The sequence below is a fragment of the Xanthomonas sp. DAR33341 genome (genome assembly GCF_003992815.1).
Lineage (GTDB): Bacteria > Pseudomonadota > Gammaproteobacteria > Xanthomonadales > Xanthomonadaceae > Xanthomonas > Xanthomonas cissicola.
On the sequence record NZ_QEYV01000027.1, the window covers coordinates 57,672 to 115,342 of the forward strand.

At 62.2% G+C, this 57,671-nt stretch carries 46 protein-coding genes and 1 pseudogene (2 of these 47 cut by a window edge); 22 read left to right on the plus strand and 25 right to left on the minus strand.

All coding sequences use genetic code 11. The annotated features are described in order from the left end of the window. From EO156_RS12515 to EO156_RS12550, 8 genes are all read left to right on the plus strand, one after another. A protein-coding gene (locus tag EO156_RS12515) for an electron transfer flavoprotein subunit beta/FixA family protein (RefSeq protein ID WP_016851442.1) crosses the window boundary here: on the plus strand, positions 1–334 show its final stretch. 413 nt of this gene lie to the left of the window's left edge; 334 of the gene's 747 nt are visible here — the last part of the coding sequence; its start codon lies beyond the left edge, outside the window; it ends in the stop codon at positions 332–334. Beyond that, positions 334–1,278, plus strand: a complete 945-nt coding sequence (locus tag EO156_RS12520; RefSeq protein WP_016851443.1) for an electron transfer flavoprotein subunit alpha/FixB family protein — start codon at positions 334–336, stop codon at positions 1,276–1,278. Before EO156_RS12515 ends, EO156_RS12520 begins: the two co-directional genes overlap by 1 nt. A gap of 196 nt (positions 1,279–1,474) precedes the next feature. Then, complete coding sequence (locus tag EO156_RS12525) at positions 1,475–2,170, plus strand: NAD-dependent epimerase/dehydratase family protein (protein WP_223304341.1); 696 nt, start codon at positions 1,475–1,477, stop codon at positions 2,168–2,170. Then, on the plus strand, positions 2,151–3,107 hold the full coding sequence (locus EO156_RS12530; RefSeq protein ID WP_005913435.1) for a glycosyltransferase family 2 protein: 957 nt from the start codon (positions 2,151–2,153) through the stop codon (positions 3,105–3,107). The genes EO156_RS12525 and EO156_RS12530 overlap by 20 nt, the downstream gene beginning before the upstream one ends. A 32-nt stretch (positions 3,108–3,139) precedes the next feature. Further along, entirely contained in the window at positions 3,140–3,520 is a 381-nt protein-coding gene (locus tag EO156_RS12535) for a GtrA family protein (RefSeq protein WP_234746868.1), read from the plus strand. Between the two features lie 2 nt (positions 3,521–3,522). Then, complete coding sequence (locus tag EO156_RS12540) at positions 3,523–4,851, plus strand: NAD(P)/FAD-dependent oxidoreductase (RefSeq protein WP_016851444.1); 1,329 nt, start codon at positions 3,523–3,525, stop codon at positions 4,849–4,851. Further along, a complete protein-coding gene (locus EO156_RS12545; RefSeq protein ID WP_005920798.1) occupies positions 4,848–6,887 on the plus strand; it encodes a hypothetical protein in 2,040 nt (679 codons plus the stop codon). Before EO156_RS12540 ends, EO156_RS12545 begins: the two co-directional genes overlap by 4 nt. A gap of 70 nt (positions 6,888–6,957) precedes the next feature. Next, positions 6,958–8,025, plus strand: coding sequence for a hypothetical protein (locus EO156_RS12550; RefSeq protein ID WP_005920800.1), 1,068 nt, complete (start codon positions 6,958–6,960; stop codon positions 8,023–8,025). Positions 8,026–8,307: 282 nt separating this feature from the next. Here EO156_RS12550 and EO156_RS12555 read toward each other — a convergent pair whose 3' ends face one another. From EO156_RS12555 to EO156_RS12620, 13 genes are all read right to left on the minus strand, one after another. After that, positions 8,308–9,636 carry a hypothetical protein gene (locus tag EO156_RS12555; protein ID WP_124632100.1) on the minus strand — a complete coding sequence of 443 codons (1,329 nt, stop codon included), beginning with the start codon at positions 9,634–9,636 and terminating at the stop codon, positions 8,308–8,310. 167 nt (positions 9,637–9,803) lie between these two features. Beyond that, the gene (locus EO156_RS12560) at positions 9,804–10,760 is read right to left on the minus strand and encodes an NAD-dependent epimerase/dehydratase family protein (protein WP_022559982.1); all 957 of its coding nucleotides are present in this window, start codon (positions 10,758–10,760) and stop codon (positions 9,804–9,806) included. After that, positions 10,738–11,778 carry a GDP-mannose 4,6-dehydratase gene (gene gmd, locus EO156_RS12565; protein WP_003484125.1) on the minus strand — a complete coding sequence of 347 codons (1,041 nt, stop codon included), beginning with the start codon at positions 11,776–11,778 and terminating at the stop codon, positions 10,738–10,740. The genes EO156_RS12560 and gmd overlap by 23 nt, the downstream gene beginning before the upstream one ends. 111 nt (positions 11,779–11,889) lie before the next feature. Next, the gene (locus tag EO156_RS12570) at positions 11,890–14,406 is read right to left on the minus strand and encodes a glycosyltransferase family 1 protein (protein ID WP_029829446.1); all 2,517 of its coding nucleotides are present in this window, start codon (positions 14,404–14,406) and stop codon (positions 11,890–11,892) included. After that, complete coding sequence (locus EO156_RS12575; protein WP_026007292.1) at positions 14,406–16,553, minus strand: methyltransferase domain-containing protein; 2,148 nt, start codon at positions 16,551–16,553, stop codon at positions 14,406–14,408. The genes EO156_RS12570 and EO156_RS12575 overlap by 1 nt, the downstream gene beginning before the upstream one ends. 52 nt (positions 16,554–16,605) lie before the next feature. Continuing rightward, positions 16,606–17,892 carry an ABC transporter ATP-binding protein gene (locus tag EO156_RS12580; RefSeq protein WP_016851449.1) on the minus strand — a complete coding sequence of 429 codons (1,287 nt, stop codon included), beginning with the start codon at positions 17,890–17,892 and terminating at the stop codon, positions 16,606–16,608. Beyond that, complete coding sequence (locus tag EO156_RS12585; RefSeq protein WP_016851450.1) at positions 17,889–18,683, minus strand: ABC transporter permease; 795 nt, start codon at positions 18,681–18,683, stop codon at positions 17,889–17,891. Before EO156_RS12585 ends, EO156_RS12580 begins: the two co-directional genes overlap by 4 nt. 82 nt (positions 18,684–18,765) lie before the next feature. Continuing rightward, a complete protein-coding gene (locus EO156_RS12590; RefSeq protein ID WP_026007293.1) occupies positions 18,766–21,882 on the minus strand; it encodes a glycosyltransferase in 3,117 nt (1,038 codons plus the stop codon). Positions 21,883–22,254: 372 nt separating this feature from the next. Further along, the gene (locus EO156_RS12600) at positions 22,255–23,442 is read right to left on the minus strand and encodes a cystathionine gamma-synthase (RefSeq protein ID WP_016851452.1); all 1,188 of its coding nucleotides are present in this window, start codon (positions 23,440–23,442) and stop codon (positions 22,255–22,257) included. A 99-nt stretch (positions 23,443–23,541) separates the two neighbouring features. Then, positions 23,542–24,912 (minus strand): pyridoxal-phosphate dependent enzyme, encoded by a 1,371-nt coding sequence (locus EO156_RS12605; RefSeq protein WP_005914756.1) that lies wholly within the window; start codon positions 24,910–24,912, stop codon positions 23,542–23,544. Positions 24,913–25,150: 238 nt separating this feature from the next. Next, complete coding sequence (locus EO156_RS12610; RefSeq protein ID WP_003484103.1) at positions 25,151–25,369, minus strand: YdcH family protein; 219 nt, start codon at positions 25,367–25,369, stop codon at positions 25,151–25,153. Between the two features lie 351 nt (positions 25,370–25,720). After that, a complete protein-coding gene (locus tag EO156_RS12615) occupies positions 25,721–26,611 on the minus strand; it encodes a membrane protein (protein ID WP_016851453.1) in 891 nt (296 codons plus the stop codon). Then, a complete protein-coding gene (locus tag EO156_RS12620) occupies positions 26,608–26,991 on the minus strand; it encodes a DUF4398 domain-containing protein (protein ID WP_005914753.1) in 384 nt (127 codons plus the stop codon). Before EO156_RS12620 ends, EO156_RS12615 begins: the two co-directional genes overlap by 4 nt. A gap of 98 nt (positions 26,992–27,089) precedes the next feature. On the opposite strand from EO156_RS12620, the gene EO156_RS12625 reads away from it, so the two are divergent. Further along, complete coding sequence (locus tag EO156_RS12625; protein WP_003484093.1) at positions 27,090–28,223, plus strand: PilT/PilU family type 4a pilus ATPase; 1,134 nt, start codon at positions 27,090–27,092, stop codon at positions 28,221–28,223. A gap of 433 nt (positions 28,224–28,656) precedes the next feature. Here EO156_RS12625 and maiA read toward each other — a convergent pair whose 3' ends face one another. Both maiA and EO156_RS12635 read right to left on the minus strand, forming a co-directional pair. Beyond that, the gene (gene maiA / locus EO156_RS12630) at positions 28,657–29,319 is read right to left on the minus strand and encodes a maleylacetoacetate isomerase (RefSeq protein ID WP_016851570.1); all 663 of its coding nucleotides are present in this window, start codon (positions 29,317–29,319) and stop codon (positions 28,657–28,659) included. Between the two features lie 31 nt (positions 29,320–29,350). After that, a complete protein-coding gene (locus EO156_RS12635; protein WP_016851569.1) occupies positions 29,351–30,340 on the minus strand; it encodes a fumarylacetoacetate hydrolase family protein in 990 nt (329 codons plus the stop codon). 382 nt (positions 30,341–30,722) lie between these two features. Here EO156_RS12635 and EO156_RS12645 point away from each other — a divergent pair, with 382 nt between their 5' ends. Beyond that, positions 30,723–32,105, plus strand: coding sequence for a DEAD/DEAH box helicase (locus tag EO156_RS12645; protein ID WP_003484084.1), 1,383 nt, complete (start codon positions 30,723–30,725; stop codon positions 32,103–32,105). A 201-nt stretch (positions 32,106–32,306) separates the two neighbouring features. Here EO156_RS12645 and EO156_RS12650 read toward each other — a convergent pair whose 3' ends face one another. Further along, a complete protein-coding gene (locus EO156_RS12650; RefSeq protein WP_016849431.1) occupies positions 32,307–34,604 on the minus strand; it encodes a transferrin receptor-like dimerization domain-containing protein in 2,298 nt (765 codons plus the stop codon). 174 nt (positions 34,605–34,778) lie between these two features. Further along, positions 34,779–37,400 (minus strand): TonB-dependent receptor, encoded by a 2,622-nt coding sequence (locus EO156_RS12655; RefSeq protein ID WP_016849432.1) that lies wholly within the window; start codon positions 37,398–37,400, stop codon positions 34,779–34,781. 270 nt (positions 37,401–37,670) lie between these two features. Here EO156_RS12655 and queD point away from each other — a divergent pair, with 270 nt between their 5' ends. Beyond that, positions 37,671–38,024 carry a 6-carboxytetrahydropterin synthase QueD gene (gene queD, locus EO156_RS12665; RefSeq protein ID WP_003484074.1) on the plus strand — a complete coding sequence of 118 codons (354 nt, stop codon included), beginning with the start codon at positions 37,671–37,673 and terminating at the stop codon, positions 38,022–38,024. Between the two features lie 193 nt (positions 38,025–38,217). Further along, positions 38,218–38,553 carry a phasin family protein gene (locus EO156_RS12670; protein WP_003484072.1) on the plus strand — a complete coding sequence of 112 codons (336 nt, stop codon included), beginning with the start codon at positions 38,218–38,220 and terminating at the stop codon, positions 38,551–38,553. 113 nt (positions 38,554–38,666) lie between these two features. On the opposite strand, the gene bioD is transcribed toward EO156_RS12670, so the two are convergent. Next, entirely contained in the window at positions 38,667–39,341 is a 675-nt protein-coding gene (gene bioD, locus EO156_RS12675) for a dethiobiotin synthase (RefSeq protein ID WP_005926566.1), read from the minus strand. Between the two features lie 67 nt (positions 39,342–39,408). Between bioD and EO156_RS24610 the strand changes: the two are divergent. The 3 genes and pseudogenes from EO156_RS24610 to EO156_RS12690 all read left to right on the plus strand — a co-directional run bounded on the left by EO156_RS24610 (position 39,409) and on the right by EO156_RS12690 (position 40,558). After that, positions 39,409–39,686: pseudogene (locus tag EO156_RS24610) on the plus strand (hypothetical protein). Positions 39,687–39,695: 9 nt separating this feature from the next. Beyond that, complete coding sequence (locus tag EO156_RS12685; RefSeq protein ID WP_016849433.1) at positions 39,696–40,178, plus strand: GAF domain-containing protein; 483 nt, start codon at positions 39,696–39,698, stop codon at positions 40,176–40,178. Further along, complete coding sequence (locus EO156_RS12690; RefSeq protein ID WP_003484065.1) at positions 40,175–40,558, plus strand: TfoX/Sxy family protein; 384 nt, start codon at positions 40,175–40,177, stop codon at positions 40,556–40,558. The genes EO156_RS12685 and EO156_RS12690 overlap by 4 nt, the downstream gene beginning before the upstream one ends. A gap of 38 nt (positions 40,559–40,596) precedes the next feature. Here the strand turns inward: EO156_RS12690 and EO156_RS12695 are convergent, their stop codons facing one another. The 4 genes from EO156_RS12695 to dinB form a co-directional block, all read right to left on the minus strand. Then, the gene (locus EO156_RS12695; RefSeq protein ID WP_026006905.1) at positions 40,597–41,559 is read right to left on the minus strand and encodes an alpha/beta hydrolase-fold protein; all 963 of its coding nucleotides are present in this window, start codon (positions 41,557–41,559) and stop codon (positions 40,597–40,599) included. A 59-nt stretch (positions 41,560–41,618) separates the two neighbouring features. Next, the gene (locus tag EO156_RS12700) at positions 41,619–43,862 is read right to left on the minus strand and encodes a TonB-dependent siderophore receptor (protein WP_026006906.1); all 2,244 of its coding nucleotides are present in this window, start codon (positions 43,860–43,862) and stop codon (positions 41,619–41,621) included. 405 nt (positions 43,863–44,267) lie between these two features. Then, complete coding sequence (gene gph / locus EO156_RS12705) at positions 44,268–44,918, minus strand: phosphoglycolate phosphatase (protein WP_016849436.1); 651 nt, start codon at positions 44,916–44,918, stop codon at positions 44,268–44,270. Between the two features lie 142 nt (positions 44,919–45,060). Next, the gene (gene dinB / locus EO156_RS12710) at positions 45,061–46,140 is read right to left on the minus strand and encodes a DNA polymerase IV (RefSeq protein ID WP_016849437.1); all 1,080 of its coding nucleotides are present in this window, start codon (positions 46,138–46,140) and stop codon (positions 45,061–45,063) included. Positions 46,141–46,487: 347 nt separating this feature from the next. Between dinB and fabA the strand changes: the two genes are divergently transcribed. Further along, positions 46,488–47,003 (plus strand): 3-hydroxyacyl-[acyl-carrier-protein] dehydratase FabA, encoded by a 516-nt coding sequence (gene fabA / locus EO156_RS12715; RefSeq protein ID WP_003484052.1) that lies wholly within the window; start codon positions 46,488–46,490, stop codon positions 47,001–47,003. Further along, positions 47,003–48,211: a beta-ketoacyl-ACP synthase I gene (gene fabB, locus EO156_RS12720; protein WP_016849439.1), complete on the plus strand. Its 1,209-nt coding sequence runs from the start codon at positions 47,003–47,005 to the stop codon at positions 48,209–48,211. The genes fabA and fabB overlap by 1 nt, the downstream gene beginning before the upstream one ends. 89 nt (positions 48,212–48,300) lie before the next feature. On the opposite strand, the gene EO156_RS12725 is transcribed toward fabB, so the two are convergent. From EO156_RS12725 to EO156_RS12735, 3 genes are all read right to left on the minus strand, one after another. Continuing rightward, positions 48,301–49,125, minus strand: coding sequence for a hypothetical protein (locus EO156_RS12725; protein WP_026006907.1), 825 nt, complete (start codon positions 49,123–49,125; stop codon positions 48,301–48,303). Positions 49,126–49,284: 159 nt separating this feature from the next. Continuing rightward, a complete protein-coding gene (locus EO156_RS12730; RefSeq protein ID WP_016849441.1) occupies positions 49,285–51,309 on the minus strand; it encodes a M3 family metallopeptidase in 2,025 nt (674 codons plus the stop codon). 199 nt (positions 51,310–51,508) lie between these two features. Then, a complete protein-coding gene (locus EO156_RS12735; protein ID WP_016849442.1) occupies positions 51,509–52,612 on the minus strand; it encodes a PLP-dependent cysteine synthase family protein in 1,104 nt (367 codons plus the stop codon). Between the two features lie 90 nt (positions 52,613–52,702). Between EO156_RS12735 and EO156_RS12740 the strand changes: the two genes are divergently transcribed. The 5 genes from EO156_RS12740 to EO156_RS12760 form a co-directional block, all read left to right on the plus strand. Next, positions 52,703–53,158, plus strand: coding sequence for a CopL family metal-binding regulatory protein (locus EO156_RS12740; protein WP_016849443.1), 456 nt, complete (start codon positions 52,703–52,705; stop codon positions 53,156–53,158). Between the two features lie 87 nt (positions 53,159–53,245). Next, positions 53,246–55,048 (plus strand): copper resistance system multicopper oxidase, encoded by a 1,803-nt coding sequence (locus EO156_RS12745; protein ID WP_029829450.1) that lies wholly within the window; start codon positions 53,246–53,248, stop codon positions 55,046–55,048. Next, a complete protein-coding gene (locus tag EO156_RS12750) occupies positions 55,045–56,139 on the plus strand; it encodes a copper resistance protein B (protein ID WP_016849954.1) in 1,095 nt (364 codons plus the stop codon). Before EO156_RS12745 ends, EO156_RS12750 begins: the two co-directional genes overlap by 4 nt. 151 nt (positions 56,140–56,290) lie before the next feature. Next, positions 56,291–56,815 carry a lactoylglutathione lyase gene (gloA, locus tag EO156_RS12755; protein WP_016849953.1) on the plus strand — a complete coding sequence of 175 codons (525 nt, stop codon included), beginning with the start codon at positions 56,291–56,293 and terminating at the stop codon, positions 56,813–56,815. Between the two features lie 344 nt (positions 56,816–57,159). Then, on the plus strand, positions 57,160–57,671 hold the 5' portion of the coding sequence (locus EO156_RS12760; protein WP_016849952.1) for a hypothetical protein. It continues 247 nt past the right edge of the window; 512 of the gene's 759 nt are visible here — the first part of the coding sequence; its start codon is at positions 57,160–57,162; its stop codon lies beyond the right edge, outside the window.

The window sequence follows — 57,671 nt, forward strand, 5'->3', positions numbered from 1 at the left end:
GCAGGCCACCTTCGCTGGCAAGCTCGTCGTTGCCGATGGCAAAGCCACGGTCACGCGCGAGGTCGACGCCGGCCTGGAGACGCTGGAAGTGGACCTGCCGGCGGTGATCACCACCGATCTGCGCCTGAACGAGCCGCGCTTCATCAAGCTGCCGGACATCATGAAGGCCAAGAGCAAGCCATTGGAAACGCTGGCGTTTGCCGACCTGGGTGTCGACGCGCATGACAGCCTGACCACCACCCACTACGCCGCGCCGTCCAAGCGCAGCCGCGGCGTGATGGTTAAGGACGCCGCCGAGCTGGTGGCCGAACTCAAGCAGAAGGGGTTGCTGTAATGGCCAAAGTTCTCGTTGTTGCCGAACATCTCAACGGTCAGCTCAATGCGGCCACCGCCAAGACGCTGAGCGCTGCGCTGGCGATCTCGGCCGAATCCATCGATGTGGTTGTGCTGGCAGCGGACCCGGCAGCGGTTGCAGCGCAGGCCGCGCAATTGGCCGGCGTTGCCCGAGTGCTGACGGTGGCGAACCCCGCAAACGAACATGCCATCGCGCAGGTGCTGGGACCGCAGATCGCCCAGCTTGCCGGCCAGGGCTATACGCATGTCTTCGGCCCCTCCACCACCTTCGGCAAGGACCTGATGCCGGTCGTGGCTGCGCTGCTGGGCGTCAACCAGATCTCCGATCTGATGTCGGTCGAAGACGGTTACACTTTCAAGCGTCCGATCTACGCAGGCAACGCCATCATCACCGTCAAGGCGCCGGCCGACCAGATCGTGGTCGCGACGGTGCGCAGCGCCTCGTGGCCGGAAGCGGCGGCCGGCGGAAGCGCCGCTGTCGAGTCCGTGACCGTCGATGCGACGCTGCCGACCCATACCCGCTTCATCGGGCTGGCCGCAGGCACCTCTGATCGCCCCGACTTGCAGAGCGCCAAACGCGTGGTCTCCGGTGGTCGCGGCGTCGGCTCGGCCGAGAACTTCCAGCACATCTACAGCCTGGCCGACAAACTCGGTGCCGCCGTGGGCGCCTCGCGCGCGGCAGTGGATGCCGGTTACGTGCCCAACGAGCTGCAGGTCGGCCAGACCGGCAAGATCATCGCCCCGGAGCTTTACGTGGCCATCGGCATCAGCGGCGCCATCCAACATCTGACCGGCATCAAGGACGCCGGCACGATCGTGGCGATCAACAAGGACCCGGAGTCGCCGATCTTCGAGATCGCCGATATTGGGCTGGTGGGGGATCTGTTTGAGCTATTACCTCAGCTGGAGATGAAACTAGGGTAAACTGGAGAGTCTATTGCAATGGGGAGAGCGATGAATAGATTTCACTTACAGTCCGGTCGATTCGGGCCGGATTCGACCTGCGGCCAGGTTGGTGAAGCTGCGCTCCCACTGAATCACGCAATGACGCACATTGCGCCGGAAGCCAGAACGTCGTATTCGCATTATGGTTGAGGTGCAGGCCCACTCCGCGCCGCCGATGCTTCGCGTTATCGGCGGCGGACTATTGGCCAGCGCGTTCACGTCGGCACCGACCAGTATGTCGGCCAGCATTTTTGCTTCCGGGGTTTCCAACTCCGGGGAAACCCGAGCAGAGGCTTTTGCACGTGAAGAAGCCTTATTGAGCTCTGCACTTGCCCAGGAACATGGGCGATTTGTCTATTTCAGCACTTGCAGCATCCACGACAATGATCGTGCCTCAAGCCCCTATGCCATGCATAAAAAGAGCATGGAAGGTCTTGTCCGCTCGCATCGTGGTCATTTGATCCTCAGGCTGCCGCAAGTGGTGGGACATACGGCCAACCCCCATACACTCACGAATTTCTTGGCGCACAAGTTGAGCACGGGGGCCAATATCGACATTTGGGCCAGGGCTCAGCGTTGTTTAGTCGATGTGGAACATGTCGCCGCCATCACGATGCATTTGCTTGAGCAGAACTCCCCCGCAGCCAGTCACGATATCGCGCCGCCAGAAACGGTCTCGATGCAGCAACTTGTCCTAATTATGGAACACGCAACAAATCAGCAGGCACGCTGCACACTGCAGGACCGCGGCGGTGGATCCACCCCCGATCCATCACTCATGCTCAATCTTGCCCCCACGCTCGGCATTGATATTTCACCCGGCTATACTGAGCGCGTGATACGGAAGTACTATGGCCGCACAGACGCTTGATCTATCAATCGTAATTCCAGTATATCGCAGCGCATCGATCCTGCCCCGCTTAGCCGAGCAGCTGGAGAAGACGCTCATCCCGTTGTATGGAGATAGTTTCGAGGTCATCCTTGTCAATGACTTCAGCCCGGACAGATCGTGGCAAGCCCTTCAGGAAATAGCCGCGACGCGCCCGTGGTGGAAAATCATAAACCTGCGCAAGAACGCAGGCCAACACAACGCCATTCTTACCGGCCTTAGAATGTCTAAGGGACGTTATGTAGTGACCATGGACGACGATCTGCAGCACTCACCATCGGACATCCCCGAATTAATTGCCTCCTTGGATGGCGCATATGACGTGTCATACGCCAAATTCCACTCTAAGCAACATGCATTATGGAAAAGATTGGGCAGTCGCTTCAATGACCTGGTTGCCAACAAATTGCTCGGCAAGCCCAAAGGCCTTTATCTATCACCATTCAAGGCCATGGTCGGGGGCGTGCGGGACGAAATCGTCAAATTTACCGGCCCCCATGTTTATCTCGATGGATTGATACTCTCCTCGACAAGCCGAATTACGACGATTACGATCGATCACCATCAGCGCATTGATGGCCAATCCGGTTACAGCTTACGCAAGTCGATCTCGCTTTGGCTCAAGATGGCGACCAGTTTTTCGCTGTTACCGCTGCGCGTTGCCTCGCTGACAGGAATCATTTTTGCGAGCGTTGGTTTCTTGCTTGCGCTTGGGTTCATCGTTCAGCGCTTTACCGTGAACGCGATGCCTGTCGGCTGGTCCTCATTAATGGTTTCGGCGTTGATTCTAGGCGGCGTCCAATTGATGGCAGTTGGAATCATAGGAGAATACGTTGGCCGGGTGCTTTTGCATGTCAATGGCCGGCCACAAGCCAGCATTGAGTCTACCTGCAATATCGACACGGGAAATGGGGAGTGAGCCGGCTTAGCGTCATCAGCCAGGATCCGCGCTTGCGTCAGCTGTTTCTTTACGCGCTTTGCGGTGGAACAGGGGTTCTTTCCGATATGGCGGTGTATTCGCTGGCCTTGTTTAACGGCGTAGGCTACCAGCTGGCGAATGCCGCAGGATATGCAGTAGGAACGCTGATCAGCTTCGTCCTCAATCGACATTTCACATTCCAGACATACGATCGGACTCTGTTGAGACTATTGATGTTCTTCGGAATGGCATTCATTGGCTATCTGTCTTCCAGCGCCTTGCTATGGCTGCTGGTATCAACGCTGAAAATCAATCCCATCTTGGCGAAAGTTGCAACGCTTGGTTTTGTCCTGGTCCTTCAATTCTCGCTTAATCGGGCAATCACTTTTCGCATCAACACGGAAAAAAAATAAGCATGACCACCCCTCAGTCAATCTATCACACCGCAGTTGTTGGCGGCGGTTTCTCAGGCTTGGCGACTGCCTATGCGCTCGCCCGAGCCGGTAAACGGGTCATTCTGGTAGAGCAGGACCACGAGCTGGGTGGCCTTGCCGGCGGCTTCACCGTTGGTTCGGAGGTATTGGAGAAGTTTTACCATCACTGGTTCAACAACGATAAAGAGATCTTTCAGCTGATTGATGAGTTGGGCGCGCGCGACAATGTATTGCTTCGACCGACGCGCACTGGAATGTATTATGCCCAGCAATTCTTCCGGCTCAGCACGCCGATGGATCTGCTTCGCTTCAAAGCGCTGCCGTTCATTGATCGAATTCGCTTGGGCATCTCGGTGTTGCGAGCACGCCAGGTCAAAGATTGGCGGCAGCTTGAGAATTTGACAGCGAAAGAATGGTTGATCAGCCTTTGCGGCCAGAAGGTCTACGACGTAGTCTGGGATCCGCTTCTGGTCGGTAAATTCGGCGCGGTTGCAGATGATGTTTCTGCGGTTTGGTTTTGGAAGAAGCTGGTCCTGCGTGGCGGCAGCCGTAGCAGCTCCGGCGACGAGGTCCTGGCGTACTATCGAGGTGGCTTCGCTGCGCTTGCGGAGAAGATGGGAGAGGCGATTCGTGCACTCGGTGGCGAAATTCTCATGGGGACTGCTGCAGTTTCCGTAACGAGCGCCAACGGACGAGCAACCGGAGTTGCGCTGCAGGATCGCCAGATAACGGCCGAAAACGTCGTACTTTCGACTGCGTTCCCAATCACTGCAGACTTGCTCGAAGGACAGGTTCCCGCAGACTACCTGCAGAAGCTTCGCAGGGTGCGTTACTTGGCCAACGTCTGCATGGTGCTTTCCCTGGACCGTAGCCTATCGGACACTTACTGGCTGAACGTCAACGATCCCGGTTTTCCCTACGTGGGAGTCATTGAGCACACCAATTTCGAGCCGCCGAGCTCTTACGGCGGGCGGCACATCGTGTATCTGTCGAAGTACCTGCCGACCACGCATTCGATGTACACGATGAATGACCAGGAACTCGTTGACTTCTCCATCCCCCATCTACAGAAGATGTTTCCGTCCTTTGAGCGCTCCTGGATTCAAGACGTCCATGTCTGGCGGGCCGAGTATGCACAACCGATTGCGGAGAAGCATTACTCCACCTTTGTTCCTGGCCGTACGACCCCGCTACCGAATGTTTTCGTCACCAGCATGGCTCAGGTCTATCCAGAAGACCGCGGTACTAATTACGCCGTGCGCGAAGGCAGGGAACTAGCCCAACAGATCCTGGAAGCGGGCACTCAGTGACACAGTTCACGAACATCGTTGGCACCGATCGCCTGCAGCGACCGATGACTCCCAGAACCTGGAAGTTGCTGGTCGCTGCGATGTACGCATTCGCAGGATTACTTATCCTGCTTGCGAGCTATGCGACACTCGAAAAATTGCCTGCGGTGCGAGTTGGCGACGGCGCCGAATACTATGCAATGGAGCGTGCAATCAGTATTGAGCACCGCCCTTACGTGCAGGCGGCGGCATGGGAGGATTACGAGCGTATTCGCGCGAGCGGCGCTATCGCCTCATTACAGCCTGCGGAAGTCCTGAGGCACACGTATTTGCCTCTGACGTTGGGAAGCGGCACGGACTTCAACCATTTCTGGCTTTACCCGGCACTGGCAGCAGTAGTCGGCAAGGTTGGCGACTTTGTTGGCCTTACTTCAACGACGCATGCGCACTTCATGCTTTTGCATGCCACGTTGCTCGCCGGGCTGATCCTGCTGTGCTTCCGACTCCACGGCTTCCTCGGCGTATGCGCTTGCCTAGTCATCGTTTTTTCCTCGCCGTCACTGTGGTACCTCAACAAGGTACACACTGAACTCTTCACCATTCTCCTATCGATCGCGGCTGTCGCCTGCGCCCTTCGCTCCAGATGGACCACGGCAGGCCTGCTACTAGCTGTAGTTACGACGCAGAATATCAGCTTCATAATTCCTGCATTCGTGGCCTGCCTGATTGCGCTTATGTCTTTCCGTAACAGCGCTAAGCCAGGTCTAGCCCCGGTGTGGCAGGTTACCGGGCTTTGTCTGGCAACCCTGACGGCCGCGCTGCATCCGGCCTATTATTTTTTTCGATTTGGCGGCCTGACGCCACAACTCATCAATGTCGGCGCGGACACTTCTCATCTAAATCCGCTCTCATCTCTACAGTATTTACTTGATCCGGATATAGGCCTGCTGCCCAACTGGCCTACGGGCCTCGCTATTCTTGGCGGGTTTGCGATCTTGCTCATCCGTAGACAGGTCAAACGAGCGCCGTTGGAAGCAGTCGCGCTCTTCATTATTTACCTAATGGCCGCACTTGCGGCGCAAGCAGCCACCAATAATATAAATTCTGGTGGTACACCCGGTCCGGCACGTTACGGGCTTTGGTATCTTTGCCTCTTCTACCCCCTACTTGTCCTGGCTGACTTCTCGCGTGAAGGCACTGGCCAGAAATGGATTCGTGGCACCTGGGCGATGCTGATATTGCTGGGTGGGATGTATGCGGTCAAATTTTATGAGCCTTGGGGCCCCGAGGCGTACACTGCTCCCAGTAGGCCTGCTAAGTGGATCTACACCCATCTGCCATGGCTATGGGATCCGGCTCCTGAAGTATTTAGTGAACGGAATGCAGGAATTGGCGAAAATGTACCTGAAGGACCTGCCCTGGTCTTTGGGCCGAAGTGCCGTAAAGCTCTCTACTTTCCGGGCATAAACAAGGCCATAGCGATATATCCTAAGGGCACTTGCATCATCAGCGCGGCCAATGCCAATACCTTGATCCACCGCCACTTTCCAAAGCTTCCCGATGAGCCCAAATACTTCACGCTGGCTCCGGGGGAAATGGACGCTTACATGCGCGCGCTTGCTACCGGGACATCGGTTCCTGCAGCTGAACTCCGCGCTTATTTACGGGATGGCTGGTCGGTCGATGAACCGTGGGGCGTATGGTCCGAGGGTGACAGTTCTACGATCTCCTTTCAAACTTCGGATCCACTCCAGCCTGGCACTGAGCTAATTCTTTACGTCAACGGCTTGTGGAACGCCTCGCGCCGAGATGCGAAAGTTGAGGCCAGGGTCAACAAAGGTGAGTGGCAGTCATACCGGCTGTCGGCATCATCACCCGCACCTAGCGCCCTTGCAATCCATCTGCCCGCCCTTTCAACGAAGGCGGCCGTGAGTGTTGAGTTGCATTACGATAAGCCCGCGTCACCGGCAGAGCTGGGGATATCCGCCGACGCGCGTCGCATCACTATCGGCTTGACGTCTATGGAGATAAAGCAGACCAATACCAAGCAGGAATGATTGACTCGTTCAGAAGTTATGCGCTCAAAGCCTTGAACGCAGCAACCGCTTACCTGGGAGATTGGATGCCATGAAGGAAGTTACAGATGAAGCTGTTACCTGGGCCTATCGGTTCATTCTTGGAAGGGAACCCGAAAACCAAGATGTAATCAAGCAGGTTTCTGCCACACTGCCAAGCATTAACGAGCTGCGGCTAAACCTTCTTCGATCAAGGGAGTTTGCACAGGACCAAAGCCACCGCTACAGAAGCGACCAGAGTCCTTTCTTCCATTATGCGGCGACTTTTGACGCGATTGGAGTCATGCAAAACCATGCTGTGCCCGATCTGGAACCTCGGGTAGGCGTACTCACAAATTTCCTTGGCGTGGCCATAGACCCAAAGTTTTTCCCGTCCGTACTCTCCGAGCGAGGCGGGGAGGTAGAAGGTATTCCAATTCCCGCAAACTGGCACGCTGATATTGCTGAGTGGGGCGCGGCCTTACGTGCCGTGGACTTGTCGCAGGGCAGCTTTACGGTCATTGAGCTGGGCTGCGGATGGGGGTGCTGGCTCAATAATACTGGCGTTGCTGCGCGCGCGTTAGGTCGTGACGTGCGCGTCATAGGCATCGAGGCGGATGCGCACCACCTCCAATTCGCCGAAGAAGCGCTGACCATGAATGGTTTTTTACCCGAACAGATTTCACTGATGCGGGGTATCGCCGCTTCGCGCGCTGGTACAGCGTTGTTTCCTAAACAGGATCTGCCCGGAGCGTCATGGGGCAACGAGCCGATCTTCGACGCCAGCGAGCAACAATGCGAGACTCTGTTATCGGGTGGAATGTTCGACAGAGTCACGATGGTGCCGCTTGAAGCACTGATTGGGGACCAGCCTCGGATAGACCTGCTGCATATCGATATTCAAGGCGGAGAAGCCGACCTGGTCGAACAATCGCTTGATTTGCTAGGTCGCAGCGTAGCCTACATGGTCATCGGCACCCATTCAAAGCAGATTGAAGGTCGGCTATATGACGCATTATTGCAGGCTGGCTGGGCTCTTGAAATGGAGCGCGCTGCAATATTCACCCTGATTGCAGGGAAACCAGAGATCCGTGTTGATGGCGTGCAGGGCTGGCGGAATCTGAAACTCCTCCCCTTCTAGCCAGCTATTCCCATGATCCAAAAGCGGGAGCTGGACTGGTTGGGTTAAATCCATACGAAGTTGCCCACGCAGATATAGGGAACTGATTCAAGTCCCGGCCCGCAACTAGTCCGGGGGGCTATAGAATCCATTGAAGGAAGCGGCGGAAGCGGTGCCGCCGCTTCCCGCACTGCCCAACTGTCTGAGCACACTGAAGTGCTTTCACACATTTGGAGTATCGCCGCTCTTGCCGGGGCGAGTCCCGGTCATGTCTCGGCCGCTCCCAAGATCTGTGCGAGTCGTTCAAGGACTCCTTTCGGGGAGCTCACCGGAATCCATATCCAGATACTGCGGGATAGCAGCTTTATTATTCGCAACAATGTCGCCAAGAGTGATTTGGGCTGGCGATTCAATGCGGGGCGTGATCAACGCCCTGCTCAGTTCCCCGACCGGAGTAACAGCCCCTACACCCAATAGGCCCAGGACAGGTAATTTTCGTAACAAGGGCAACCGGGGATCAACCGTCACTGAGGCACAAGCCATCGCCAAAATTCCTAGCGCCGGAATGGAACCTCTCATAAGCAGATCGTTATTATTACCAAAGCTCAGCAAAGTAAGCAGCGCCAAAAACAATGTCGCAACAATCACCCATGGTCGCGCGCTTGTTTGAGCGAATAACAACGAAAATGTCACCAGAGCAAATTCCAGAAGGACGAAAAAAATCCACTTTGTAGAAGTAAACAAGGGATGCGACCAACTAAAACCGAATGGAATGCCGCCTGAGCCTCCTAGTAAGTAACTGGCCGCCGAGACCATCAGGATGGGGCCAAGTAGACAGTTGGAGAGAGTGAGCGCCACTCTCGGGCCGACAGATACCATTGCCCAGGCATATAGAGGCAATAAGCCGATAGCACAGAAAGGTGACCATAGGGCGACCGCAGCAAGGAGAACACCGGCATGCGCGACGCTGCGTTCGGGGCAGCGATATATCATCAGAGCTACAAGCCATCCAGGAAGGGCGTGTTGTGGCGCCCAGACCAGGTTGGTTACCGAAGCAGAAAGCTCCCCAAAGCCAGCCCACCACTCAAGGTGAAAACGTGGACCTCGTGTATATCCGGTAATCAAAGTTCCCAGAATGTCGGCCCCACTAAAAGCCATGAAAACAGTCAGGGCAGCAACAACCTTGCTACGATTGCGTTCTCCGCTGGCGACTACGTGCGAAAAAACCAGACCCATCCCTAAAGCAGTCCAGATGAAGACCAACAAGGACAGCGTCTTCATGCCCAATATCTTGGCACCAAGTGCGGGCAAGACGTAATAGCTTAGGGAATAGCGAAGTAAACCATCACCCTCGGGAATGGATACCCTTACAGGCCACTCTCCCAGCACAAGTGCATTGAATAACGCGTAATGCTTCAGCCAATCGGAATTCTCTGCTAACGGCGGCAAAACGCCTGGCAGCAGAGCAGCCACTGCGCCAGCCGCAATCGGTAGAGCCATGCCACGCGCATCAATAAACCGGAAGTACCCGGTGTTTCCAAGCGCAAAAAAACAGGCCAATAAAGCCGACGGTATCGTTAAAAAGGGCCATGGGCAGAATGTAAGCCAAAGAGCCGTGGATGGAATGAACACATAGAGGAACCCAAGTGTAAATATTCCAAGGAATTCTTCATGCCGATTTGCTACCTGACTCTGCCCGGCGCGTTGGTGGCGCAGAGCCCCCCTAGTCGCGTACGCCAGCATTATTCCCCTCAATCGATAGAGCGCGCATATCCACCCACGTTACACCATAACCAGCATCAAGCCTGAATTGCTGAAAGCTCAGCTTTCAACATCCATCGAAGCGTATCTTCAATAGGAGGGCAGTCCCACTGTTTTACAAGCCGCAGTAGCAAGCTGTTGTCGCCGAGCAATACCTTGACTTCATTCGCCCTTACGAAGGCCGGGTTTACCCGCACATCCAGCGACCATTCGCTCAGCCCCTCACATAGTTCCAGAATATCTCTGAGGGAATGCCCACGCCCTGTGCATACATTGACCGTAAGGCTTTCAGCCTGCGGCGCTTCCAACAACAAACGATAGGCCTGTGCGACCGCCCGAACATCGCCGAAATCCCTCGCGACATCCAGATTACCTAACTCGATGTACTCAGAGCGCTTTGCATAATGCGAGACGATTTTCGGAATCAGAAATTCGCTCGACTGGCCGACTCCGGTGTAATTGAATGGGCGAGCGATGGTGATCGGAAGCACACCCATCCTAATCCTGGCCAGGTGCTCCATCGCGAGCTTGCTAATCGCATACTCATTGGCAGGCAGTGGTGCGACACTTTCATCCAGCAGTCCGGACGAAAGATTTCCGTAGACATTCGCGCTACTGGCAAGAAGAACTCGCTCTATCTTCGAGGCGCGTGACTCAAGCGCCTGGAGTAGGTTGCGTGTCCCAAGAAGATTGATGTTATAAAAATCTTCCGCCCGCCCATGGCCTACGAAAGCAAGCGCTGCCAGATGGACAACGATATCGGGCTCGCTCACCTCGACAACCTTCGTCAAGGATGCGCAGTCACGCAAATCGGCTTGATAGTAGGACTCGCCTTCAATCGGAGGCCGCGCGACATTAGTCGCCGAAGTGCCAAGCGAGATGACTTGGCCCCCCGACCGGATCAGTTCCTCAACGACGTAGCGTCCAGTGAAACCGGACGCGCCGGTAACAAGTATGCGCTTACCCGCCAGCTTAGAATGAAAAGCCACGTTCATTTCTCTTCAGATCCGCCTCAACCATCATCTGACAAAGTTGTTCGAGCGTGGTCTGCGGCTTCCAGCCAAGCACCCTCTCTGCCTTTTCCGGATCGCCGATGAGCAAGTCCACTTCTGCTGGACGATGGAACTTCGGATTGATCTGCAGGACAAGCTTTCCGGTCGCTGTGTCGACTGCGGTCTCGTCGAGATCCTTGCCCCGAAACTCGACGTCGATCCCCGCTCCCTTGAAGGCCATGCGGACGAAATCACGCACCGTTTCGGTTCGGTTGGTTGCAAGCACGAACGTATCGGCCTCGTCAGCCTGGAGCATCCGCCACATGCCCTCGACGTATTCCTTGGCAAAGCCCCAGTCGCGCTTGGCGTCCAGATTTCCGAGCTGCAGCACATCGAGCTGGCCCAACTTGATCTTGGCAACCGAGTCGGTGATCTTTCGGGTAACGAATTCCCGGCCGCGCAACGGACTTTCGTGGTTGAACAGAATTCCGCTGGATCCGAAGATATCGTAGCTCTCACGATAATTCACCGTAATCCAGTGGGCATACAGCTTGGCAACGCCGTATGGGCTACGTGGCCAAAACGGCGTGTCTTCCTTTTGAGGGACCGCCTGGACCTTACCGAACATCTCCGAAGTCGATGCCTGGTAGAACCGGATCTTCGGGTTCACCAGACGAATCGCCTCAAGCAGGTGCAGCGCGCCGATACCGGTGATCTGCGCTGTCGTGGTCGGCTGATCGAAACTGACTCCAACAAAGCTCTGGGCAGCGAGATTGTAGATCTCGTCGGGCTGGATCTTCTGGACCATCGCGATCGTCGTCCCCAGATCCGTGAGGTCGTACTCCACCAACTCCAGATTCGGATGTTTCGCGACGCCAACCTCCTCGAGGCGCCAGAAGTTGACTGAACTGGTCCGTCGGTATGTGCCATATACCTTGTAACCCTTGCCAAGCAACAGCTCGGTCAGGTAGGCACCGTCCTGCCCGGTGATGCCGGTAATGATTGCAATCTTGTTAGTCATCTACATTCTCTTCGGAAATTGGTGAAAGCAGCCCCGCTCTGGATCACGCCCATGCGCGTCCGGAGCATCGCCGTGCAGGAAAGCAACGGCGCCATCATAACTTGCCTGACCTCAATCGGCCTCCTGGATCGGATATACCAGACTGGCGGCCGGCTTCAGAAGTGCGGCGGCAAGCTGATCGGCACTCTGCGCCCAGGTCAACCAGGACAGCTCGTCAGTCCGCGGATGCGCGTTCTGTGTATGCAGTTCGAGCCACTTTTCGATGGCGCTCGCTATCTCCACCGGCGTGTGTCCTGCGAAGTACGTTGCATGCTCGCCAGCAACCTCGCGGAACACCGGGATATCGCGGACCAGAATCGGCAGTCGTCGCTGTCCCGCCTCGATCAGTGGCAAGCCAAAACCTTCGCCCTCAGAGGCGGCGATGAGGCAGGTGCAGGCCTGGTAGAGCTTTTCCAAGAGCTCGTCGCTGGCGGAGCTGAGCCAAAACAGATTGCGATGAAGCTGGGGATGCGTTTCCAACTTTTCGCAAAGCTCGTCCACCATCCAGCCTTTCTTGCCGACGATCACCAAGGCGATCTCCTGCCCTGCAGACCATAGATGCTCGAATGCGGCCAACACGCCGGCATACCCCTTGCGAGGTTCGAGCGTGCCCACCATCAAGAAACTCCTCACCTGCTGCAGGCGAGAGAGAAGCGCGTCGGCGTGATCCGGTATGCCCCGACTGGGAGCGCTTCCTTCAAGATCAGCGCCAAGGTGGAACCATGCGACGTCCGGCTGCTTGCCGATTCCATTCTCCAGCATCCATGCAGTCACATCATCTGCAACGGCCTGCGAAATACAGATCAACCGGTCCGATACGGAAACGATACCTCGCAGCCAGCGCTCGTGGTGCTGCCCGCCGGGCCCGGGCCACCATTGTGGATTCCGCACAGGCAGGATGTCATAGACCACGAAATTGATCCCTACTCCTGCAACATGAAAGTAATCGAACCAATCGGAGGCCAGGTCGACAGCGTGCCCCACCAGATCCAGGCCGACGAAGACATCGCCCGCGTGGCACACCAGTGCCGCATCCTCACCGAGATCCTGACCTAAAAGGTGGCCGGCGTAGGCATTGGCGCACACATAGCGACGTGACTCGCGATCCAACCTGACGAGCTGGATGCGGTAGCCATGCGGCGGCCGGCGCAGCCATTCATTCGAGATGGCGCGCGTCACGCGCTGGATACCCGTCCCACGATCGTGCGCGGCCAGCTCGGTAACGTCGAGCATGAGCATGCGCTCCTCTGGCGCTATGCTGCGGTCCAACGCATCTGCTGCTGCAACCAGTGCGAGCGTTTGCGTACTTTTCCGGCCAAGTGCGGCCATGGCTAGATTGAGTGCCTGACCAGCATCGGTGCGCGGCAAGGATCGCATATGCACGCTCTCGCAAGCGTCGAGAAACGCTGTTGCGCTTCTCTCCCAAGAGAACGCAGTAGCCCGATGCTCCGAAAAAGCGCGAGCTTCTGCTACGGCTGCATCATCCTCAAGCATCCAGCGGATCCGCTCGGACATCTCGGCAGTGTCATACGGATCAAACAGCATGGCCGGCTCCGTGGCAATCTCCGGAACACTTGAAGCGTTGGCTGCAATGACCGCTGCACCACATGCCATTGCTTCCAATACCGGCAAACCAAATCCCTCGTGCCAGGACGGAAACACGAAGAAGCGGCACTCGTTATACAGCGCAACCAGCTCTTCGTCTGAAACATAACCGGTAAAGATGATCTCGTCCGCTTGCAGCCCCCGCTCCAACGCGACGCGTTTGAGATCGTCCACCAACGACGAAGGCATGCGTCCGGCCATGACCAGACGGGCAATCTTGCGCGTTTCCACGGGGAGTGCCGCATATGCATCGATCAAGCGGTTCAGATTCTTGCGCCGATCCGCTCCACCGGTATAGAGAAAGAACTCACCTTCGATCCCGAACTTGGCGCGGACCAAGCGACGCGCCGGATGCTGGATTTCCAACTGCGAGAACACAGCATCGCATCCTGCAGAGATGTTGAAGACCTTATCGCTGCCAAATTTTCCAACCCGGCGCGCCTCGTCAGCTGAACTTTCCGAGATCGCCAATACCGCATCCGCCCGCTGCAAAAAAGAAAATTTCTCCGCGTAAGCTTTGGCATAGACCGGGTCGTGATTGAGATAAACCTCTGGGTTCATCATCGGAATCAAGTCATACATCGTCACCACGGTCGGGATCTGGAAGACACGACCGATGCTGGTCAATGCGTTGTCGCCGTAGCCCTCAAATAGACTGGACACATGCACGATATCGGGCTGCAATGAAGCCAGCGTTGCCTCCCGCACGATCTCGGCATGACTGCACCGCGCGCTATTTCCAGTATCGCAGGCATGCACGGGAAGAGGCACGTACCATACATGGATATTGCTCTGCGGAATGAGCCCCTTGAAGGCAGCCCGAATATCCTTCACTGCCTCCGGAAATGCACCGTTCAATGCGACATGGATATCGTGCCCCCGTGCATCGCGGGCTACTGCAAGCGCCAACGCCAGGCTATAGCGCCCGATACCCCGGAAACGACTCTCCGACTGCGCTCCCTGCAGATCCATTACGATGCGCATCAAGCAGACTCCCCATTGCGTATGGCCAACATGCGCTCATAGATCTTATGACCACGGGCAGACAGCTTCGCTGCCGCGATCGGCTCGGCAACCACGGTGACATCCACGACCTGGCCGGGACGCGGCCGATCCTCCACCACTGGCTGAATCACACTATCAATCCCTATATCGGCCGCGACGGCGCCCCTGATCCTGGCATGGACGGATGGCGCCATACGCACCCAGTTATTCAGCACACGGGCAAGCGCCGGGCGCTTGAGAACACGACGAACCAGAGCAAGCAGGATCCGCTTCAGCGATGCGCGAGGCCACCTCACCAAACGCGACATCCCTCGTAAAGGACGCGTCAGACGCCATGACGCACTAGCCTGGATATCGTGCAGATTTTGCTCGGCAGTGCTGGCACGCAGGTACCAATGGTGGGCATTTTGAAGTGAAGAATCGAGCTGCATGCGGAGTTCATCCAGCTGCTCACGGACGACCGTGAAGCTGGCACCGGACGTCTCCAATCTCCGGCGGAGATCATGCATGTTCGAGGTGCCCGACAGCTGCAGATGATGCAACTCGCCGATAGTATCTTTCAGCCCATCGATCTCGCTGTTGAGCTTGTCGATAGCTTCTTCGCGCTCATTTGCGCGCAGATACCAGTGATGGGCGTTACTCCGCGACTCACCGAGCTTGGTCTCGACTTCTACCGAGCGTGCTTCGGCCGCCCGGATGGAGCGCTCATAGATGAGCAGCGCGTGCTCCTGCTTTCGCAGCAGCCATACCCAGCCGGCTCGCCCTGCCTCATCATCCTTCTGGGCGATCGCCTCCCTCAAAGCGCGAAACGTCCATTCCCCACGCGGGCGATTGAATATCGTATAGAACGCGACCCGATAGCGAGCCGGCAGCATGGAGATATCGAGGAGCGGGCGGCGAACGGGCAATGGCGGCGCGATCTGCCCCTGCACCAATTCCCGCAGCGTTATCAAGAGCGAAAGAAGCAGGTCGTCTGGCCAGACGCAATCAACTGCGCTAGTCGAGACGGCACCGTAGTCGATAAAGGTGGCAGTGCCGTTGTCATTGACAAGCAGGTTCCAACAGCGCAGATCGTTGTGGTAAAGCCCGGCCGCCTCCAGCGCAACAAGTTGCGCAATGATGGAATCGGCTATCTCCTCGTAGGAATACGGGGTGTTGTCTTGGATCATCTCCGAAAGCAGGCGCCCAGGCAGCTGCTCTCGCAGAATCCATACGTCGCGACTGTCCTGCAGGTTGTGCATCAGAGCCGGCACAACCACTCCAGGAGGCGGATCGCGCAAGAAGCCCACTTCGTTTTCGTATTCTGCGAGGTTGATCTTCTTCCTCGTCGTCTCAACCAAGGACATCTGCTTGAGAATCACGCCATCGGCAAAGTAGTAGCGCCGCGTCCCTGCGTGACTGTTCATCGCATGAGCGTGTGATTCCGTGCGCCACGACAGAAATTCGCGGAAATCATTGCCAAGCAGCCAGTAACGGCTGCTTGCGAAATACAAGGGCCTGGCGATACCTGACAGATGCGTTCCCTGATGGGCCAGCACTCGGAGAAACGCATAGCGCTGCAGCAATTGCGCCGGGTCACCCGGCTGCGATGCACCCCAATACAGCGGTTCTTCCCGCACAGCAAGCTCGTATATGCCAACTGCAATGCAAGCGTCGATCTGCCCAATCAACCCGACAACGGGCTCCAGACCATGCTCATGGATCAGGTGATGAAAGACGCTCAGCCCGAGGACGAGATCATATCTGCCAACCTCCAGCCCCCCGACGATGTCCTCGATCCGGGCACATTCGAAGGTGGCGGCCACAAAGCCCTGCTCTTCCGCCAGCGCCCGGCATACCGCCACGTTGCGATCGAGAAAATCCGCACCATGGACGATGGCCCCCCGCGCCGCCAGGTTGAGGGAGAAATAGCCTTGTGCGCATCCAAGATCGAGCACCCGAATCGGACGCCCCAGTGCCGTCCGCAGGTGGTCGACCACATCGAGGATGACCTCCAGGCGGTCCTCGCAACCACGGGAGCTACCGTCGGAAATTTCTGGATGGCCAAAAATGGGCTGGTACTTTTCGGGTAACGCAGCAACGAGATCGGCGATAGAACTGTTGCCCGGGGAAACGGAATGCGTCATCAATGGAAACCTGGAATTAGCGGCACGCCGGCGGCGCGGACACGGACGGCAATCAAGGAACGTCGGCGGAAAATTCGGCATTCAAGTCAACGATGCCCCAGAACTGCATGGGACGACTGACATCCAGCAAGATGGCATCATAGCGCCTGTCCAGGGGCACCAACTCGCCGAGCGGATCGCCGCTCGATATCCCCAACGACACCATGTAATGCCCCTCATTGACGCTCAGCGGCAATGCGAAATGGCAGGTAACCACATCGCCTGCGCGTGGAGAAAGCGTCTTCCGCCCGTCGCTCGCCAAAAATGAGTTTGTCCCATAGAGGAACAGCCCTTCGAGCGTCTTCAACAGCAGGCCTGGGACCACGTTGTCGAAGTCACGCTCGAAAACGATCTTCATGTGGAATTTCGTGACCGCACCGCTGTCGATACGCGCGGGAAAACGCTCACCACTACTCGTCACCGCATAGTCGACGATCTTCGCTCCGCCCTGACCCCAACGGTGCTCGTTGCGGTTATACGAAGGGCGGGTGTGGAATACGTCATCGATGCTTTCGCCTGGGATCGCTTCGATCGGAGCGTCCGCACGCGCAGGGTCCGAACTGCTCTTTCGCCCGAAAAGCTCGTCCAGATACAGATTGGAAACTTCACGCGCCGGGCCGTCGGCATAGACGCCGCCATCCTTGATGAATAGCACGCGCTCGCAGTGCTTGACGATGTCACCTACTGCGTGACTCACCAGGATCAATGTGGTTCCCTGCTCCTTGAATTCCTGCACGCGCTTGAAGCACTTCGCCTGAAAATAGGCGTCTCCCACAGAAAGCGCCTCATCGACGATCAGCACGTCGGGGCGGAACGCCGTCGCTACGGCGAACGCCACCCGCACCTGCATTCCGCTGGAATAGGTCCGCACTGGCGCATCGAAGTATTCGCCAACCTCGGCAAACCCCTCGATGCCGGGCATGGCCGCATCGATTTGCTGTTGGGAGTACCCCATCAAACCTGCTGAATGGTAGGCATTCTGCCTGCCTGTCAGGTCCGGATTGAATCCCATGCCCAGCTCCAGGATCGCCGCGATTCGCCCGGACCGGGCAATGACGCCTTCAGTAGGCTGCACGGTTCCGGTGATCAGTTTCAGCAGCGTACTTTTCCCCGCACCGTTGCGCCCCACTACGCCAACGGATTCGCCGGTCTTGATCGAAAACGACACATTGCGCAGGATCCAATGTTCCTCGCGCGCCTGCACTGGAGCACCAAACCAACTGGCCGCCCGCAACCATTGACTGCTCCAGACCCGATAGGCCTTGCCAACGCCCTCGACACGCATTACGACATCGCTCATAGCGCATCCACCATTTCTTGACTGGCACGTCGGAACACCACCAACGACATCAGGCCCAATATCGCAGTGGCCGCACACAGCGGCATCAATGAGCGCCAATCCGGCGTTGTGCCGTAAAGCAGTACCTTCTGATACGCCGTCACCAGCGGAAACAGGGGGTTGAGTTTGAAGACCCTGGCGACGTCCTCGGGAAGAATGCTGATGTTGTAGACAATGGGCGTCAGCCAGAAAAGCGCCTGCAACACCACTGGCACGACTTGGGCGATGTCGCGCATGAATACATTGAATACCCCCAGCAACAAGCCCAACGACATCGCGAAGGTCAATGTCAGCACCATCAGGAACGGCAACCAGAGGACCTGCTGCCCCGGATAATGACCAAGCACCGCAAACACGATGAAGATGGCGAGCAGCAGCAGGAGGTTGTTCACCAGCATCGCTCCTGCGGCAATGAAGGGAAGGCATATTCTTGGGAACGCCATTTTCTTCATCAGGTTTCCGTTTTCCACGAATAGCGAGACACATTTATTGATAGTCTCGCTAAACAGACTCCAACATAGTGTTCCGGACATCAAATACAGCGCATAGGCATATTTATTGTCGATTCCAGGCAGCTTCGCTGCGAGGACCTCGGAGAGGATCGTTGCGAAAATCAATACCTGCATCAGCGGATGGATGATCATCCACAACGCACCAAGCTTGCTTTGGATAAAGCGCATCCTCAATTCGTTCTTGATCGAAGAGAAGATGAAGTACCGGTATACCCATAGGGGTCGCAGCAGGTCTTTCATGAGATTAAGCTTACCGAAGAGAGCGGGATCAGAATTGCCACGATCGCGGAAACCGAAAGAGAGAGGCCGAAAAGGATGACCATCACGAGCAGACCACCTCTGCAGGCCGCGGCGAGAAAATCGAAGGATCAGCATGCCGCTGCCACAGCAGTGCACGGACGATGCTCCATAAGCGCAACGCAGATTGCTGGATCTCCACGTTGCCCCCAAGGGTCGGCAGGATCGCCGTGTTCGCACTGACGCCCTGGCTCTTGAGCAGGTTGAGATCGGCAACCCCCGCGACCAGGACGCGATCGCATCGCCTGAGCGCACGGATCAGCGCAGGCTCCCAAGGATCGGATGCGGCAACTCGACGCAACAGCACAACGACAACCCGGCCACGATCGAGTTGATCCTCCAGCAGGCCAGCGAACCAATGACCATGATGCAGGATGTCAGGATAATCGATTACCACCGCATTGGTCAGCTGATGGCCGATGACAGGAAGGGAGCGGGTTGCGCAATGGCGCGATTCAGACAGGGAATCCAAGCCTGCCGGCATCGTCGCGCCTGACGATATGATCGATGCGTCGATCTCGAATAGCGCTAACTCGCCAGCCAGGCCGCTGAGCTCAGCGAAGACGCCACCCGAGCCCTGAGCTGGCGAGGAGGGCGCAATCCAGGCGATGAGAGGCGTGGCAGTGCGAATCGGCCGAGCCCACAGGTCGCGAACAAACGCCAGAAGCCGCTGCGCCACATCCGTCCACCGGAAGTGGCGCTGCAGGAGCTGTCGACCACGACGGGTTCGCTCGTTGCGCTGCTCGGCGGGGAGGCGGTGAACTTCGCGCAAAAGTCGGCTTAGCCCCGCCCGGGAGGGTTCAGCCCAGACCGAGTGAGGGAGGCCAAATACCGTTTCAGCAGGCGCGAATGTGTAATCAATCAACCAGGCGGTCTGGTCGTTGCAGAAATCGCATTGACCACCCCACGCAGTGGTGATGACAGCAAGGCCAGACAACATCGCCTCTGCCAATGGCAGCCCGAAGCCCTCGGCCCGGCTGGGCGCAACCATCACGTCGCACTGCGAGTAAAGGCGTTTCAGGCTGGCACTGTCGACATCTTCCTCGATCAGAATCACATGAGGAAAGTCAGCCCGGGCGCGTCGTGCGTCATGCAGCAAACGACGAACCTCGTTCTGAGGGTTGGCGAAGGTCTTGATGATCAGCGACACGTCGTCGCGATCGCTGAAGGCATCGCCGTACGCTTGCAACAGGACGTCCACACCCTTGCGAGGAAGGCAGGAAGACACATGGAGAAAACTGAAACCACGCTGCTGCAACGAAGCACCCTCTGCCGTAGCGATTGATTCCCAGTGATCCACCCCGGCGCCACAGACGCCAAGCGGGATCGCGACCCCGCTGTCCACCAACGTCTTGACCACGTGTGTGGACAGCGCGGAAATGCCTTGGACGAACTCGTTGAAATCGGCAACCCAAGCCTCGGGAACGGCCGATTCTTCCCAGGCATAGGCATGCAGCAGGTTGAAGCGGGAGTCCATGTCGGCAATGCGAGGCGGATACAGCAGCCTGCTGCACACATCGGCCGCAACCGGCGCGCTTCCAGAAGCGCGCGAATGAAGCCGCGCAATCTGCTGATCGGAAGCGAGGAATTCTGGATCGGCGTCGAAGTCTCCCGAGCCATCGGTCGAATGCAGGAGCACATCCAGCCCCTGCGCATCAAGCGCACGCGCCAGTTCACGGTTCACCAGGGCAAGGCTATAACTGCTGTCGAACGGCCCTTCGACACGCCACGAGGGGAGCTGGGGGAGCGGATATTGCCTTCGCAACACGTCGCGCACCAGATCTTCGTTTGCATCCATGGCGACGGCCACTTGCACCAGGTCCGTATCCGCAGGCACGCGGCTGCCGCACGCATGCGCCAAGTCCGTGACGAGCGCAGCACGCGTTTTCTGCAACGCCTCGCTTGTCTCTCGCCAGCCCCACTTGGCGGCCGGATGGAACTGGCCGCAGGCCTCGAACGCATCCAGCGCGCGCGACGCACTGCCTGCCCATGAGAATGCACGGGCGCGTTGTGGCCCATGATGGCGGAGGCTGCGCGCAAAGTCCGTGTCTTCCAGAACGCGCCGCATCGCTCCAGCGATCGCTGCAGGATCGGTCGGATCGAACAAGGCATCGTCGCGCCCGATCACCTCCGGAATGCTACTGGCGCGTGCACCAATCACGGCAGTTCCACAGGCCATCGCCTCGAGCAACGGCAGGCCGAATCCTTCCTGCAAAGAAGGCAGGACGAACAGCTCAGCACCGCAATACAGTTCGACCAGAGACTGATCAGTCACGTGTCCCGTACAGACGATCCGGTCCGGCGACAACTTCAATCGACGCGCAACCAGCGCAAGCCGCGCGCGCTCCAACTCGTCCAGGTCGCCGGTGACCACCAGCTGATAACGTTCCTGCTTCTGTTGACCCAGCAGCGCATAGGCTGCGACCAGAGCCTCCAGATTCTTGCGAGGATCCATTGCCCCGCTGTACATCAAGTACTTGCCGACAATCCCATGCTCGTGCGCAAATCGTCCACGCATCGCGCTATCGACATGGATCGGCCTGAAGATCTGTGAGGCCGCAGACGAGATATTGACCACGCGCTCCGGCGCAACCGACAACCGTTCGATCGCATCGTTCCGAACGTAATCGGAGATCGAGAGCAATACATCGGCCCGCTGCAGCGAGGCGACCTTGTCGGCGTACCATTCTGCAGCCCATGGGGCGGCAATGTATCGCGGATCGTGGAGCGGGATGAGGTCGTACAGGGTCGCAGCAGTGCGTGCCCCCCCCATCCCGCGACCGATGGAGGTCACCGCCCCATCGCTCGCACCCTCGATCACGCTGGTGACGTGGACGATATCCGGCTGCAAGGCCTGCAGGAACGACTCGCGCATATGCTCGGAGGCCGTTCGCCGCCACGCGTTCGCCGGATCGCGCCAATGCACGGGCTGGGCCGTGCGGAACGCCACCACGCGTTCGCGCGGCAACAGAGCGGCCAGCGAATCGATCCCGTCGCTGGCCATGTCGCCATTGACGACCAACCAGAACTCATGCGCGCGCGGCTCACGCAGCATCGCCTCAGCCAGTGCAAGCGAATATCGCCCGATCCCCCTATGCCTGCTGGCGGTCTGGGCTGCCTGTAGATCAATGGCGATGCGCACGACTCAACGATCCCTGGCGGCCATCGCCCGACGCAGATCTTCGTAGATCCGGGCGGCACGCGCAGTCATGCGTCCTTGCGACGCTAGACCACTCGCCCTCCCATTGATCGCCAGGTGACCGGGCCCCATCAGGCCGCCCAGCCCGAAACGTACCCCGAGGCGTTTGATTGCCATGAGCAGGCCCGGTGTCGCTGACAACGCACGCATCAACCGGCGTTTCAGCGACGGGCGCACAAGGACGTAGCGAATTGCCCCAGCCAGGACCGCACGTAGAAACCCGGTGCTCAGCAAAGGTCGCGACGAGCGCGCCTTCATTTGGACGCTGCCAAGCCGCGCGATGGGCGGCAGGTTTCCGTTACCTCGATGTGCTGCTTAGCGCGCAAGCGCCCGCTCCAAATCCCCACGCAAATCCTCCACATCCTCGATCCCCACGCTCAACCGCACCAGCGCATCGCTGATGCCGAGCTGGTCGCGGCGGGCCACGGGAATGGAGGCGTGCGTCATGACGGCGGGATGATTCACCAGGCTTTCCACGCCACCGAGCGATTCGGCCAGGGTGAACAATTCGGTCTTCTCGCAGAAACGCTTGGCTGCGTCGAAGCCGCCCTTGAGGACGATGGAGACGATGCCGCCGAAGCCGGACATCTGGCTTTTCGCGAGCGCATGTTGCGGGTGCGAGGCAAGGCCGGGATAAATGACCTTTTCGATCGCAGGGTGGGTTTCCAGCCATTGCGCAAGCGCCAGGGCGTTTTCGCAGTGCGCACGCATGCGCAGCGGGAGGGTCTTGAGGCCGCGCAAGGCGAGAAAGCTGTCGAACGGGCCCTGGACCCCGCCGATGGAGTTCTGCAGGAACGCCATCTGCTCGGCGAGCTCGGCGTTGTCGCCAACGACCGCGATACCGCCCACCATGTCCGAGTGGCCGTTGAGATACTTGGTGGCCGAGTGCACGACGATATCCGCACCCAGGCTGAGCGGGCGCTGCAGCATCGGGGAAGCAAAGGTGTTGTCGACCACGATCAGCAGGCCGCGCTTGCGCGCGATCTCGGCAATGGCAGCGATATCGACCAGCTTGAGCATCGGGTTGGTCGGGGTCTCGATCCACACCATCTTGGTATCGGGGCGAATCGCCGCCTCGAACGCAGCCGGGTCGGTCAGGTCGACGAAGCTGAAATCCAGGCCGGCAGTGCGGCGACGCACGCGCTCGAACAGGCGAAAGGTGCCGCCGTACAGGTCGTCCATCGCCACCACGTGGCTGTCGGCATCCAGCAACTCCATCACCGTCGAGGTGGCGGCCATGCCGGAGGCGAACGCAAATGCGCGCGTACCGCCTTCCAGCGCGGCGACGCAACGCTCGTAGGCGAAGCGCGTGGGGTTATGGGTACGCGAATACTCGAAACCCTGATGCTCGCCGGGGCTGGACTGCGCATAGGTGGACGTCGCGTAGATCGGCGGCATCACCGCGCCGGTGCTCGGATCTGGCGACTGCCCTCCATGGATCGCCAGCGTTGCGAGCGACAGCGCGCGCTCGCCGTCATGGCTATGAGTGGTGCGATTGGACATGGAGGTTCCCGAAAAAGTGGGCGATTGTAACAAGCAGGTCTGAATGGCCCGTGCCGCGCGTCGCATCCGAGCGCGCGGCGGTGCCGGATTACTGCACGATCACTGCACGCGGCGGCGCAGGTAGTTGAGCAGGTCGATGCGGGTGATCAGGCCAAGGAATTGCGTGCCGTCCATGACGATGGCGACCTGGCCACGGTCGAACACCGGCAGCAGCGCTTCGATCGGCGAAGCCACGTCCAGACGATCCAGCTTGCTGACCATGGCCGTGGAAATCGGGTCGCGGAAGCGGGCTTCGTCGCCATAGACATGCAGCAACACGTCGCTTTCGTCCACGATGCCCACCAGTTCGCCGTCGTCGATCACCGGCAACTGCGACACGTCGTACAACTTCATGCGCTGGTAGGCAGTAGTCAGCAGATCCTTCGGGCCCACCACCACGGTGTCGCGCTTGTTGTACGGGCGCAGGATCAGGTCGCGCAGATCGCCGTGTTGCGGGCGCTCCAGGAAGCCGTTGTCGAGCATCCAGTAGTCGTTGTACATCTTCGACAGGTACTTGTTGCCGGTATCGCAGACGAACACCAGCACGCGCTTGGGCGTGGTTTGTTCGCGGCAATACTTCAATGCGGCGGCCAGCAGGGTGCCGGTGGACGAGCCGCCGAGGATGCCCTCCTTGGCCAGCAGCTCGCGCGCGGTATGGAAGCTTTCCGCGTCGCTGATGGAGTAGGCCTTCTTGACCCGCGAAAAGTCGGAGATATCCGGGAGGAAATCCTCGCCGATGCCTTCGACCAACCAGCTGCCGGACTTTTCGCTGACCGTGCCTTCTTCGATGTACTGGGTCAGGATCGAGCCGACCGGGTCGGCCAATACCAGTTCGGTGTGCGGCGAGGCGCTGGCGAAGGCGCGCGACAGGCCGGTCATGGTGCCGGAGCTGCCGCAGCCGAACACGATGGCGTCCAGCTGGCCGTCCATCTGCGCCAGGATTTCCGGGCCGGTGCCGAATTCGTGCGCGGCCGGGTTGTCCGGGTTGCCGAACTGGTTGATGAAGTAGGCGCCAGGAGTCTCGGCTGCGATCCTGGCAGCCAGGTCCTGGTAGTACTCGGGATGGCCCTTGGCTACATCCGAGCGGGTCAGCACCACGTTGGCGCCCATGGCCTTGAGATTGAAGATCTTCTCGCGACTCATCTTGTCCGGCACCACCAGGATCAACTGGTAGCCCTTCTGCTGCGCCACCAGGGCCAAGCCCAGACCGGTGTTGCCGGCAGTTCCCTCGACCAGGGTAGCGCCGGGCTTGAGATCGCCGCGCCGCTCGGCCGCTTCGATCATCGACAGACCGATGCGGTCCTTGATCGATCCACCGGGATTATTCGCCTCCAGCTTGAGGAACAGCTCGCAGACGCCGGTGTCCAGGCGCTGGGCCTTGACGATCGGCGTGTTGCCAATCAGCTCGAGTACGGAGGAATGAATCGCCATCGGAGTATCGTCGCTGCGCCACGCGGGCTAGACCGGTCATTATCCGACGAACCGCGGGGGAATGCTCATTCAGCATCGAACCGATTGCGCAGGCCGATGAACAAACAGGCTCAACCGGCCGCCGATACGCCCTTCGCCAGGAAACATAGCGCTCCACATAAAGACGCGGACGGTGGCAAGCCGACGAGGAGGCCGCCACCGCCCGCGACGGTGAACTTGTTCTAACGGTGGGGAAGGATCAGTGGGTGAGCTGGTCGTACATGCGGGTGAGCTTTTCTTTGGCTTGCAACTTCTCGCGCTTCATCTGGCCCAAGGTCACGTCGTCGATCGGGAGCACCCCGAGTTCGGCATCCATGCATTTCTTGTTCAATAGCTTGTGGCGTTGGTAGAGCTGCTTGAACTGGGGATCGGACTTCATCAATGCGTCGATTTCGGTCTGCGGTTGCCCTTCGAACATGGCGTTACCTCCTTCACTTAAAACAAGAACGCCCCGGCCAGCGAAGGCACGGGGCGCAGCTTGGGGATGGAAGACCAACGCGTTGCAAAGGCCGACACATGGGCGGAACCACCAACTACTACTCCACCATCTTGTCTCGTTGCGTGCCTCTGCATCACTGACCCGGCCCTCCGTACTTCCCGGGCGGCGAAGTTGCTGCCCGGAGGTACGACCCTACGCCGGTCGCGAAGGGGGTTCAAGACCGAAACGGCCGCATTTGCCGTTCCCTGCCTCAATCAGTGACCGCGGTTCAACCAGGCGTCATGCCCGGATTAAAAGACCTTAACTTCCAATCACTTGCAACAATCGACATCAGGGCGCGACAACGACCTCGGCCGCGCGGGCCTTGCTGGCCGCGCCCTTGGTGCCGCTGACCTGCAGCCGCGACGCCGACACCCCGCCTGCCACCAAGGCATCGCGCAGCGCTTCGGCACGCTTCTTGGCAATGGCCGCATCGGTGTCGAAGCCGACGATGCTGACCCGTCCCTTCTTGCCGATGTTCAGATATTCGGCCAATGCCTTGGCCTGCCCGGCGGCATCCCCGGACAACGCCGCCTTGCCACCGAAGGCGCCACTGCCCAGGGAAAACACTTCGCCGCGGCTGTCGAACTTGGCCGCCGGCAGCTTGGCCCCGGCCACCAGCTCGGCCTCCTCATGCGCCAGCTGCACCGCCTTCTGCTGGGCCGCGTTGAGCTTGGCGGTCTGCTTGCCGGCCACGCTGGTCAACGCCAGCTCGGCGTCCTGGCGGGCGAGCGCTTCCTGTTCGGCGGCCTGACGTGCCTGCTCGGCAGCCTCGGTCTGGATCTGCGCCTGCACGCGCAAGCGTTCGGCTTCCTGGCGCGCCCGTGCCGCGTCGCGGCGGCTGGCTTCGATCAGCAAGTCGTTGCGCGTGCCTTCCAGGCGGTCCAACTCGCGCCGCGCCAGCGCGGTACGGGCGGTGAGTTCGGCGATTTCGACCCGGCGGTCGGCCAGAAACACCAGCTCGTCGCGGTCGCGCCGCTTGGCTTCGGCCAGCGCAGCCACGCTTTGCTGTGCTTGCAGCCGCTCAAAGCGCGCCAGATCATTGGTCTGCGGGTCGTTCTGTAGCGCGGCCAGGCGCCGGTTGAGCGCGTCGGCCTGCGGGTCGTCCTTGGCCGCCATCGCCAGCGGCGGCAACGTGACCAGGCTCAACACACCGAAATACAGCAAGGGGCGCAGTGTCATCGGCCGCCCTCCCCGGTATTGAGGGTGTTCTGCAACTGCGCCACTTCCTTCCTGCGCTGTTCCAGTTGCGCGGTGACCACCGCTTCTTCGCTGCGGGCCTTGGCCAGGTCGGCGTCGGCAGCTGCGCGCAAGGCGATCTGGGGCACCTGCTTGCGCTGGCGTTTGTCCAGTTGCGCCTGCTGGGCCTGCATCAATTCCTGGCGCGCCAGGTTGACCAGATCCGGGGCGTATTGGTCGGCATCGGCCTGGGTGGCGCGTTGCACGGCCTGTTCGGCGGCGGTGAGCTCCGGTGCCACCTGGGCGGCAGCCGGAGAGGAAAGAACCATGAAACAGGCGATGCCGTACAGGGATCGCCGCAAGTATGCGAAGCTAGCCGTCATTAGGGGAGCCGTAGCGAGAAGTCTCGAGCACGGCCATTGTCGGAAGCCTGCGGCGGACTTGCAACGAGACGCTGCTGTTTGTTGGGGAACCATTGCGCATGGATATCGGCTACTTCCTGAAGCTGATGACCGAAAAGAATGCCTCGGACATGTTCTTGACCACCGGCGCGCCGGTGTACATCAAGATCGAAGGCAAGCTTTACCCGCTCGGCAATACGGGGTTGCCGCCGGGGATGGTCAAGAAAATCGCTTACTCGTTGATGGACGAAGGCCAGGTACCGCAGTTCGAGCGCGAGCTCGAGCTCAACATGGCCATCGCCCTGCCGGACGCCGGCCGCTTCCGCGTGAACGTGTTCAAGCAGCGCGGCGAGGTGGGCATGGTGATTCGCGCCATTCGCAGCCGGATTCCCAGCATCGAAGAACTGAACCTGCCGCAGGTGCTCAAGGACGTCATCATGACCCCGCGCGGGCTGGTGCTGGTGGTGGGTTCGACCGGCTCGGGCAAGTCGACCTCGCTGGCGTCGATGATCGACCACCGCAACAGCACCACCACCGGGCACATCCTCACCATCGAGGACCCGATCGAATATCTGCACAAACACAAGATGTCGATCGTGAACCAGCGCGAGGTGGGCCTGGACACCCACGCCTTCCAGAGCGCGCTGAAGAACGCCATGCGCGAGGCGCCGGACGTGATTCTGATCGGCGAGATCCTGGACGCCGAAACCATGGAGGCGGCGATCGCCTTTGCCGAAACCGGCCACCTGTGCCTGGCCACGCTGCACTCCAACAATGCCGACCAGACCATCGAGCGCATCCTCAATTTCTTCCCGGAAAGCGCGCACAAGAACGTGTTGATGAACCTGGCGCTGAACCTGCGCGCGGTCATTTCCCAGCGTTTGGTCAAGGGCGTGGACGGCCGTCGTCGACCGGCCACCGAAGTGCTGCTCAACACGCCGATGATCCGCGACCTGCTGCGCCGCGGCCAAGTGCACGAGGTCAAGCAGGCGATGGAAGAGTCGCTGGAAGAAGGCATGCAGACCTTCGACCAATGCCTGTTCCGGATGGTGAAGTCGGGCGAAATCGAGCAGGAAGAAGCGCTGCGCGCCGCCGACTCGCGCGACGGCCTGGCCCTGAAGTTCCGCCTTTCCGAAGGCGGCTCCGGCGAGCACGACCCGTACGCGGACTACGAAGCGGCCGCGGCACCGAAGATCAGTCACGGGTTCATTTAATCGGTTCGGCGGCAACGAGCGGCGATCTCGCGGCGCCGGGGCTGCTGGCCCTGGTCTTTCAGGGCGACTCTGCGACGGGCCCCTCGTTCGCGATGCCGATGCGACCAGCGCCCTCATCCGGCGCTGCGCGCCACCTTCTCCCGCTTGCGGGAGAAGGGAAGATCGGTGGCCTCCCGCTTGCGGGAGAAGGGAAGATCGGTGGCCTCCCGCTTGCGGGAGAAGGGAAGATCGGTGGCCTCCCGCTTGCGGGAGAAGGGAAGATCGGCGGCCTCGTAGTGCTTTTGGGTGTCGGTTTCGAAGCCTTCGAACCTACGTTACGACGTCGGCCTGGCGTGGTGCCAACAGCCCGAACCGGATGGGTGCCCGCCTGCCCTTCTCCCGTGTGACGGAAGAAGGTGCCCGAAGGGCGGATGAGGGCTGTGACAGCCTTCCCTCAGGCCACCGCGTCGGCCTGCATCTCCGGGCGCGCCGCATCGAAGGCCGGCAACTGCAGGCAGGCCTGCTCGATGCGCCGCAGGGTCGGATATGGCGCCAGATCCACCTCGAACCGGTGCGCGTTGTAGAGCTGCGGAATCAGCACGCAATCGGCCAGGCCCGGTGCATCGCCGTGGCAGAAGCGCCCGGTCTGCGCATCGCGCGCCAGCTGCGTTTCCAGTGCCGCAAAGCCACGCTCCATCCAGCGCCGTGTCCACTGCTGGCGTCGTGCGCCATCCAGCGCGAACTCGCGCTCCAGCACCTGCAGGACGCGCAGGTTGTTGAGCGGGTGCACATCGCAGGCGATGAGCTGCGCCAGTGCGCGCACCCGGGCGCGTTCGGCAGGCGCGCGCGGCAGCAGCGCCGCGGTGTCCGCGAATGCTTCTTCCAGATACTCCAGAATCGCCAGCGACTGCGCGATCACCACAGCGCCATGCCGCAACGTCGGCACCAGTTCCTGCGGATTGAGTTGCGCATAGGCCGGCGCGTGCTGCTCGCCCCCGTCACGCACCAGATGCACCGGCTGGGCGATGTAGTCCAGCGCCTTCAGCCCCAGACCGATGCGCACGCGATAGGCCGCGCTCGAACGCCAGTACGAAAACAGCTCCAGGGCCGCGCTCATGCGCGACCGCCCGCCGTCGCTGCACCGCAGGTCATGGCAGCGGCTGCCGCTCGACGCGCTGTTCGATCGCACCGAAGATGCTGGCGCCGCTGGCATCGAACATCTCGATCCGCACCACGTCGCCGAACGCCATGAACGGCGTGCTGGGCTTGCCGTCGCGCAGCGTCTCGACCACGCGTTGCTCGGCAAAACACGAGGCGCCCAAGGTGGTGTCCTGGTTGGCGATGGTGCCCGAGCCCACAATCGTGCCGGCCGACAGCGGACGGGTCTTGGCGGCGTGGGCGATCAACTGGGCGAAGTCGAACTGCATGTCGTTGCCGGCTTCGGGAGCGCCGAACCAGGCGCCGTTGACGTGCGTCACCAGCGCCAGATGCAGCTTGCTGTCGCGCCAGGCATCGTCCAGCTCGTCGGGGGTGACGAACACCGGCGACAGCGCCGAACGCGGCTTGGATTGCACGAAACCAAAGCCCTTGGCGAGCTCGGCCGGAATCAGGTTGCGCAGCGAAACATCGTTGACCAGCCCGACCAACTGGATGTGCGCTACTGCCTGCTCGGGCGAAGCGCCCATCGGCACATCGTCGGTGACGACCACAATCTCCGCTTCCAGGTCGATGCCGTAGTCCTCGCTGATCACCTTGATGGCATCGCGCGGGCCATAGAAGCCGGCGCTGGTGGCCTGGTACATCAGTGGGTCGGTGTAGAAGCTTTCCGGCACTTCGGCATTGCGCGCGCGGCGCACCCGCTCCACATGCGGCAGGTAGGCGCTGCCGTCGACGAACTCGTAGGCGCGCGGCAACGGGGCGGCCAAGGCCTGCACATCCAGATCGAACACACCATCGGCGCTGCCGTCGTTGAGCGAGCCCGACAAGGCATTCAGGCGCGGCGCCACATTGCTCCAGTCTTCCAGCGCGCGTTGCAGCGTGGGCGCGATGCCGGTGGCGCGCACGGCGGTGCGCAGGTCGCGCGCGACCACGACCAGGCAGCCGTCGCGACCGCCTTCCTTCAGGGAACCTAGCTTCATGACCATCCTGTGCTGTGCTGTGGCTGATCGGACGATTGTACGGCCTGCCGCAACAGTGGTTGCAACTGAAACAACTGACCGTGGCCACAACCGCGAAACCGCGGTTTTGTGCAGCGCGCCAAACGCGAGTACACTTGCCGGGTCTGCATGCGGCCGTCCGTTTCCCTTAGGGATAGCCGGCGAGGCCAGGATCGATCGATCCGCTCGCCCGCCCCACCCGACGCCTTTCGTGGTGCCGACAAACCCATCGCTTCTTGATCGGGTTGATCCACCATCTCGCAGCGCGGTTCACGGGAACGCTCCGAGCCTCACTTTCTTGCATCTGCAATGCGTTTGCGCTCCGGGCTTGGCTTGGCGGCGACGCTTTACTTGGAGCTTCCTGATGTCTTTTGAATCCCTGGGCCTTGCGCCCTTCCTGCTGCGCGCGCTGGCCGAGCAGGGCTACGAAACCCCCACCCCGATCCAGCAGCAGGCGATCCCGCTGGTCCTGGCCGGTCACGACCTGCTGGCCGGCGCGCAGACCGGCACCGGCAAGACCGCTGCCTTCGGCCTGCCGCTGCTGCAGCACCTGGGCACCGCGCCGCAGACCGTCAACGGCCCGCGCAAGCCGCGCGCGCTGATCCTGACCCCCACCCGCGAACTGGCCACCCAGGTGCACGACAGCCTGCGCGGCTACAGCAAGTACCTGCGCATCCCCAGCGCGGTGATCTATGGCGGCGTGGGCATGGGCAACCAGCTCGATGCGCTGCGTCGTGGCGTGGACCTGCTGATCGCCTGCCCGGGCCGCCTGATCGACCATATCGAACGTCGCAGCGTGGACCTGTCCGGCATCGAAGTGCTGATCCTGGACGAAGCCGACCGCATGCTCGACATGGGCTTCTTGCCCTCCATCAAGCGCATCCTGACCAAGTTGCCGCGCCAGGATCGTCAAACGCTGCTGTTCTCGGCGACCTTCGAAGAGAACATCAAGCAGCTGGCGCTGGAGTTCATGCGCAACCCGATGCAGATCCAGGTCACCCCGAGCAATACCGTGGCCGAGAGCATCACCCACCGCGTGCACCCGGTCGACGGCGCGCGCAAGCGCGATCTGCTGCTGCACCTGCTGGCGCAGGATAGCCGCGAGCAGACCCTGGTCTTCGCCCGTACCAAGCACGGCAGCGACAAGCTGGCGCTGTTCCTGGAGAAGTCCGGCATCAAGACCGCGGCGATCCACGGCAACAAAAGCCAGGGTCAGCGCATGCGTGCGCTGAGCGACTTCAAGGCCGGCCGCGTGACCGTGCTGGTGGCCACCGATATCGCCGCGCGCGGGATCGATATCGATCAGCTGCCGAAGGTCATCAACTACGATCTGCCGATGGTGGCCGAGGACTACGTGCACCGCATCGGCCGCACCGGCCGTAATGGCTCAACCGGCGAGGCGATTTCGCTGGTGGCGCAGGACGAAGCCAAGCTGCTGCGCCAGATCGTGCGCATGCTGGGCCGCGATGTGGAAATCCGCGACGTGCCGGGCTACGAGCCGCAGACCCCGATCCGCTGGGGCAACAGCGCGCCGGGTCGTGCCGAGCAGCCGGGTGGCGATCGCGCGCCGCGCAAGAGCCATGCCCGTCGTCCGCACGGCGATGCACCACGTCAGGCGCACGCGCATGCCGGCCCGAAGAAGCCGGGTGGCCAGCGCAGCAACGGGCCGCGTCAGGCCAACACTGGCGCGGGCGCAGGCCGGCGCGATGGTGGTCGTGGTGGTCAGCGTCCGAGCGGTACGCGCTGAATCCTGCGCGCCGGCACGTCCGGCGCCAGGTTGGCGTTGAACTGAAAAGCCGCCCTTCGGGGCGGCTTTTTTCGTGGGCGCACTGCAGCAACCGCGCTGTGGCGAACCGGGCCGCGTGCAACACGCATCGTCCACGCCTGGCGGCCGTGGCGTCATCGCTGCCATGCAGTGCTGCCAGTCGTGCTGTGCAGCAGCGCCAAGTCAGCCTTCGATCAGCGCAGTATTGCGATCGATCGCCTCGCGGTAGCGGTCCAGCACTGCGGCGGTCTGCACGATGTACCGGCTCAGGTCCTCCCATCGGCGGTCTTCCAGCGCTTCGCGGATACCGGGCAAGGTCTTGACCTCGTAACCGGTGGCCAGACCGGGGGCGTAGATCAGGTTGCGGTACCACGGCCGGCCCGGCAGACCAGCCTCGGCCAGCAGGGTTTGATCGATGCGCTGCAGCGAGGCGTTGAGCTTGCCGCGTACGTGCGCATCCAGATTGCCTCCGCGTGCGGCCAATGCCGTGTCGTAACGCTTGGCACTGTCCTGCAGGCGCGTGATCGCCTGATCCAGTGCAGCGAAATCGATCTGCGGCACCGCCGCTTTCGGCTCGGGCGCACGCTGCGGCCGGTTCGGGTTATCCACCGCCGCGTAGGCGCCGGCCTGCAGCAACTCGGCCTGCGTGCGCGCCGCAGTGCGGTCGCTGTCTGCCTGTTGTTTGAGCTCCTGCGCATAACCGGCCACCGCATCGGCGAAGTCGCCGAAACGCTGCGGCAACACCGGTGCGTTGGCGACGCGCAGGACCGTACGGCCCACGGTTTGCGACAACAGCGGCAGATAGGCGAACTGCGGATCGATGAAGCGTGCGAAATAATCGTAGGAGTCGTACAGCGAGTGATAGACACCACTGCCTCCGCCCTGCCCGCCATAGCCCAGATCCAGCGTGGCCAGGCCCAGATGCTGCAGGAAGGGGCTGTAGTCGCTGCCCGAACCGAGCGCCTTGAGCGGAATGTCGCCGCCGCCCGCAGCGGTTTTTGCGATGTCCTTCTGCGCCGGCTTGGCGGCGGGTGCCAGTGCGTCGATGCGCGCACGCGCGCGCTGACGTTCGAGCACGCTCACGCCGCTGTCCGGGTCCTGCACGTCGGCCGCCACGCTGTTGACCAGGCGTTGCAACGCGTGACTGCCACCGGCGTTGAGAAAGCCGCGTCCATTGCCGTCGGTGTTGACGTACAGCACCGCTTTGCGTCGCAGCTCGTCGGCGTGTTGCTCGGCCCACTCGGTGGAGCCGAGCAGGCCGGCCTCTTCGCCATCCCAGCTGGCGTACACCAGCGTGCGCTTGGGACGCTGGCCCTGTTTGGCCAGCTCGCCAATCGCCTTGGCTTCGGCCAGCAGCGCGGTGGTGCCCGATAGCGGGTCGGCCGCACCGAATACCCAGCCGTCGCGGTGATTGCCGCGCACCACCCATTGGTCTGGATATTCACTGCCGCGCAAGGTGGCGATGACGTTGTAGATGGTCTGGCTGCCCCAGTCGGCATCCACCTTCAGATGCACGCGTGCCTTTGCATCGCCGCCGATGCGATAGGTGATCGGCAAGGCGCCGCGCCAGTCTTCCGGTGCTACCGGGCCGCCCAACGCGGCCAGCAGCGGCTGTGCGTCGCCCCAGCTGATCGGCAGGGTCGGGATCTTCAACACGCTGCCGGCCTGTTCGATCTTCAGGCGCTTGGCGCCCTTGCTTGCGCCCACGCCCGGCGTCAGCGGATCGCCTGGGTAGATGGCGAAGTTGGCAACCGAGCCGCGTTGCACGCTCCACTGATTGCGCGCCGGTCCATCGGGATAGGCCTGATCCTGAAAATAGCCGTCGTCGCGCGGATCGGAATAGATGATCGCTCCGATCGCGCCATGCTCCTGCGCCAGCCGCGGCTTGAGCCCGCGCCAACCCTTGCCGTAGCGCGCAATGACGATCTTGCCGCGCACATCCACGCCGTTGCGCGCCAGCGCTTCGTAGTCTTCGGCAATGCCGTAGTTGACGTAGACCAGGTCGCCGGTGACATCGCCGTTGCCGCCATAGATCACGTACGGCGGCAGCACGTGTTCGGTCTGCGTGGAGGTGTTGTCGCCTGCCAGCGGCGGCTCTTTCAAGCGCGCGATATAGGGCTTGGGGCCAAGCAATTCCAGCTGCGAGCTCCTGGGCGACGGCCACAGCACCTCGAAGGTTTCGATCCGCGCATCCCAGCCGTAGTCGCGCAGGCGCGTTTGCAGATCGCGGGCGTTTTCCAGGTTGTGCGGTGCGCCGACCTGATTGGGCGCCGACGACCATTGCTTCAACCAGCCACGATAATCGGCGTCCTTCAGCCCGTCGTCGAAGCGTGCCTCCAGCGCGCGTTGCGCCTGGGCGGCCGCGGCGTCGTAACCGGGCAGCGCGCCCGCGTGAGCTGCAGGTTGTGCGGCCGATTGCGCGGCTACAGAAGGTGCGGCCAGGGCCATGGCGATCAGCCAGGCATGCTGCGAAGAAGTCATTGTGAGTCCTTGAAGAAAGGGTTCGAGGCGAAGCGCGATTAGTCGTTCAAAGCGATGGCAGGCAGGCCACCATCGCACGAACGAGGTCGCGAACCTGACGGTGCAGCGGGCGGTGGCGCGATGGCGGTGTTAGTGGCAACTCTCCATCACGCGCATCGGCGCTGCGTGCGCGAATCAGAACCGGTAATCCACCCCCACCGTGAAATAGCGGCCGCGCAAGTCGTATTGGGTGAAGTCGTAAGGCGCGCGAATCCCGGGGAACGACGCATCGACCGGCGGCTGCTTGTCGGCCAGATTCTCGATCTTGGCGTACAGCGTGAGCGCGTCGATGCCGGTGTAGCCCAGATACAGATCGAACTGGTTGTAGTCGCCCACGCGCGACTGCACGGCGCTCGCTGCCGCGCTGGCCTTCTGGTCGTAGCCGCCGGTGTAGTACCAGGTCAACGCGGCACTGATGGTGCCCAGATTCCAGTCCAGCGTGGTGGTGGCCTTGTTGCGGGGCAGCGACGGGCCGAGATTGCTGCCGGCGTAATCCTGCAGCGGGCCACCGACCACGGTGGGCCGACGGTAATCGCGGACATGCGTGTAAGCCGTATTGAGCCCGAAGTTGCCGGCCGCCTCGGTGCGCCAACGCTGGCGCAGTTCGACATCGATTCCGGAGGTGCTGAGCTCGCTGAGATTCTGATAGCGGTTGTACACCGCCACCAGGGTGCCGCGCTCGTTGCGCACGACATCGGCCGGATTATTGTTCTGCACGATGGTGGCGTTGTTGCCGGTGCCGACCAGGTTGTCCAGTTCGATCTTGTACCAGTCCACGCTCAGGCTGGTCTCCGCCCATGGCGACAACACCACCCCCAGATTGTAGCTGCGGGTGCGCTCGGGGTCGAGCGCGGTGTTGCCGACAGTGAAAAAAGTCGGGTTCTGGCGCGAGCCCGGCACATCCGGATCGTAGGGATCCACCACCGAGCCGTAGGAAATATTGGTGCTGGCCGCATTCTCCGACAGCGACGGCGCACGAAAACCGCGCGAGGCCGCCGCGCGCACCAGCACCGCATCGAGCGGTTGCCAGCGCAAGCTGGCCTTGGGCGAAAATGCATCGCCGAAATCGCTGTAGTGATCGCCACGCCCGGCCAGTTGCAGCTCCAGCGATGGCAGCAGCGGTACGTTGACTTCGGCATACAGCGCCGACACCTTGCGCTCGCCGTCCACCGCAGCAATTGCCGGGCGGATCTGCAGGCCTTGATCGATCTGCAGCGGATTACGCGACACCAGTTCTTCCTGCCGCCACTCGGCACCGGCGGCGAACCCGACGCTACCGGCCGGCAGCTCGAACAGATTGCCCGACACCTTGGCATCGACACCGCGCAAGGTCGATTGCGCAGGCCGCAAGGTGCTGAGGTTGATGCCATCGATCACCGCCTGCGGTGTGACCGCTGGATCAAGCAGGTTGTAGCTGCCGTCGGCCAACGCCTGCGCCAAGGTGAAGCGGTTGGCAAAACCGCCGGACACGGTTTCGTGCTCGGTGCTGCGTGCGGCGAACGCCGCCGCCTCCCAGTCCCAGCGTTCGGTGGTGCCGCGCACGCCACCGAGAAAGCGGTAGGACTGCGAGCGATTGGTTTTGACCGTCTGGCCCAGGTCGAAGAAGGTGTATTCGATCGGCACCGCCGTGCCGTACGGGTTGTAGGGGCTGGAAGCCGGCAGCAGGTTGGAGACCGGCTCGGCCAGACCGGTGCTGGCGTTCAACGCAAAGCGGCCGCCTTCCAAGGTGAAGTACGGGCTGGAGCCGAAGATCGACACGCCCTTGACCTCGCTGTAGAGCGCCTCGCCGAACGCTTCGACAGAATCGCTGAGCCGGAAGGTGGCGTTGGTGTAGGCCTGATAGCGCTTGGTGGAGGGAATCAACGTGGTGAACGGCGCCTGGTTGAAGCCGCAGGTGTCGCCGGCCAGCCCGTCGATCGGCGCGCTGGCGGTCAGCACCGTGCCGGCGGGGCAGTTGCCCTGCGCATCGAGCATCGGCACCGAGCGGCCGCCGACCAGGTAACGTGCGCCCTTGGCCGACCAGCCATTCCAGCGCCCGCCCGGCAGATCGCTATAGATGCCCGAGCGGGTCAGTGCGCGCTGGTCCTGATCGAGACGGTCGCGGTTGTAGGCGTCGAAGCTGAAAAGGATGTTGTAACCGTCGCTGTCCAGATCGCCGATCCCGCCGACGAATTTGGCACGCTGCGTGTCCATGCCGCCCTGATCGGAGGTACCACCGCTGAGGCCCAGTTCGGCGCCCTGAAAATCCTGTCGGGTGATGATATTGACCACGCCAGCCACCGCGTCGGAGCCGTACACCGCCGAGGCGCCATCCTTGAGCACTTCGATGCGCTCCACTGCCACCAGCGGCAGCGCGTTGAGATTGACGAAGGTGTCGCCCAGGCCATTGGCGGGAAAGCCGTAATTGGCCAGGCGGCGACCGTTGAGCAGGACCAGCGTGTTCTTCTGCGACAGCCCGCGCAGGCCGATGCCCGCCGAGCCGGACGCCCAGCCGTTGTTGGTGGTTTCATTGGTGGCGTTGCCGGTGTTGGCCGAGATGGAACGCAGCGCGTCGGCCACGGTGACCTTGCCGGACTGCTCCAGTTGCTGGCGGTCGATCACCTGCACCGGGTTTGGGCCTTCGCTGTCGCTGCGCTTGATGTTGGAACCGGTGACGCTGACGGTAGCCAGGGTCTTGCCGGTGGCGGGTGTTGCCTCGTCCGCATGTGCAAGCGGAATCAGCACCGACAACACGGCAAGAGACAGCAGATAAGGCATAGGGCGCTTCACGCACGGCATCCACGAACAGGGGGGGCCGTGCAGTGGGCCATGTACGCTTTACTAACAAAAATTACATATCTTCATACAGATATGCGTCACGGTGACACACGCTGACACACGAGGACGTTGCCAGCGCACCGGACCTGGCCCGTTGCTGCCCTGACCTATCGCGTGCAAGCGGTCGCCATCGCCTGGAAATGCGAAAAGTACTGCAGCGTTGCGCGTGCCTTGGGCTCCATACGGCCCGGCGCACTTACAATGCCGCGCATGGATATCTTCAAAGTCTTTACCCTCGAAGCCGCGCACCGGCTTCCCAACGTGCCCCCTGGGCATAAATGCGCGCGCCTGCACGGCCATTCGTTTCGCGTCGAGCTGCATGTCAGCGGCGAACCCGGCGCCGAGACCGGCTGGATCATGGATTTCGGCGACATCAAGGCCGCTTTCCAGCCGATCTACGACCGCCTGGACCACCATTACCTCAACGAAATCGAGGGACTGGAAAACCCCACCAGCGAGCGCCTGGCGATCTGGATCTGGCAGCAGCTCAAGCCGGCGCTGCCGCAGCTGAGCGAGATCGTGGTGCATGAAACCTGCACCTCCGGCTGCCGCTACCGCGGCTGAGCGCACGGCGCACTTGTGTGACCTGACGCCGCCCGCTGGGGCGGCTTCGTCGTTTCCGGAGCCAGCTAACCGGTTGATATGCAAGCACTTTGACAGCTGTTTCGAAAATCTTCAGCAAACGTGTTGCATCGCAACAATATGAGTGTATGCTGCAACGCAACAAACGGTCACGGCTTTCCCCAAGGGGTTCGCAATGTCGGCGCAGTTCGAAAACAGTTTCACCAGCCAGTTCGCTTCTGCCGCAGCACGTGCCAACCAGTTGGCATTGGAAACGCTGGAACGCAACGTCAACGCAACCAGCAGCTTTTTCGGCGAGTTTGCGCAGGCACGCGATCTGGGCGCGTATCAGACGCTTTGGCCGAAAGGCCTGCAGGTAGCGCGCGACAACCTGGAACGCTTGGCCTCGGTCAACCAGGAAGTGGTCGGGCTTGGATTGAAGATGTCCAGCGAGCTTGGGCAGTTTGCCAAGCAACAGTTCGAAAACGGCAGCGATCAGGCCGGCGCATCAGGCAAGACCCGGCGTAAGTAAGCGCCAATAAAATTCAGCGTCTTTGCATGGGTCCCTCCCCCCGTGCAATCCGGCCCGACAGATCCCTCCCTCTGTCGGGCTTTTTTATTGCCTGCGCAAGCGCGCCGTGCCAGCTAGCGCGGCAACTGCAGCCCGTGCGCCTGGGTGGCAGCGTCGGCGCCCGGGCGCCACGGGATCCGGCCCCAGTACGGCATCGCCAGGCGCTGGCGCAGCATGCCGATGTTCTCTTCGATGCGCTCCATCTGCGGATCCACTTCATTGGCGATCCACCCGATGCACTGCAGCCCATCGGCAGCAATGGCAGCAGCAGTGAGGCGCGCGTGGTTGATGCAGCCCAGCCGCACGCCGACCACCAGCACCACCGGCAGCTGCAAGGCGCACACCAGATCGGCTTGATCCAGCGTCGCACTCAGCGGCGCGGCCCAGCCACCGACGCCTTCCACCACCACCACCTCGGCCTGCGTGCGCAATTGTGCGAAGGCCTGCACGATCGGCTCCAGCGCCAGCGTCACGCCGACCTCAGCTGCTGCCAGCTCCGGTGCCAGCGGCGCCGGCAAGGCGTAGGGATTGAGCACGGCGTAATCCGGCTGAGGATCGCTGGCCGCCTGCAGCGCGAGCGCGTCTTCGTTGCGCCAGCCGTGGGGCGTGTGTTCGCAGCCGCTGGCCACCGGCTTCATGCCGACGGCGCGATGGCCGCGTGCGCGCAACGCGTGCAACAGCGCGGTGCTGCCCATGGTCTTGCCGATGCCGGTATCGGTGCCGGTGACATAAAAAGCTGGATGCTGCATACGCCTGATCCTGCGGCCGCGCCGCCATTGCCGTGAGGGCGCGCAGCATAACGTGCACACCGGATCCATGGCTGAGGCCGGTTGTTTCTCGTTTGCCTGCGGGAGCACGCTGCCTACGTGCGCGGCCCTGGCTGCCTTGGCCGATGATGGCGATTCAGCGGTGGAACCAGCTGGAGCAGATGCCGATGTCCGCGGTCGGGCACGCGAGATAAGAGCGCGGTGTCGAACATGCATACCGCAGCATTCTGCATGTTGTGATGCCCGCGGGTCGGAGCGCCCTGCGGATGGCAGCTCTTGCGCGTTCCCCGCCCGCTCGCAACCACGCTGCAAGACGGCCACTGCTAAACTTTGCCGATGTTCACCACCTCTTCGCTGACCGGCAGCAAGCCGGAACAATATGCCCAGCTCACCGCCCAGGCCCAGGCACTGGTGCACGGCGAGCCGGACCGGATCGCCAATGCCGCCAATCTGGCCGCGCTGATCTTCCATTCGTTGCCGTCGCTCAACTGGGCCGGCTTCTACTTCTACGACGGCCGCGAGCTGGTGGTGGGGCCGTTCCAGGGCCTGCCGGCATGCGTGCGCATTCCGCTGGACAAGGGCGTGTGCGGTGCGGCTGCCAGTACCCGGCAGAGCCAGCGCATTGCCGATGTGGACGCGTTCCCTGGGCATATTGCCTGCGATTCGGCATCGCGCTCGGAGCTGGTGATTCCACTGGTCAAGGGCGATGCGCTGATCGGCGTGCTGGACCTGGATAGCCCGGAGCTGGACCGCTTCGATGCCGACGACCAACGTGGCCTGGAAGCCGTTGCGCAACTCTTCGTAGACGCGCTGGCGTGACCACCGAGCGGATGCGCAACATCGGCCCGAAGAGCGCGGCGTGGCTGCGCCAGGTCGGGCTGCGCACGCAGCAGGACCTGCAAGCGGTCGGTGCGGTGGGCGCATTCGTCAAGGTGCGCCGCGCGGGCTTCAAGCCCAGCCTCAATCTGCTGTATTCGCTGGAAGGTGCGTTGGCCGATTGCCATTGGCAGGACGTGCCCGAAGCGCGACGCCATGCCTTGCTGGCCGAATACGAAGCGGCCAGCGCGCTGCTGCCGGTGCGCGGCCGCGCCATCGGCGGACCGGTGGAAACCGTGCATTACGCGCGTGCCGACGACGATATGCACGGCGATGCGGACACTGCAGCCGATGACGCCGCGGAGACGGCACACGACGACTGAGCGCGCGGCGTGCGGCACCGTCCATGCGGCGCGTGGCGTCAACGCGCGGCGGCGTCCCGCAGCGTGGGTGCGAGCGAGGCACCCAGCGTCTGTCCGTGCGTAAGACCGGGAAGCGGCCGATAGTCGGCCTTGATGCCCGGTAACGAGGACAACAGCGCGACGAGCTTGGGGACTGCGTGCGGATCTGCGCGTGGCCTTCCGGACCGCTCGGTTGGCATGGCGCGTGCTGCTGGGTTGCGTGTGGGAGGTTCGCCCTCGCCTGCCATCACCGTCACGCTCCGCAATACCTGCGGCGTGTATGCGTCTGTCGCTTGCGCAGCATCCACCAGGCGGTGCGCCTGATCGACGATGAAGCCATCGCCCCACCATAGCGACGGATCCACCGCGACGTAGTGTTGAAACAGCTGCGGCTGCGTCAGCAGCATGTGCAACACGAACAGCCCACCGTACGAGTGGCCCCACACGGTCTGCCGGCGAGTGTCCACCGCCACGCGCGCCTCCACCTGCGGGCGAATGCGCGTCGCGATCAGTTGCGCGAACGCGGCCGCGCCGCCGGTTCGACGTTGCGGATTCAACGGATCGGTCTCCACGCGGCCATCGCCGTAACGCGCGGGCGTGTAATCCAGGCTGCGGCCGATCGCATCGATGCGTAGCGCGCTGTCATCGGCAATGAACACCAATACCGGTGCATCGCCGTGCGTGGACAGGCTGTCGAGCAGATGCGCGTCCAGCTCCATCAATGCCGCGTTGCCATCCAGCAGATACACCACCGGATAACCGGCCGCCGGCGGTGGCGTTTTTGGCACGGCGATCCGTATGCGATACCGCCGTTGCCCATCGGCAGCCGTCAGTCGCAGCGCGCTGAACGCATAGGACGCACTGGCACGGTCGGCAACGGTGCTGCCGATCGTGCGAGACAGATCCGGCTGCGCGAGTGCCGGCGTGGCACACACGAGCCATAGCGACATGCAAACCCAAACGGTCCACCGATAGCGATGCATCGAAGCTCTCCTCACGCGCACCGCCCGCCCGGCAGCGGCAGCGTTGTGGTGGCCAAACATCAGAAACCAAAGCGCAACGTCGCCCAATACGCGCGCCCCGGTTCGTTATAGGTGGCGGCGCCTGCTGCACCACCGGTGTTGTTGGTGCCCTCGCGAAACAGCCGGGTGTCGAACAGGTTGTCCACGCCCACGCCGAGGCTGACCGTGCGGGTGACGCGGTAGCGCGCACTGATGCTCCATACATCGTAGGGCTCGCGCGTGTCGGAGGCGATGGCGCCGCCGCTGGTGCTCGACTGCGTGGCCGATTCCTGCTTGCCGTAGAACGTGCCGGCGAGCAGCAGCGACAACGCTTGCGTCGGTTGCCAATCCAGCGTGGTGTTGACCGTGTATTCCGGGATCACCGACAGCGGCTGACCGGTCGCGGTGTTCTTGTTCTCGATCATGTAGGTGATGTTGCTATTCCACTTCAACACGCGACCCTGCTCACCCAGCAACGGCAGGGTGAGATTGCCTTCCACGCCCTGCACGATCGCCTCCGATGCATTGGTCCACTGAAAGACCTGCCCGCGTCCATCGGCGGTGGTGCCGACCGGCACCAGACCGGCGACGATCTTGTCGTCGTACGCGTTATGGAAGTAAGTCAGCGAGGCATGGTGGCCGCTCTGCGGTGCCCACTCGATGCCGATCTCCTTGTTGATGCTGGTTTCCGGATCGAGGGTGTCGTTGCCCTGGATATAGCAGCCCGAACCGAGGTTGGGGAACAGCACCGGGCAGCCATTGCCGCGCGTGTAATACAGATAATTGGTGTTGGACTGATACAGGTTGGGGGCCTTGAAGGCGCGCGCGATGCCGCCCTTGAGCAACCAGTCTTCGCTGAGCCTGTACTGCACGTTGAGACTGGGGCTGAGGTTGTTGCCGAACTGACTGTGGTGATCCAGGCGTACGCCTGGCGTCAGCGTCAGCCGCTCGCTGGCGTAGATGTTGTCTTCCAGATACACGGCACTGAGCGAGGCTTGGCTGCGTGGACTGCGCGTGCCTGCATCCAGACCGGGGAAGCCGCCACCGGCGCTCACCGTCTGCGACATCGAATACGCATCGTTGAGACGGCTCTGGCGGCGCTCGAAACCGAATGTCAGCACCTGTTCGGCCCATGCCTGCAGTGGCAGGTTGAACTCGCCGTCGATGTTGAGGTTATCGAGCGTGGCGGTGGAATCGAGCAGGTTGGCGGCGATGGAGCCTTCCGGGCCACCGGCCAGGCCTTCGTTGAGGCGGGTGTTGTCGGTGCCTTCGTAGGCAGCGGTGAGGCGCGAGGTTCCCAGCGCCCAGGTGCCGCGATGGGTGAGCGAGAACGTGCGGCGCAACATGGTGTTGGTTTCGCTGCCGAACAAGGCAGTGAGATCTGCGCCGGCCAGACCATCGGCGCTGACCGCGCGATCGCCCGCATACAGATTGCCCTGGCGGCTGAAGCCGGCATCGAGTTCGATCACTTGCCCTTCCATCGGATCCCAGCGCAACAGGCCATTGATGTCCTTGTTGCGCACGCCCTCGCGTCCGGCCGGCGGCACTGCGGCGGCGTTACTCGCAAAGCGGCGATTGAGCTCCAGCGAATCCGGATCGGTCTTGTTGAGATTGCCGTACAGACGGAACGAAAACGTGTCCGACAGCGGGCCACTGAACTGGAATCCGGTGCGATGACCACCGCCTTCGGCGCTGTGCTGCGGGACCAGACCGAACAGCGTCATCGCACCAGTCAGATCGCCGGTGGGTCTCTTGGTGATGATGTTGACCACGCCACCGGAGGCGCCCGAGCCATACCGCGCTGCCGCCGGGCCGCGCAGCACCTCGATGCGCTCCACCACATCGGCCGGCACCCAGTTGGTGTCGCCGCGTGTATTGCGCTCGCCACTACGCCCCATGCGCACCGCATCGCGCGATCCCACCGGCTTGCCATCGACCAGAATCAGCGTGTTTTCCGGCCCCATGCCGCGCAGATCGATCTGGCGGTTATTGCCGTACTGCCCGGAGGCACTGTTACCGGTGAGATTGACGCCCGGCATGCTGCGCAGCAGCTGCGAAAGATCGTTGACCGGCGGGCGCCGTTCGATATCTTCGGCGGTGATGACCGAAGTACCCAGCGCCTGGCGCGCAATCTGCGCTGCAGTAACGTGCACGGTGTCCAGCGATTGCGGATCGGCGACAGTGTCTTCGGCGGAAGCGCTGAAGATGCAGCTGCCGCAACCCACCGCAACGGCCAGCACCAGCTGACGATGGGACAAGATGGGACAATGTGCAGGCACGGGCATCCATGGCCGGCGTGATGCGGACATTTTCAAACCTCTCGACAGGAGATAGACCTCTGGCGACGGCTTGAGGTGAGACGGTGGGGGTGCTGCGTGCAGCAGGCTCACGACGCGTGTGCGAGGCAGTGCAGCAGTCAAGATTGTCCGGGCATTCTACACAGATGCGATTCATTCTCAAATCGAATCGTGATGATGGCGCAGCCGCATGCCGGCAGTGCAGTCCTGCGGCACCGCATACAGTCACGTCCGGCGCACGCATCGCGGGCATCTGCATCAACTGCGTATAGACGCGACGGTCGCGCAAATGGTGTCAATCAAACGCGCCGAACGCCGTGACGCAGAGCGGTGTTGCTGGCTACGCCTTGATAAAGGCGGTGTCTGCAACACACGCCAATCGCGCAGCGCGCCTTACCTCAACGCAAGCAGCGCGCGCATGTCGTCGATGATGGCCACGGCACCGGCGGTCTGCACATCGAAGCCACGCAGGTAGCCGTAACGCACCATTGCCAACGGCATGTTCGCGGCGTTCGCAGCGGCGGCATCGGTGGCCGAATCGCCGACCATCAAACACTGTTGCGGGCGACGCTGAAAATGGTTGGCAAGCTGCAGCAGCGGCGCCGGGTCGGGCTTGCGCTGCGGCAACGAATCGCCACCGAGCACACGGCTGAAGTGCGCGGCGATGCCCAGATGCTCCAGCAACGGCGCGATAAAACGCGCTGGTTTGTTGGTGCACAAGGCCAGCGTGACGCCCGCATCGCGCAAGCCCGTCAGCGCCTCGGCAACGCCGGGATACAACTGCGGGTCGTGCAGCAGGCTCGCCTCGTAATGGCGCATCATCACCGGCATCGCCGCATCGGCATCGCAGGTGCTGCCGGCTTCGCGCAGTGCGATGGCAAGCAGGACATGCACACCTTCGCCGATCCAGCCGCGGATCGTTTCTTCGCTGAACTGCTGTAGCCCCAATTCCTGCAAGGTGCCGTTGAGAGCCTCGGCAATATTGGGTGCGCTGTCCACCAGCGTGCCATCCAGATCGAAGATCACCAGCGAATACGGAAACATTCGGACGGCCTCGTGTGCGGGAGAGGCGCAGTGTACGCAGTGCAAGATTCAGCGCGCGTCACTGCGAAGCGCTGGGGATTGCTCGCCGCCTACGTCAGATGCAGCCATCGCCGCATGCGACACGCAATGCGGCACGGACCGCTCACTCCAACGGCGGCATCTGGCCGAACAGCTGCCCCTGCACCGCGCCATTCTCGACATCGCTGAAACCGCCCAAGCCCACACCGACCAGGCGATAGCGCGTCTGCGCGGGCAGCTCCACGCGGCGGGTCAATGCCAGGGCGATCTGCGCCAGCGCCTCCTGCGAGGTAGGCGGATGCTCGGGCGTGTAGGAGCGCGTCAGGATGCGAAAATTCGAGGTCTTCAATTTCAGCACGACGGTGCGGCCGATGCGTTCGGTGCGGCGCGTGGCCAGCCAGGTTTTTTCGGCCAGGCGCAGGATGTGCGGGGCCAACGCATCAAGCGCCAGGTCTTCGCTGAAGGTGTCTTCCGAGGAGACCGATTGCACTTCCTGATCCGGCTCGACCGGGCGCTCGTCGATGCCGCGCGCGCGGCGATACAGACTCTGACCGAAACTGCCGAAATGCGCCTGCAGTTCTTCCAATGGCCGCTGGCGCAGATCGGCCACGGTGACGATGCCCAGCGCCGCCAACTTGCCATCCATCACCTTGCCCACGCCGGGAATGCGATTGACCTTGAGCGGCAGCAGAAATGCATCCACGCGGCTGGGCGCGATCACGAACTGGCCATCGGGCTTTCGCCAATCCGACGCGATCTTGGCCAGGAACTTGTTCGGCGCGATGCCGGCCGATGCCGTGAGCTGGGTTTCTTCGCGGATCTGCGTGCGGATCAACTGCGCGACCTCGGTGGCCAGCTGCATGCCGGTTTTGGCGTGCGTGACGTCCAGATATGCCTCGTCCAGCGACAACGGCTCCACCAAGTCGGTATGACGATGGAAAATTTCGCGCACTTGCCGCGACACCGCCTTGTAGCGCGCAAAATCCGGCGGCACGAAGATCGCATCCGGGCACAGGCGTTCGGCACGCACGGCCGGCATTGCCGAGCGAATGCCGAAGATCCGCGCTTCGTAGGAGGCCGCGCACACCACCGAACGCGCACCGCGCCAGGCCACCACCACCGGCTTGCCACGCAGGCTAGGGTCGTCACGCTGCTCCACGGACGCGTAGAACGCATCCATGTCCACGTGCACGATCTTGCGCATCAAGCGGATTTCTCTGTTGCAGGTCTGCGCCCATGATAAGCCAGCGCCGTCTCACATCTTGCGTCGAGAGACATCACCGCGCATTCGTAAAGCGAGCACGAGCGCGCGCCGAACACCAATGGTTGCGCATCCGACGACAGCGCGTGCAAAGCCGACAACGCGGGCCTGCACGCACGCATCGACCGCAGGCCCGAGCGCTGTGATGTGGCATGCAGCAGCGTATCTGCGCGCTGCGCAGTCAGCGGAAAACAGCACGCATGCGTACGGATAAAACGTTTGATTGAACCGCGCGACCTCATGCACCCTTCCCGGCCTCGCCTTTCGCTCCTTTGCAGGAAACGTTCGTCATGACTCGTCAAAGTACGTACTCGCGCGACCAATTGCTGGCCAGCGCGCGTGGGGAATTGTTTGCGCCCGACAGTGGCCGTCTGCCCAATGATCCGATGCTGATGTTCGACCGCATTACCGAGATCAGCGACACCGGCGGCGCACATGGCAAGGGCGTGATTCGTGCCGAACTGGATATCCGCCCGGACCTATGGTTCTTCGGCTGCCACTTCATCGGCGACCCGGTGATGCCAGGCTGCCTGGGCCTGGATGCGATGTGGCAGCTCACCGGCTTTTTCCTCACCTGGATCGGCGCGCCGGGCCGTGGCCGCGCATTGGGCTGCGGCGAGGTCAAGTTCACCGGCCAGGTGCTGCCCAGCGCCAGGCTGGTGCGCTACGAGATCGATGTCAGCCGCGTCATCAACCGCAAGCTGGTGATGGCGCAGACCGATGCACGCATGCTGGTGGATGGGCGCGAGATCTACACCGCCAAGGATCTGCGTGTGGGCATGTTCACTTCAACGGAGAATTTCTGATGCGTCGCGTCGTCATTACCGGAATGGGCATCACCTCATGCCTGGGCAACGATCTGGACACCGTCTCCAGCGCATTGCGCGAGAGCCGCTCTGGCATCACCGCGCTGCCCGATCACGCCGAAGCAGGCCTGCGTAGCCAGGTCGGCGGTGCGGTGGCGCTGGATCTGGACAGCCTGATCGACCGTAAGCTCAAACGCTTCATGGGCGATGCCTCGGCCTACGCGTACTTGGCAATGCGCGACGCGATCGCCGATGCGGGCCTGGATGCCGAGCTGGTCAGCGGCCTGCGTACCGGCGTGATTGCCGGCTCCGGTGGCGGCTCCAGCCAATGGCAGGTGGAAACCGCCGATCTGCTGCGCAACCGTGGCGTGCGCAAGGTGGGCCCATACATGGTGCCGCGCACGATGTGTTCGTCGGTGTCCGCATCGCTAGCCACTGCGTTCAAAATACGCGGACTGAGCTACTCGCTGTCGGCCGCGTGCGCGACGTCTGCGCATTGCATCGGTGCGGCGGCAGATCTGATCCGGCATGGCGCACAGGACGTGATGTTCGCCGGTGGCGGCGAAGAACTGCACTGGACGATGAGCGTCATGTTCGATGCGATGGGCGCGCTGTCCACCGGTTTCAACGATCGCCCCGCCGTGGCCTCGCGCCCGTACGATGCGCAGCGCGATGGCTTCGTCATCGGCAGCGGCGGCGGCATGCTGGTGCTGGAAGACTACGATCACGCCATCGCACGCGGCGCACGCATCCATGCCGAACTGCTCGGCTATGGCGTGACCTCCGACGGTGCCGACATGGTCGCGCCCAGCGGCGAAGGCGCCGTGCGCTGCATGCACATGGCCATGCAGGGGCTGCAGCGTCCCATCGATTACCTCAACACGCATGGCACGTCCACGCCGCTGGGCGATGTCACCGAACTGTGCGCGGTGCGCGAGGTATTCGGCGACAACGTGCCGCCGCTGTCTTCGACCAAGGGACTCTCCGGGCACTCGCTGGGCGCGGCCAGCGTGCACGAGGCGATCTACAGCCTGCTGATGCTGCGCGATGGCTTCATGGCCGGCTCGGCGCATATCGACGACCTCGATCCGCGCGCCGAAGGCTTTCCCATCTTGCGGCAGACGCAGGACGCGACCTTGAACACGGTGATGTCCAACAGTTTCGGCTTTGGTGGCACCAACGCGGCACTGGTCTTCGGGCGAACCTAAACCATCTACCCGCATCGGTGCCGTCCAAGCCGATGCAGGCATTCACACGATGTCGTCTGTCGCGCTGCAGCGCCTACGTAAACCGCCGATCAAGAGTCCTGCCCGAGACTGCTGGGCCGACTGCGGTCATCAGACGATCCTGCGGCTGCAGAGGGGGTTTCATGCGGACGCGCCATCCAGGCCGATCCGAACGCGGCAGCCGCGCCGACGCCCCAGACCACGGATGAGGCGGTGCTAAGTTTCACCGCCGTGAGCGGCGCGTCCTGCTGAGCGGCCGTCGTGGCGGCAGCGGCAAGCCCGGCAGCGGCGATGTTTGCTGCACCGCTGACGCCCTGCAGCACCCGGCTTGGAAGAACGGTGGCGGTATCGCTGGCAGCACGCACCAGGTTGGCCCCACCGTTCAATGCCCAGGCCGCCGCCGATGCATACGCCACACGGGTGCTGTCGTTTCCGTTCAGCGAAGGAGTCAGCGCACTGAGTACGCCAGCGGCAGCGCCTACCAGATTGGCGCTTGAAACCAATGCATTGGCGGGCACGTTGCCGGCCTGGTTGATGACCGCGCCACCAGCCCACAGGGCACCACTGACAATACTGGTGAGCTCGGCTGGCCGCTGCTGCGACGCAGACAGTCGTGCAGCGGCCACCGAGAGCCCCGACGCCGCTGCGTCCACTAATGGGCCGCCGTATGCGCCCACCTGCTGCAATAAGCCCGGCGCAGCGGCATGCGAGGGCTCTGCAGAAACGTCGGTATTGGCCCGAATCGCCGCACGGGATGGTGCCCGTCCAAGCGAAGACAACGCATTTTCGCTGGAGGGTGTGGCAGGTACCGATGCAGTTTGACTATCGATACCCGCTTCCACATCAATGCCGGTCGCCGCATGCGACGTCATGGATGACACGTTGCCAATCACCATTTTTGACTCCTGGCCACGTTGGACACGATCGGACTCTAGCAAGTGCCTAAATAAAAAAGCTGCAATCCAGTAGGAATGAAGCATAAATTTCGCATAACGCTTGCGTGGACTGCACCGTTCACCAATACAATGCAGATGCCAATCGGCCGTACAGGCCTCTCAGCCCGCCATGCCGTTATGCCGTAGCAGCGCATCGATGGTCGGGGCCCGACCGCGGAAGGCGCGGAAGTTCTCTGCCGCCGGACGACTGCCGCCACGCGCAAGCACCTCGGCGCGGAACCGGGCGCCGGTCTGCTCCAGTTGATCTGGCGCTTCTTCGAATGCGGCATAGGCATCGGCGCTGAGCACTTCGGCCCATTTATAGCTGTAATAGCCGGCCGCATAGCCGCCGGCAAAAATATGGCTGAACTGATGCGGAAAGCGATTCCATGCCGGCGGCCGATTGACCGCCACTTCGTCGCGCACGCGCTCGATCAATTGCAGCACGCTGTCCTGGGCCGGGTCGTAGCTGCCGTGCAGCTGCATGTCGAACAAGGCGAATTCCAGCTGGCGCACGGTGAACATGCCGCTCTGGAAATTACGCGCCGCCAGCAGGCGATCGAACAGGTTACGCGGCAACGGCTCGCCGGTCTGCACGTGCGCGGTCATCGCCTGCACGCGCGCCCACTCCCAGCAGAAGTTTTCCATGAACTGGCTGGGCAGCTCCACCGCGTCCCATTCCACGCCGTTGATGCCGGCCACGCCCAGCTCGCCAACGCGCGTGAGCAACTGATGCAGGCCGTGGCCCATTTCATGGAACAGCGTGGTGACTTCGCCGTGGCGAAAGGTGGCCGGCGCATCGCCGCTGCCGCGCCCGAAGTTGCACACCAGATACACCAGCGGCGTCTGCACGCCGTTGGCGGTGTTGCGGCGGTTGCGGCAATCGTCCATCCACGCGCCGCCACGTTTGCCTTCGCGCGCGTACAGGTCCAGATAGAACTGGCCGACCAGGGCGCCGTGCGCATCTTCCAACCGGTAAAACCGCACATCCGGGTGCCAGACCGGCGCGCTGTCGGGTTTGACGGTGAGCCCATACAGGCTGTGGATCACATCGAACAGGCCGGCCAGCACCTTCGGCTCGGTGAAGTACTGCTTCACCTCCTGCTCGGAAAAGCTGTAACGCGCCTGCTTGAGTTTTTCCGAAGCGTAGGCCAGGTCCCAGGCCTGCAATTCATCCAGACCCAACTCGTCGCGCGCAAAGGCTTCCAGTTCGGCGCGGTCGCGCTGTGCATGCGGCTTGGCGCGCGCAGCCAGATCGCGCAGGAAGCCCATCACCTCGTCGGGGCTCTGCGCCATTTTGGTAGCAACCGAATAGTCGGCGTAACTGGCAAAGCCGAGCAGCTGTGCCAACTCGGCGCGCAGGGCCAGGATGCGATCGATGTTGGCGCTGTTGTCCAGCGTGGCATCGCCGAATTCGGACGCGCGCTCGGCATTGGCGCGATACAGCCGCGCGCGCAGGTCGCGGCTGTCGGCATCGCTCTGCACCGGCAGATAGCACGGCATCTGCAAGGTGAATTTCCAGCCCGGCACGCCGTCCTTTTCGGCGGCCGCGCGTGCGGCGGCAATCACTTCGGCCGGCAGTCCCGACAGCTGGGTTTGGTCTTCGGTCAGGTACGACCACGCATCGGTGGCGTCGAGCACGTTCTGCGAAAACCTGGCTGCCAACGCCGAGAGTTCTTCCTGGATCTGCGCGAACCGCGCCTTGGCGGCATCATCGAGTTCGGCACCGCCCAAGCGGAAATCGCGTAGCGCATTGTCCAGCACCTTGCGACGCGCCTCATCGAAGTGTGCGGCTTCCGGCGATTGCGCCAGTGCCTTGTATTGCGCATACAACGCCAGGTTCTGCGCCAGCGCGCTGCCGAAGCGGCTCACCTTGGGGAGGTTGCTGTTGTAGGCCTCGCGCAGCTCGGGCGTGTTGACCACCGCCTGCAGATGCCCCACCTGCCCCCAGGCACGCCATAGCCGCTCGGTGGCATCGTCCAGCGGCGTGACGAAGCTGTCCCAGCGCACCGGGCTGACCTGCTCGGCTGCCTTCACCGCCGCCTCGGCCTCGGCGAGCAATTGGTCGATCGCCGGGCCCACGTGTTCGGGGCGGATCGCATCGAAGGACGGCAGTCCGGACAGATCGAGCAGCGGGTTGGTCATGGAGCGCTCCGGCAATGGACTGGATAAGTAGATTCGAAGATCGGCAAACGTGGCAGGCAAACCGTGGCGCACAACCGCCAGCAGGCTGAGCACGGCGCCAGGGGCACGGTGCCCGCCCGTACCTGCCGACTGCGGACACCGATCGCACCGGCGTGGCGGTGAGCGCAGCGCCTTGATGCTCACGTCCCGGATATGGCGGTCATTCCAGCGCCGCACAAGGCAAGGCAGGCAAATCGCCGCCGTTCACGGCCAGCGCAATGGCGGCATCGCTGTCGCTGACATCGATCGCGCGCGCCTCGTACCAGGCCGGGTCGTAATAACTGTGCGCGTAACGTTCGCCGGCATCGCACAGGATGGCGACGATGGAGCCCTGCCGGCCCTCGTCGCGCATGCGCCGGGCGGCGTGCAGCACGCCGACGAAGTTGGTGCCGGTGGAGCCGCCCACGCGGCGGCCCAGCGTGGCGCTGACGTGGCGCATCGCCGCCAGGCTCAGCGCATCGGGCACCTTGATCATCACATCCACGCAGCTGGCAATGAAGCTCGATTCCACCCGCGGGCGGCCGATGCCTTCGATGCGCGAGCCGCCGGTGATGGCCAGCTCCTTGGGGCATTGGCCGTCCACTGCGCGGCAATAGCCGTCGAAGAACACCGACACTTCCGGGTCGGCGCACAGGATGCGGGTGGCATGGCGCCGATAGCGCACGTAGCGGCCCAGGGTGGCGCTGGTACCGCCAGTGCCGGGGCTGCAGACAATCCAGTCCGGGATCGGGTGCGGCTCTTCGGCCAGTTGCTTGAAGATCGATTCGGCGATGTTGTTGTTGGCGCGCCAGTCGGTGGCGCGCTCGGCGTAGGTGAACTGGTCCATGAAGTGCCCGCCGATCTCGCGTGCGAGCTGGTGCGAGGCGCTGTCCAGATCGCAGGCGCGCTCGACCAGGTGGCAGCGGCCGCCCTGGAACTCGATCGCGGCGATCTTCTCCGGCGAGGTCGAGGCCGGCATCACCGCGATGAAAGGCACGCCGAGCAGGCGCGCGAAATACGCTTCGGAAATGGCCGTGGAGCCGCTGGACGCCTCGATCACCGGGCGCCCGGCGCGAAGCCAGCCATTGGTGAGCGCGTACAGGAATAGCGAGCGCGCCAGGCGGTGCTTGAGGCTGCCGGTCGGGTGGCTGGACTCGTCCTTGAAGTACAGGTCGATGCCCGGATAGCCCGGCAGTTCCATCGGAATCAGGTGGGTGTCGGCCGACCGATTGAAATCGGCTTCGATCTTCTGGATGGCGGCGGCCACCCACTGGCGCTGCGACATGGCAGGACTTGGCTGCAAAAGTAGCGGTAATTCTACCGCCGTCGCCTGCCCGCCTACGCAGCCAGCGCATCGGGCGGACAGCTGGGGCCGATGCTATGCTCGCCGCACCTGTCACTGCCTCGACTGTCCGTGCTGCATCGCCTGCTCCGCCTTCTGCTGTGCCTGTGCCTGGTTGCCAACACGGCCACCGGCGCGTGGGCGTCGGTGGGCATGGCCATGCCGGCAATGGCGTCGGGCACGATGCCCGCCGCGCCCATGGCGGGCACTGCCGCGACCACGCAGACGGAGCAGCCGGCTGCCCTGCCGTGCCATGAGGCGATGCCTCCGCCGGCTGCCATGCAGGTGCACGATAAGGCCACGCATGCGCACGCGCCCGACTGCTGCAAACTGGGCAGCTGCGATTGCCTGCAGCACTGCAGCCTCGCCTTGTTGACCTTGCCTGCCGTACCCGCGGGCCTGCTCGGCCACCCGGCGCTGCCGGACACCTTGACCGAGGGGCGCAGCAGCCCGCTGCCCGACCAACCGGTGCGACCTCCCATCGCCTGAGCGCCGGCGGCCCTGCCTTGGCCGCCCTCGGCCCCGCGCGTGCTTGCGCGGGTTCCCTCAGTTGTGCGCTGCGCCCATCTCTTGCCGATGGAGCGCGCAGGAGATGTCATGTCTTTCGATCCCCCGTTTTCCCACGGCTCAACCGCCAGCGGCCTGAGCCGGCGCCGCTTCGTCCAGGGCCTGGCCCTGGGCGGCATCGCCGCCAGCGGCCTGTGGCGCAACGATGCGCGCGCCGCGGCCCAGGCGAACACGCCCGTGCTGCGCGGAAGCAGCCAGTCGCTGCAGATCGGCCGCCTGCCGGTCAACTTCACCGGGCGCCCCCGCTCCGCAATCGCCATCAACCAGAGCCTGCCGGCACCCACCCTGCGCTGGCGCGAGGGCGACACGGTGAGCGTGCGCGTGCGCAACGCGCTGACCGACCAACCCACCTCGGTGCATTGGCATGGCCTGTTGCTGCCGGCCAACATGGACGGGGTGCCGGGCATGAGTTTCGACGGCATCGCGCCGGGCCAGGAGTATCACTACCGCTTTGCGCTGCGCCAGTCCGGCACCTACTGGTACCACAGCCATTCGATGTTTCAGGAGCAGTCCGGCCTGTATGGCGCCATCGTCATCGACCCGCTGGTGCCGCCGCCGTACCGGCACGATCGCGAACATGTGGTGCTGCTCTCGGACTGGACCGATCTGGACCCGGCCGCCCTGTTCCGTCGTTTGAAACAGATGCCGAGCCACGACAACTATGCGCAGCGCACCGTCGGCGATTTTCTACGCGATGCGCGCGACGACGGCCTGCGCGCCACGCTGGCCGACCGCGGCATGTGGGGGCGCATGCGCATGACGCCCACCGACCTGTCCGACGTCAACGCCAACACCTACACCTACCTGCTCAACGGCGTGGCACCGGCCGGCAATTGGACCGGCTTGTTCAAACCCGGCGAGAAGGTGCTGCTGCGTTTCATCAATGGCTCGTCGATGACCTACTTCGACATCCGTATCCCCGGCCTGCGCATGACCGTGGTGGCCGCCGACGGGCAATACGTGCATCCGGTCAGCGTGGACGAACTGCGCATCGCCGCGGCCGAAACCTTCGACGTGATTGTCGAACCGCTCGGCCAGGATGCGTTTACGTTATTCGCGCAGGACATGGGCCGCACCGGCTTCGCCTGCGGCACGCTGGCAGTGCAGCACGGCTTGCAGGCGCCGATTCCTGCGCTGGATCCGCGCGCCATCCTGACCATGCAGGACATGGGGCATGGCGATGGCATGGATCACGCGCTGCCCGCAATGCACGGCGCGCCCGGGATGCTGGCGGCGCATGGGATGCACACCATGCACTCGCATGACGATGCCAAGGCACACGACAAGGCGCCGCATCATTCCGCCAGCGAAACCGGCAACCCGCTGATCGACATGCGCAGCAATGCCACCGCACCGCGCCTGGACGACCCCGGCGTGGGCCTGCGCGACAACGGCCGCCGCGTGCTGTGCTACGCCGATCTGCATAGCGTGTTCGACGACCCGGATGGGCGCGAACCGGGCCGTGACATCGAGCTGCATCTGACCGGGCATATGGAAAAATTCGCATGGTCCTTCGATGGCATCGCGTTCGCTTCCGCGCAACCCTTGCGGCTGCAATACGGCGAGCGCCTGCGCATCGTGCTGGTCAACGACACCATGATGCAGCACCCCATCCATCTACATGGCATGTGGAGCGACCTGGAAGATGCGCACGGCAACTTCCAGGTACGCAAGCACACCATCGACATGCCGCCCGGCACCCGCCGCACCTACCGCGTGCGTGCCGATGCGCTCGGCCGCTGGGCGTATCACTGCCATCTGCTGTACCACATGGAAGCGGGCATGATGCGCGAAGTGCGGGTGGAAGCATGAGCCGCTTTCGCATGCAGGCCTGGTTCGCGGCTGCGTTCTTGGCGAGCGCATCTGCGGTTGCGCAGGAGCATCAGCACGATGCGATGGAGGAGGCACCGCAGGACATGCAGGAACAGGCGATGCAAATGGCCGATGGCGCACATGAGACCCCGGCATCATCTCAGGCCGCACCCATGGACCACACTCACATGTCGCACGCTGAGATGGGCAGCAATGCCATGGACCATGAATCGATGAAGCAGGGATCCATGGACGATGCAGCCATGCACCACCAAGCGATGGATCACGCTTCGATGGATCACTCGAAGATGCACCACACGCAGCCAACACACGCTGCGCAAGCTCCTGCATCACTCACCGAGACACGCACTAACCCGCTACCACGCGCCCCCATCCCCCCAACCACGGCGGACGACATCGCCGCTGCATTCGCACCATTGCGCACGCATACGATGCACTCGGCAGGTATCAATCATTATGTCCTGCTCGATCGGCTGGAGGCTTCCAACACGAACCGCGGTAGCGGCCAGGCCTGGGAATCACGCGCATGGATCGGTGGCGACGTCGACCGGCTCTGGCTGCGCAGCGAAGGCGAACGGCACGACGGGCGCACCGAATCCGCCTCGCTGGAAGCGTTCTATGGCCATGCCATTTCGCCGTGGTGGGATGTGCTTGTCGGCGCGCGCCAGGACATCGGCGCAGGAGAACATCGCAGCTGGGCGGCTTTCGGCGTGCAAGGACTGGCGCCCTACAAGTTCGAAACCGAAGCCACGCTGTATGTGGGCACCGGCAGCCGCGCGGCGCTGCGGCTGGAAGGCGAATACGAAGTACTGCTGACCAACCGGCTGATCCTGCAGCCGCGTGTGGAAGCCGACATCGCGCTTACCGACGACAACCGCCGCGGTATTGGCAGCGGTTTGGAACAGGTCGAACTTGGCTTGCGCCTGCGCTACGAGATCACCCGCCGCTTCGCGCCGTACATCGGCTGGGTGCACAGCCGCAGCTTCGGCGATAGCGCACAGCGCGCGGCGATGGACGATATCCGCGCGCGCGACAGCCGCTTTGTTGCCGGAGTGCGCGTTTGGTTTTGAGGCAGGTGGTACCGCGGTTGGCCCTCTCCATCAACGCTCGCGCATCCCACCCGCTGCCAGTCGGCCATGACACGCCGACAACCCTGCCCTGGCTAACATCGCCCATTCGCGCAACGCGCCGCACCCCCACAATCCACACCAGGAGACCGCCATGCCTTTGAACGATCTGCAACACGTGCCAGGCGCCAATGCCGCGCCCGCCGAGACACACGGCTTCGTGTTCAACCACACCATGCTGCGCGTCAAGGATGCAACGCAGTCACTGGATTTCTATACGCGTGTCCTGGGCTTCCGCCTGCTCGACGCACGCGATTTTGCCGACGCAAAATTCAGCCTGTATTTTCTCGCGCTGCTACCCGAAGGCACCGCCATTCCCGATGACGACGCCCAGCGTCGCCTGTGGATGGCAGGTATCCCCGGCGTGCTCGAACTCACCCATAACCATGGCACCGAAACCCAGGATGGCCCGGTCTATCACGACGGCAACAGCGACCCGCGCGGCTTCGGCCATCTCTGTATCTCGGTGCCGGATATCCATGCCGCCTGCGCACGTTTCGACAGCCTCGACGTGCCATACCAAAAACGCCTGGAAGACGGCCGCATGAAGCACCTGGCCTTCATCAAGGACCCGGATGGCTACTGGGTGGAGATCATTTCCAATACGCCGTTGGCGTAAGTCCAACGCTCAGCGGCAAGCTGGCGCGTCAGCGGGGACGGGAATGGCAACCAGCCGATGCCCAGGCCGAACGCGACGCGTCCCTTGCTTCGAAGCCCGCGCCGCAACGACGCGAGGTAACCGCCAGGCCCGGTGCAGCGACTGGACACAACGGCGGGCTGGAGTAGACTTTCGCCGCCCTCCGCAATGGATGCACCCCAATGCTCGTCAGGAAGATTTCACTGGTCCTTGCGCTAGCAACGATCGCCGCCTGCACACAGGCGACACCGGACGCCACCGCTCCGAAGACCGCCGCAGCCGCGGCCGGCACCCCTACAAAACCGTCAGAAAAGGATGCATCTCCCATGCAGGACGCAACCCAGGGATCGACCCAGCAACTGCAGCCGCCGCGGACCGACAGCGTGCTGTATTTCATCAGCAACGTGGACGGCGATGGCGCAACCTCCTACGAGGTCGCCAATGGCAGCTGGATTCATTATTGGTACGGCTTCCAGTTCGAACTCGGTGGTACGCGGTATTACACCGGCTTCGCCTGGGAAACGCCCGAGCGCTTCGGCGCAGAAAGCGAAGACCACTCTCCTGCGCCCGGCACCAAGGTGACGTTGGCCCATGCCACTTTCGTGACCAGCGAACCGGGGAGCAAAACGCCGTGGAAGCTGCTTGGCGCAGAGCCCTACATCGGCGAATTCGGCGGCTTGGAACAAGGCAACACCGTCGACACCACGCGTCGACCACAGACCTTTGTCACCGATGACAGCCGGCTGGTGCTGGCCGTGCCGACGTGGAGCCTGCAGTCGGGCGTGCGCATCCTTTCCTACGACGCACTCGTGTTCAACCCGAAAGAAACCGATAACGT

What these genes read in the sequence shown, in the direction of transcription:
- EO156_RS12520 (WP_016851443.1), top strand. Translation starts at nt 334, where the DNA reads ATGGCCAAAGTTCTCGTTGTTGCCGAACATCTCAACGGTCAGCTCAAT.
- EO156_RS12525 (WP_223304341.1), top strand. Translation starts at nt 1,475, where the DNA reads ATGCTTCGCGTTATCGGCGGCGGACTATTGGCCAGCGCGTTCACGTCG.
- EO156_RS12530 (WP_005913435.1), top strand. Translation starts at nt 2,151, where the DNA reads ATGGCCGCACAGACGCTTGATCTATCAATCGTAATTCCAGTATATCGC.
- EO156_RS12540 (WP_016851444.1), top strand. Translation starts at nt 3,523, where the DNA reads ATGACCACCCCTCAGTCAATCTATCACACCGCAGTTGTTGGCGGCGGT.
- EO156_RS12550 (WP_005920800.1), top strand. Translation starts at nt 6,958, where the DNA reads ATGAAGGAAGTTACAGATGAAGCTGTTACCTGGGCCTATCGGTTCATT.
- EO156_RS12560 (WP_022559982.1), bottom strand. Translation starts at nt 10,760, where the DNA reads ATGAACGTGGCTTTTCATTCTAAGCTGGCGGGTAAGCGCATACTTGTT.
- gmd (WP_003484125.1), bottom strand. Translation starts at nt 11,778, where the DNA reads ATGACTAACAAGATTGCAATCATTACCGGCATCACCGGGCAGGACGGT.
- EO156_RS12570 (WP_029829446.1), bottom strand. Translation starts at nt 14,406, where the DNA reads ATGCGCATCGTAATGGATCTGCAGGGAGCGCAGTCGGAGAGTCGTTTC.
- EO156_RS12575 (WP_026007292.1), bottom strand. Translation starts at nt 16,553, where the DNA reads ATGACGCATTCCGTTTCCCCGGGCAACAGTTCTATCGCCGATCTCGTT.
- EO156_RS12580 (WP_016851449.1), bottom strand. Translation starts at nt 17,892, where the DNA reads ATGAGCGATGTCGTAATGCGTGTCGAGGGCGTTGGCAAGGCCTATCGG.
- EO156_RS12585 (WP_016851450.1), bottom strand. Translation starts at nt 18,683, where the DNA reads ATGAAAGACCTGCTGCGACCCCTATGGGTATACCGGTACTTCATCTTC.
- EO156_RS12600 (WP_016851452.1), bottom strand. Translation starts at nt 23,442, where the DNA reads ATGTCCAATCGCACCACTCATAGCCATGACGGCGAGCGCGCGCTGTCG.
- EO156_RS12605 (WP_005914756.1), bottom strand. Translation starts at nt 24,912, where the DNA reads ATGGCGATTCATTCCTCCGTACTCGAGCTGATTGGCAACACGCCGATC.
- EO156_RS12610 (WP_003484103.1), bottom strand. Translation starts at nt 25,369, where the DNA reads ATGTTCGAAGGGCAACCGCAGACCGAAATCGACGCATTGATGAAGTCC.
- EO156_RS12615 (WP_016851453.1), bottom strand. Translation starts at nt 26,611, where the DNA reads ATGACACTGCGCCCCTTGCTGTATTTCGGTGTGTTGAGCCTGGTCACG.
- EO156_RS12620 (WP_005914753.1), bottom strand. Translation starts at nt 26,991, where the DNA reads ATGACGGCTAGCTTCGCATACTTGCGGCGATCCCTGTACGGCATCGCC.
- EO156_RS12625 (WP_003484093.1), top strand. Translation starts at nt 27,090, where the DNA reads ATGGATATCGGCTACTTCCTGAAGCTGATGACCGAAAAGAATGCCTCG.
- maiA (WP_016851570.1), bottom strand. Translation starts at nt 29,319, where the DNA reads ATGAGCGCGGCCCTGGAGCTGTTTTCGTACTGGCGTTCGAGCGCGGCC.
- EO156_RS12635 (WP_016851569.1), bottom strand. Translation starts at nt 30,340, where the DNA reads ATGAAGCTAGGTTCCCTGAAGGAAGGCGGTCGCGACGGCTGCCTGGTC.
- EO156_RS12645 (WP_003484084.1), top strand. Translation starts at nt 30,723, where the DNA reads ATGTCTTTTGAATCCCTGGGCCTTGCGCCCTTCCTGCTGCGCGCGCTG.
- EO156_RS12650 (WP_016849431.1), bottom strand. Translation starts at nt 34,604, where the DNA reads ATGACTTCTTCGCAGCATGCCTGGCTGATCGCCATGGCCCTGGCCGCA.
- EO156_RS12655 (WP_016849432.1), bottom strand. Translation starts at nt 37,400, where the DNA reads ATGCCTTATCTGCTGTCTCTTGCCGTGTTGTCGGTGCTGATTCCGCTT.
- queD (WP_003484074.1), top strand. Translation starts at nt 37,671, where the DNA reads ATGGATATCTTCAAAGTCTTTACCCTCGAAGCCGCGCACCGGCTTCCC.
- EO156_RS12670 (WP_003484072.1), top strand. Translation starts at nt 38,218, where the DNA reads ATGTCGGCGCAGTTCGAAAACAGTTTCACCAGCCAGTTCGCTTCTGCC.
- bioD (WP_005926566.1), bottom strand. Translation starts at nt 39,341, where the DNA reads ATGCAGCATCCAGCTTTTTATGTCACCGGCACCGATACCGGCATCGGC.
- EO156_RS12685 (WP_016849433.1), top strand. Translation starts at nt 39,696, where the DNA reads ATGTTCACCACCTCTTCGCTGACCGGCAGCAAGCCGGAACAATATGCC.
- EO156_RS12695 (WP_026006905.1), bottom strand. Translation starts at nt 41,559, where the DNA reads ATGCATCGCTATCGGTGGACCGTTTGGGTTTGCATGTCGCTATGGCTC.
- EO156_RS12700 (WP_026006906.1), bottom strand. Translation starts at nt 43,862, where the DNA reads ATGCCCGTGCCTGCACATTGTCCCATCTTGTCCCATCGTCAGCTGGTG.
- gph (WP_016849436.1), bottom strand. Translation starts at nt 44,918, where the DNA reads ATGTTTCCGTATTCGCTGGTGATCTTCGATCTGGATGGCACGCTGGTG.
- dinB (WP_016849437.1), bottom strand. Translation starts at nt 46,140, where the DNA reads ATGCGCAAGATCGTGCACGTGGACATGGATGCGTTCTACGCGTCCGTG.
- fabA (WP_003484052.1), top strand. Translation starts at nt 46,488, where the DNA reads ATGACTCGTCAAAGTACGTACTCGCGCGACCAATTGCTGGCCAGCGCG.
- fabB (WP_016849439.1), top strand. Translation starts at nt 47,003, where the DNA reads ATGCGTCGCGTCGTCATTACCGGAATGGGCATCACCTCATGCCTGGGC.
- EO156_RS12725 (WP_026006907.1), bottom strand. Translation starts at nt 49,125, where the DNA reads ATGGTGATTGGCAACGTGTCATCCATGACGTCGCATGCGGCGACCGGC.
- EO156_RS12730 (WP_016849441.1), bottom strand. Translation starts at nt 51,309, where the DNA reads ATGACCAACCCGCTGCTCGATCTGTCCGGACTGCCGTCCTTCGATGCG.
- EO156_RS12735 (WP_016849442.1), bottom strand. Translation starts at nt 52,612, where the DNA reads ATGTCGCAGCGCCAGTGGGTGGCCGCCGCCATCCAGAAGATCGAAGCC.
- EO156_RS12740 (WP_016849443.1), top strand. Translation starts at nt 52,703, where the DNA reads ATGCTATGCTCGCCGCACCTGTCACTGCCTCGACTGTCCGTGCTGCAT.
- EO156_RS12745 (WP_029829450.1), top strand. Translation starts at nt 53,246, where the DNA reads ATGGAGCGCGCAGGAGATGTCATGTCTTTCGATCCCCCGTTTTCCCAC.
- EO156_RS12750 (WP_016849954.1), top strand. Translation starts at nt 55,045, where the DNA reads ATGAGCCGCTTTCGCATGCAGGCCTGGTTCGCGGCTGCGTTCTTGGCG.
- gloA (WP_016849953.1), top strand. Translation starts at nt 56,291, where the DNA reads ATGCCTTTGAACGATCTGCAACACGTGCCAGGCGCCAATGCCGCGCCC.